Below are 50,941 nucleotides of genomic sequence, written 5' to 3'. Positions count from 1 at the left end.
CAGTAACTTATTTATCTTTAATATTTATGGGGGCTGCGGGTAGTTTGTTAGGAACCCAATTATTACCCAACCGACCGGAGTTAATCCCACCATCAGTTGCTCAGCTCCCGGCTCAGGCTCCTAGCGGAAACATTAACTTTATTGCTAACGCTGTAGACCGTACTGGTGCAGCTGTCGTCCGTATTGATGCGGCACGGGCTACCCGCGCTAGACAACCTGGAGCTAGGATAGTGCGGGGAACTGGCTCGGGCTTTATTATCAAGCCGGATGGTTTAATTTTGACAAACGCTCACGTGACTGGTGGAGCTGATACTGTCAACGTAACGCTGAAAGATGGACGCAAATTTACTGGTCGGGTCTTGGGTAGAGATGAATTGACAGATGTGGCTGTAGTGAGAATTCAAGCCAATGATTTACCTACGGTAACAGTAGGCAACTCTGACAACCTCCGACCTGGAGAGTGGGCGATCGCGATCGGCAATCCTTTGGGATTGGATAATACTGTTACTGCTGGAATCATCAGTGCTACAGGTCGTTCTAGCAGTGATGTAGGCGTTCCCGACAAGCGCGTCGGTTTCATTCAAACTGATGCAGCGATTAATCCTGGTAATTCTGGCGGACCCCTATTAAATCAGCAAGGTCAAGTTGTGGGAATGAATACGGCAATTATCGGCGGCGCTCAGGGGTTAGGTTTTGCTATTCCTATTAATCGAGCCCAGCAAATTGCCGAGCAACTGGTTGCTAAAGGGAGAATCGATCGCGCCTATTTAGGGGTTCAAATGGCAACTCTCAACGATGAGATTCGAGAAACCCTAGCCCGAGAGTCAAATGGTGATGTCACCATCTCTGCTAACCAAGGGGTAGTCGTCTTAGGAGTCGAGCGTAATTCTCCTGCTGCTGCTGCTGGTATCCGTCCTGGCGACGTGATCCAGCAAATTAACGGGCAACAAGTAAAAACTGCCGATCGAGTGCAGCAAGCAGTAGAAAATAGCCAAATCGGTGTCAATATCCCGCTTGAAGTCAGTCGCAATGGCAGAAATATTCAGCTCTCGGTAAGAGCGGGTGAATTTCCTGCAAGCGCTAACTAAAGGATGCATATTAGGTATGGGGAGCAGAGACGTTCCACGCAACGTCTCTTCACCTCCAAAATATTTTCCTGTCCCTTAAGTATGGATAATCTGCCCAATCCTAACTGGTGTTATCAAGTTCTAGAAATCTCCCCAACGGCAACGGCGCAAGAGATTAAAATGGCTTATCGCCAACTGGCGCGGAAATATCACCCCGATCTCAATCCAGGCGATCGCGAGGCGGAAGATCGGTTCAAACTAATTGTCCAAGCATACCGCACCTTACTCACCGTCCAATCGCAGCCATCTTCCAGCACTTATACAAGAACTACACCACATTCAGACACCACTTCTACTTACAGTACAGGTGGCGTGCGCTTTCACGTCAAGCAACGCGACCGTACGTCTCCCTCTCCTCCCCTCTCTTCAGAAGAAAAGTTACTCAAATTGAGTACGCTCAACCAAGTCTACACTTTACTCAAGCGCCAGAATTTTCAGCAAGCGGTAGACACAGCAGAAAAGCTAGCTATCCGCTTTCCCAAAGATCCAGATGTGCAACCGTGGCTGGCTGTAACTTACCATCGTTGGGCAAAACAGCTGATCTCGCGACAACAGTGCGATCGCGCCAGAATTTACCTCAAAAAAGCTTTGCAAGCCGATCCTCATAACCAGAAGTTATGGCGAGAAATCGATCGCGATTACAAAGCTATAGAACGCCAGTTAATGTTTTGATCCGCAGAGCTATTGACCGTATCAATATTGGTGACTTCATTTCGTAACCAAATTAATATCTAACTGTCACAGTCATGTCACATTCATTCACTATCTTATAAATGGCTGCAACGAGTAAATGAGTTACTCCTCACCCTATCCTCAATTCAGCGAGTAAATAGCCTCTCCATATTTTGGAGAGCTTTTTTTATGTAATTCGCACTAGGCTGTCTTCCTCTACACATCCTGTTCCAAATTTCCACTAAATTAGCTTTTGGGGTAAAAATTGGGGTAATCGGGGTAACAGTACTGAGGAGCCAGCCACGTGTGGAGCGGAGTATTAGGAAAGCCAGTCGATCGATAATGACGCTAGCTACCGTAACTGAAGATCAGTTGCAGTCGTTTGTAGAGCTTAAAATTTAGAAAGCCGATGGCGGGATTTGAACCCGCGACCGCTCGATTACGAATCGAGTGCTCTACCACTGAGCCACATCGGCGCTGCCAAACCTTTATTATACTATCAAAACTTTGATGATAGAGCAAAATCCTAAAAATCGCCAAGACAAACGGTTTACTCCAGAACAATACGCTCGTTTAAAAGCAGAAGCTGCTGCTCCTTATCGAGGGTTACGAAAGTTTGTCTACATTGCTTTCGGAGCATCGGGTTTAATTGGCGCTGTTATCTTTTTAGCTCAACTAGCAGCAGGACAAAATGTCAGTAATGCTTTACCCAATTTTGCTCTCCAAGTAGGAATTGTTGCCTTGATGATTTTCCTCTTTCGTCTGGAACGAGGGCGAGCGAAGTCGTAGTTAATAGAGACAAGGAGGACTTAGGAGACACGGGAAACCTTTAGACTTCAAAATTCTGAATTCCCCTCACTCCTGACTCCTGACTCCTTCTAAATAAATTTGGAAGAAATACTCAGGATCGTCTCTTCTCAAATGTATACTATTACTCGTTTTGGCAGCTCGGCGGCGCGATCGCCCTGTTAAATAGACCGCTCCTTAAAGAAAGTTCAAGTTCATTCACAACTCTCAACAGTATCGTAGAAAAAATAAAGAAAACATTAGAAAAGTCATTACTTCAGATAGAGTTTGTCATACTATATACATGGTTCAAACGGGGTCAGCTTATATAAAGACCCTGACTATATCTCCGCTAACTCAAAGGGGTCAGCTATAAATATATAAAGACCCCACTGTATATAAGAAGCAAAATAGCGCCAGCACTCCTGTCGGAGTGCTGGCGTTGTTAATTCAGTTATCAGTTGTCAGTTACCAGTGAACGGGGTGTGGGGTGTGGGAAGTGTGGGAAGTGTGGGGTGTAGTGGATTGCTAACTGGTCACTGGTCACCGGTCAGGAGTCACTGGTCACTGATAACTGCTCCCTGCTCCCTCATCTAAGGCAAGCTAACAAGGTAGGGTGAGGGAATTGCTTTAGCTCGTCCGGCGTTCACGAGTGCTTGATAGACAAAAGCAGCAACCTCAGCACGGGTAGCCTCACGATTGGGATTTAACTGAGTGGGTGTAGGATAGTTGATCACCAATTGTTTCTGAGTAGCAGCTGCTACGGGTTGAGTAGCGTAGTTGGGAATTTGAGCTGCGTCAGTATAAACTGCGATCGCGCTAGAATTATCTGCACTCAATTTCAGACCGTTTGCTAAGGAAACCAGCGCTTGGACTCTGGGAATTTTCTGCTCGGGTTCAAATAAATTGCCAGGATATCCAGCCACAAAACCACCTTGATACGCCGTTTGGATTGCTTGATAGCCCCAATATTTGCGCTGAACGTCTTGAAAATTAACGGCTGGGCGTTGTCCTTTGGGCGTAAAGGCTTTACTGACAATTGCGGCGAATTGGGCGCGGGTAACTGGTTCATCTGGCTTAAAAGTACCATCAGGGAAACCAGCAATAATATTTTTGGCAGCTAAGGCTTCAATATAAGGCTGCGCCCACAAACCTTTGATATCGCGTAGAGCAAATTGAGCAGGAGTAAACGTGACTTTGCCAGAAATGCGCTTGGGATCGATATCGTTACCAATTGCAACCAGAGCGTTGCTCCGCGTGGCATTATATAAGTCATAGCGCTTATTACCGCGAATCAGATTTTGTCCGGCGTTATCAGCGGAACCAATATCGGGTTGAGCGTTGACAGTGGCGACAACTCCATCGCGATCGTTATTTTGAATCACGTTATTGCGTAAAATCGGTTGAGCCGCCTCGGAAACATAGATCCCGTCTTTATTCTGTTGAATTTGGTTATCGCTAACTAAGGGTGATGACGTACCACCAATTGCGAGTCCAAAACCCGTAGCTTGAAAGACGTTGTTGCGAATTTCTCCCTGTGCTGCCCGTGCTACAGAGATTCCGTTGCCACCATTTTTAATGAATCGGTTTGCTTCTATTTTGGGGCTAGCCGTTCCAGTTACAAAAATACCGTCTCGATTGCTGTTAGCAAAAGTACTGTTCGTTACCGTAGGATTAGTCGATTCAATCCACAAGCCCGTGCCGCGTGTATTAGTGTTAGTCACGGTGACACCACTAATTGTTGTCTCTTTCTCGGCACGAATCGTGACGTTCTGTCGGGCAAAGGTAGGGCTGATATACTCTCCACCACCATTGATGATAATATTCTCACCTTTAGTTGCTTCATCACCGCGTAGCGTCACGCCGGATTTGAGAGTGAGGGGAAAGGCTTCTCCAGTTTCGCTAGTATAGTTACCAGCAGCAAGTTGAACGACCGTGCCAGGTTCGGCTTGAGTCAAAGCAAAGGTAATAGTTTTATAAGCAGATGCTTCGCTCGTACCAGCACCAGGAGTATCCGTACCGACTTCGGGATTAACGTAAATAACTTTGGCAGTGGTGGGAGCGGCAATTGGAGGTGTAGTTTGAGCTTGAGCGTGTACGATAGAATTATCTGCTAGTGTAGCGATGGGGATCGTGCCACTGGCAACTAACAGTAAGGCGGTTAGTCCAGTTCGCCAAGGAAATAACGAGCAAACAAGCGGTTTGACGGACGAAGCGCGATTGGCAGACGAGAAAATTGGAGAATCTTGGCGTGTCATACTTGTAGGATTTGTCATGTGCTGACGATCTGCATCTAGTAAGACAAGCGATCGCAAAAATTGCACAAAAATTTTACTTTTATTAACACTCTTTTTGAACGAGTTCGCTTGTCCTGAGATTTGAGCTGATGACACATACCACCGCTACTATGTTCCGCAATTTTCTATAAATCTTTCGTAGAGTAGATAGTACCTGCTTTACCAAACTCGGTTAGTTGTGAGAAACAATCTTGCAGGATGAGTCTTAACTGAAAGCAACCGTGCTACCGTAGGGAGCAGGGAGCAGGGAGCAGAGAGCAGAGGAAAAAACTTGGCTAATATTGCTTGTAGACAATTGAAATGCCCTAATCTATCCGCTCTCTGCTATGGTTTCGCCTCCTGGGTAAGTGCAGCAATTGTATTTTCTAGCACCTCCGTTTTTGCAGCCGAACGAGTCGTACTGAAGTACCGAGCTTTTCGCGAATCAATCGCGGTTGAGGATTTGACAAAGTTTGCGCGCACTGGGGAAATGTCACCCGATCTACGGGTAAATTTGGCATTAGCCCGACAAGATCCCCAGACGATCCGCCAGTCCCTTACAAATACAGTAACGGTCGATCCAATCTTGTTAGATCGAGTTCTCAACAACGCTTTAGGAGAATTATTGTTAGATGAAATAGGTAAAACCGTTCATCCACCTGCGCGCCAAGCAAATCGACAAGCTCTACGCGCTGCCATGACCTTATCTGCTCGCGATCGCCAGCTCTCGCTGCTGGAAATTCTCCAAAACTACCCAACAACAGATGTGGAAGTGGAAGGCGAACGCCTGGAAGCCGTTTACAGCCAACTACGTCGCCTAGAAGGAACTCTGAAAAATTTTTTGAAATAGTCCTGTGAGAAACAAGGAGAGTCAACCTAAAATTTGCCTTTTCCCTACTCCCTGCTCCCTAATAAGCCAAAGTTTCCAGCGTTTCGCGCAAATATAGACTAACTTGACGATCGAGGTTCACCTCTTGCAGTTGGCGATCGCCAGACATCTTTTCTAACCGCCAGCGCTGAAAGCCTGAGCTAGCAGAGATCGCGCCTTTTAGTTCGTCCCAGATTTGGCTATCTTCGGATCTGCTGGTGTCTGTAGCTGGATGAGCCATGTTTCCTCATTCCTTTACTTGAGCTGTTACTTGAGCTGTATCTGTTTGAGAGTTGGTGAGTTGGGGCAAGATGCGGTTAACTTGCCAGCCAACAATCGTAAAGTCTCGCGCTATTCTTTCTACAGGATAAGGTTTTGTCTTAGAAAATTCTGTTTCGCTAGTAACGAAAACCCGTGCCACGCTGACAGGGATTTGCAGAAATAGATTGCTGGCTAAAAAGGCAACGCTAGCTACCAACAATCCTAAGCCTCGCCATTGTGGTGGTAAGGGTATGACATTTGCCGCGATCGGCGCGGTACGATACAACAACCATAATAGCCCTACTAGCAATCCTGCTGCTACCATAGCCAGCAGGCGATTGGCAGTCGTACGAATTAACCTGAGAACTTTTCTTTGCTGCTCGTCGAGCTGAGTTGGTTTTTGTGCGACTCCCAGCACGGCAAAGATCAAAAAAGGACGCGATAGCTGCATCCACAGAATGGGTAAGACTCCGATCGCCGCCACAATTGAGAATTCTAACCACACGGGTAAGATGGGATCGCCCACAGCCAAGCCGAGCCAGCACAACTGCAACAGAATCGGCAGCGTTGCTAACCCAGCTAGGTGAATCCACAAAAACGGTTCGGAGCTAAATGATTGCATAGTTTTCAAGATGTCAAGACGTGCGATCGCACGTCTTGACAGTGCTACCTCGTAAGCGTGCGGCGTTTTGTCACCATTTGATAGGCTTCGACGATATCGCCTTCAACCCAATCGTTGAATTTATCAACGCCAATACCGCATTCGTAGCCGGAATTGACTTCGCGGGCATCCTCTCGCATCCGCTTGAGAGAATCTAAAGCACCTTCGTAGATCACCTTACCACCACGGCGCACCCGCAGCTTGCAGTTACGCACGAGCTTACCCGACTGCACGTAGCTACCAGCCACCTTACCGCGACCGACTGGGAAGACCTGGCGGACTTCTGCCTGACCGAGAGGTTCTTCTACCAATTCTGGCTCTAGCATACCTTCTAGGGCAGCTTGAATGTCTTCCAGCAGTTTGTAGATAATGTCGTATTCTCGAACATCTACCCCTGCTTCGTCGGCTGCTTGTCTAGCACCGCTAGCAAGCGTGGTGTTGAAGCCGATAATCACGGCGTTACTAGCTGCTGCCAAGTCGATGTCAGTTTCAGTGACTTCTCCAGGTGCAGACAACAACATCCTGATTTGGACTTCGTTTTGTGGCAGTTGTTTGAGCGCCCCGACGATCGCTTCGACGGAACCTTGGACATCTGCCTTGAGGATCAAGTTGAGTTCCTTCAACTCGCCTTCCTGAGCCTGTGCGGATATGGAAGTTAGGGTCGCGCGTCCTTGCAGCAAGCGGAACTGACGTTGTTTCTCTGCCCGTTCGTTAGCGATCGCCCGTGCTTCCTTCTCGACAAGATACACCTCGAAATCGTCTCCAGCTGCTGGCACGTCGCTCAAGCCCAAGACCTCTACGGCGAAGGAGGGGCTAGCGATATCTACCCGCCGACCGCGATCGTCTACCATAGCGCGAACTTTGCCAAATGCCGACCCAGCCACGAGGATATCGCCCACGTGCAGCGTTCCGTTTTGTACCAGCAAGGTTGCGACCGGACCTTTGGCTTTGTCAAGATGGGCTTCAATTACCGTTCCTTTCGCCGTCCGATCTGGGTTAGCATATAGGTCTTCTACCTCTGCAACCAACAGAATCATTTCCAGCAAGCCGTCAAGGTTTTCACCTTTAATGGCGCTGACGGGAACCATAATCGTGTCTCCGCCCCATTCTTCAGGAGTTAGGCTGTATTGAGTTAACTCTTGCTTGACGCGATCGGGTTGAGCGCCTTCTTTATCAATCTTATTGATTGCGACGACAATGGGTACTTCTGCTGCTTGGGCATGACTGATCGCCTCAACCGTCTGGGGTTGAACGCCATCATCAGCGGCAACCACTAAGATGGCGATGTCCGTCACTCGCGCTCCTCGCGCCCGCATCGCCGTAAAGGCTTCGTGACCTGGGGTATCTAGAAATACGACTTGCTGCATTTGCCCGTTTTGTTCGACATCGACGTGGTAAGCACCGATGTGCTGGGTAATGCCTCCAGCTTCGCCCTGTGCCACTTTTGTTTTGCGGATGGCATCGAGCAAAGTCGTTTTTCCGTGGTCTACGTGACCCATAATTGTTACGACTGGCGGACGGCGCTGGAGATTTTCCAAGTCTGCCGCATCGAGCATTTCTGTAACTTTACGGGCTTCTGCTTCTGGCTCGGCAGTTTCTACCTCTACGTCTAGTTCTTCCGCCACCATTTTAATCGTGGCAAGATCTAAACTTTGGGTAATACTAACTGCTATCCCCTTCATGAACAGAATCTTGACAATTTCTGTATCTGGAGTTGCTAAACTCTCAGCTAGTTCTTGCACGGTGAGATTGCCCATGACGATCACTTTTTCTGGGCGTTCGCGTTTCTGTTCTGGTTCGCGGCGACGGTTATTTTCTCGTGCTTGGCTAAACTTTTTGCTTCTAACTACACTAATGGCAGCAGGCTGCGGCTGTCCTGGGCGAGCTGCTGTTTTCTGTTTCGGCGGACGAGCTATAGACAGGCTAACTTGAATTGGAGTATCGCTATCTCCGTCCTCCTCATCGTCAAAGTCTTCTTCGTCATCCAAATCGACTATAGGCTTGAGACGTTTGGTTTTTACACCTGCCTTCGTTGCCTTTGCGTCTTGTCCTTCGTCTATCTCCTCTTCTTGCCATTTTTTGCCACCTTTACCCACTGGACGCGGCATGGGGCGTTTGAGGATTGGCTTGTCATCCACACCGATTTCGGCGATTTCTTCCGTTCCCGGTAAAGCTTCTGCCCCATCTGGTTTAGAGCGGTCTGGTGCTACTGCTTCGCCTGCCCTCACTGGCTTAGGTCTTTGCAGTTCCAGCACGGGTTTAGGTCTAGCTGGCGTGCTTTCCGGGCTAGCAGCTGCCTCCTGCGAACGACGCATTGGTTTTTCGACTCTATCTGCCTTCGCCACTGGACGATTGGCTGCGCGATCGTCTTGCTCTCGCTTGAGAATTGGTCGCTCCGGTCGTTCCGATCTCTCCAGGCGCTCCGCTCGCTGTGGTGGCGACGATGGTAGTCCGGCAGTTTCATCCACATCGTCGTCTCTTACCCCGGATGGTCTAGGGGGTGGTGTTGACAGCTTGGGTGATTCTGGTGGTCTGGATTTATTTGTAGGTGTTGGATTGTCGCCCCGCTCGCTTTGGGTTGTAGGCTGAGTTTCTACTGCCTGCACTGGCTTTTGTGCTTCGGGACGGGTTGGCGCTGTTGTCGGTCGCACGGGTGAATTAGAAGCGGTCGGACGAGCTGGAGGTTGAGGTGCTACGGCAACAGAAGGTTCTGGGGGGTTAGGACGATCGGGGTTGTGCTTTGGTTTGCGAATTTCCAAGATTTGCTGTTTGTGAGGCACGACAGGTTTTGGTTTAACTTTGTTAGTGGCTGGTTGAGGATGTGCCTTGTAGCTGTTGGCATGACCTTCTCTACCAGCAGTGACGGGGTTGGCAGCTTGTTTTTCTGCTGCTTGTCTGATTCGCTCTGCTTCTTCTTCGCTAATAGTGCTGCTATGACTTTTCACTGCAATATTAAGCCGATCGCAAATGGCTAATATTTCCTTGTTATCCAAATTCAATTCCTTTGATAGATCGTAAATTCTGACTTTGCCGTTGTTCATCCATTCTTCCCCTTGTACCTACCAGCTATAACTGGATGGTTGCCCGATTTACAACATCTCCATCCTCCGATTTTTGTATATTCGTTTACTGTTTGAATTGCGGTTCTTGCCTCCAAATGATATAACAGAGAAGCTTTGTATTTGGCTTAACTCCCTACTTTGCTAGGGTTAGCAGGTGTTAGCGTGCTTGTGTTTTTTGCTTGTGTTTTTTGCTGGCGCTCCAACTTGAGGAAATCCGGTCGCAACTTTTGGTTGTCGATCTACTACTAGGATATTTTGACCCATATATTATTTTGGCATCAAGTTAGGTTTGCAGAAATTACCAGCTGCAAATTCCTTAACCTGTCAATGGGAATGCCGATGTGTTTGTAGGCTTGATGCTCGTTCGCTCTCGTTAAGTTCAAGGAGTGGGTAAGTATAAGGGGTTGTACATATCGCTGCTATCTGGCTCTGTCACCTGGTTCCGTACCTATGGTTCTGTAACTAGGCGCTGCAATAGAGTTTGATAAAGCACCTCTGAGACTGTCTTGACCTTGAGCGATCGCCCCAAGCGGTTTTTCTTTTGCGCCACTTGTAGACAGCTTGCTTGGGGACAGATGTAAGCAGAACGCCCCATGCCCCAATCTAATTGTAACTCTCCCGAGTCGCGATCGCGGACAATGCGCCAAAACTCCGATTTTAATGCCACGCGACCGCAGCTGATACAACGGCGATAGTTAGGTTTCATCAACAGGAGGGGGTTGGGACGGCGAAGAGAGCTTCAGGGGCAGTTACCAAATCACAAGTCACGAGTCACAAATCACAGTTCGTTAGTCGCCGATTCTTCTAGCTCCTCAGATGTTTCCAGTTCTTCATCCAATTCTTCGCCAGTGTCATCTACTGTTTCTATCATGTCTTCTAGTTCTTCCTCTGCTAATTCTTCCTCTAACTGTGCGGCGGCTTGTTGTCTAGCTGCTGCCGCAAATTTAGCATCTTCAGCGGCGTAATCGTATTTATCGCGGTCTTTGATGTCAATTTTCCATCCTGTCAAACGTGCGGCTAGACGGACGTTTTGTCCTTCTTTACCAATTGCCAAACTGAGTTGATCTTCTGCCACCAATACGTGAGTCTGTCGAGTTTCCGGGTCCATCAACCGTACTTCATCCACCCTAGCCGGACTCAAAGCATTGGCAATATAAGTAGCTGGGTCAGGCGACCAGCGAATCACGTCGATTTTTTCTCCTCGTAATTCGTTGACTACGACTTGAATTCGCGACCCTCTCGCGCCAATACATGCCCCTACTGGGTCTACATCTCGGTCTAGGGTGTCGACAGCAATTTTTGTCCGAGGACCGACATGCCTGGAGGGAGGATTGGCTTCCCTGGCTACAGCGACAATGCGGACGACCTCATCCTCTATTTCCGGCACTTCATTCGCAAATAAATACACGACTAGACCAGCATCAGCCCTGGAAACCAATAACTGTGGACCTCGATGCTGTCCCTGCAAGACTTTCTTGAGATAAACCTTAAAAGTAGCATTGGCGCGATAATTATCGTTAGGTAGTTGCTCCCGCTTGGGTAATTCTGCTTCGACTTCTGGCTGACCGAAGCTGCTACTAACCGCCATAATCACTGACTGTCGCTCAAACCGTAGAACTCTGGCTTGCAGTACGGTATCTTCTATATCTTGAAATTCCTCTTGGATCATTTGACGCTGCTGATCGCGGAGTTTTTGCGACAAAACTTGTTTTGTCTGCATCGCTGCCATGCGTCCAAACTCTTCTTTATCTGGAGTCACGTCAACTAGCACGGAATCGCCAATTTGAGCTGCATCCCCTGCAAATTCTTGCACGTCTTTGAGGGAAATCTCGTGGTCGGAGTTGGTGACTTCTTCGATAATCGTTTTAGTTGCTAGAACTCGAAAGCCTTGTTCTTCAACATCCAACTCTACTTCAAAGTTGTCAAAATATTCTTCTTCAAAATGCTTTTTGTCTAAATTTTGCGCTCGCCGATAGCGCTCGTAGCCTTTTAGCAAAGCTTCTCTCAGGGCGTTTTGTACCGCATTCCGAGGTAAATTCCGTTCGCGGCTGATGCTTTCAATTAATTCTTTTAGACCAGGTAGGCTAACCATTGACATAATATTTAAACCTCTTGTTTTGCAGGGAGCAAAGAGCGGGAAGCAGGGAGCAGAGAATTAATTATGAATTGCGAATTGCGAATTGCGAATTCCAAATTGCAAATTGCGAATTTTTCCCCACCCCTAGTCCCTAACTCCTGACCTTTTTATTTAGTGGCGCTCGTCCAGTTGTACCCTGGTGATGAGAGAGCGGGGAATGGCGATCGCCCGACCTTTTTGATTCAAAAACACCGCTGTTTCATCGCGCTTAATTAATTGACCCGTCCACTCTGTATGACCTTCATAGGGTTCGGATAAGGTGACGATCGCAGGGAATCCTTTAAAAGAGACAAATTCTCGATCTGCAACCAGCTGGCGCGATATCCCAGGACTAGAAATCTCCAGCACGTAAGCATCAGGAATGACATCTGCTGTATCTAGCGTTGCTTCTAAAGCGCGGCTCATGCGTTCGCAGTCATCTAGTCCGGTGTCTTGCTGTGGATTGCGGATGTCCACGCGCAGCACTGGCGGACGATGGTTTGTATGGAAAACGACATCAACAATTTCCAATCCTAGATCTTCTGCTACAGGTGAGGCGAGTTCAATGATTTGAGGAATTAAGGGATGAGCCATTGTTCAGACATAAAAAAAGCGGGGTTGACACCCACTTCCTGAGAAACAGTAATTTTTCCAGAAAGTTTAAAGGCGAAACAAAATCGTTCCGCCCTTACATTTGAGTTTAGCGCATTAATTAGGGGTGAGGAGCGAGGAGCGAGGAGCAAGAGAATGAGACAAGGGAGAGGGGGAAGTGTGGGGAGTGTGGGGAGTGTGGGGAGAGGGGGAAGAACGTTTTTCCCCCTTGTCCTCCTCACCCCTCACTCCTCACCCCGCTTTAGCAGCCGAGTTTGTTCCATAATTTGCTCGACATCCTCTTGTGCTAGTCTGCGGACGTAGTTGAGTTTGACTTCTTCTAAAAAGTCAGAAATCAAAAATTGAATGCGTTCTAAGGTATGTTTTTCCTGCATTTGCGTACCTAAAGCTTGGCTGAAGTGTTGAGTTAGCTGGCGGGAAATTTTTGCCCCAACCGGATCTTCCACGGCTTTGACGATCGCGATATAAAAATTTTGGGCAATGGAGGTCGCTAGTTGCTGGCTCAGCGTGTGGGGTAAGTTGCCGACTCCTGGTAGATTATGGATGCTGCGATAGAGAGGGGATTGGTCGAGGGTGCTTTCGATGCTGTGGCGTAAAATGGCAATGATATCTGGTTCGATTTGGGGGAAGACTTGGTAGACGAGGACGTTGACGACCAGAGAAGCGATCGCCTCAATTTCGTTAATATTATTTAAATCTATGTATGGTTGGCGCTTAGAGCTGGCGGATAGCCAATTTGTTAACTCTCCCCGTCGTACCGAAACTTGTAACTGATTAATAAATTGAATTAAAACGACTTCGGTAATTTCCTGCGCCAAACTGGCGACAAATCCTTGAGTCGCTTGTCGTCGGACTGGTTCTAAATTTAATAATTTTGCTTGGTGCAAGCGAATTGTTACCGGAATAATTCGCAGCCACGTCCAGCGTAAAAAAGGTAACAGCTCGAAGGGAACGATGAGCAAAATGTCATACCATCGCCATAACATCGCATCTCGCCATTTCAAACCGACGTGACGGCGGCTGATGGTAAAAGTGCGGATGAGAAATTCTAAGCCAAACAGGGCGATAAAATAAGAGTCGATGCGCCAGAATTCATCAGTGAATTCGCCATTCTCGCCGATCGCGCGATAATAATTTGTGGCAACTAAAGGGCGGATACTGCGATTGAAAAAGTTAATCTCTTGTTGCCACCCAGCCTTGAGTAAATATTCTTGACTCCAAAAAATATTAAAAGCAGTACGCGAAGATGCTTCACCGATGCGATCGCGCATTCGATTTTTAATTCTTTCTAGCGTACCAGTCTTATTTGCTAAGGCAAACGGATTAGTTTCAATAATGTCACTACTGTAGCGGCGCAGTTGCTCTAACAAGGCTGCTGTCTGGGGTGACTGCAATCCTGTTTGACTCACCTGTTGTTCTAAGGCATTGACTAGCTTTAAATACTGCTGAGTTTCGCGGTGCGGCTCAATGCCTTTAATTGGATCGTAAATTGTTGTAACTTCAGGAATGCGGTTGAGGTAAAAATCGCGCCAGGGGACATAGGTGAAGTCAAAAATGACTAGACCAAAATTTACCGTAGCTGCGATCGCCATTAACCGCTCAAACCACAGATGGAAACGCCGTTTGGAAAAGTCAAAAGTCAAAAGTTAAATGTCAAAAATTAGGAGACAGGAGATAACAGTGGCAGTCAGGAATGAGAACTAACTCCGCTCTAACTAGCAACCACCAACTACCCATTACCCATTACCGTTACAACCTGCGTGTCTTCTAGATCTTACCAGTAGTATTAATAACGAATGCGGGGATCGATGGAGGCATTGAGAATATCAATGATGATGCTGGCAAGCACGACGATCGTACCAAAAAATACTAAAATCCCTTGAACGGTAGGATAATCGCGCAAGGAAATTGCTTCGTAGAGGCGGTTGGCTAAACCAGGCCAAGAAAATGTCACCTCAGTTAAGATTGCTCCACCTAATAAAGAGGCGAAAGTCAGCCCCATGATTGTAATTACGGGAATTAAAGCATTTTTTAAAGCATGGGCAAATAAGATCCGTCGTTCGGGAATTCCCCTAGCACGGGCAGCTTCTACATAGTCAGCTTTAAGAGTATGTTTAAGGTTGACGCGAACGATGCGCTCGAAAATTCCCGATAGTAACAACCCTAACGTCAAACTCGGCAGCAATAGGTAATAGATAGCACTGAAAAATTGGGTGACATTGCCGCTCAACAGACTATCAATAGTGTAGAGTCCTGTAAAACCTTCAGGCGCGGGTATAGAAGTCGGAAAGCGCGTTCCCAAGGGAAACCACCCCAACTGTACCGCAAATACCAACTGCATTAACATTCCTACCCAGAATAAGGGTAAGGCATAAGTGATAATCCCAAATAATCGCCCCCCTACATCTAACCAAGAATTAGGGCGGGAAGCAGCTAGCATTCCGACGCTAATTCCAATGATGAGCGCAAATGCCATGCTAAATATGGCTAATTCTGCCGTGGCGGGAAAGTGCTGTCCGATGGTTTGCCAAACGGATTCCCCTTGAGTCGTAATGGAACTACCGAGATCGAAACGCAAAAGACTACCAATGTAACGGATGTATTGAATTGGCAAAGGATCGAGTAGCCCTAACCGTTGCCGATATTCTTGCTTGACGCTTTCTGGGGCGCGTCCTCCTAACACAGCGTCGACGGGATCGCCAGGAGTTGCTCTTAACAACAAAAATACCACAGTCACGATCGTCCACAGCATGAGTGGTGTCAGCAGCAATCGAGCCAGAATGTAATATTGCAGAGATTTTGAGCGAGACATATGAGGGATAAGGGAGCAGGGAGCAGGGAGCAGGGGGATAAGGGAGAATTAGCTACCGATCGCTGACTTAAGATCGGGGAAGAACGATTAGTCAGCAATATCTTAGATCGGCAACTGCCATTAATGCTAATATTCCGTCAGGGAAAGGCGATCGCCACGAACTGCTATCTTATGGATAAAGTTGCTAGAACTCCAGCTAGGTGCGAACGTGCTAAGTTTTGGCGACAGCCGGAATTTGGGAATTTGGAGTTACTTAGAGCAACTTATATTACTCATGCTTTCTGCCGACACATTCACGAAGCTTATACTATCGGTGTCATCGAACAAGGGGTAGAAAAGTTTACTTACCAAGGCGAAATGCATTTTGCCCCTGCTGGTACGGTAGTGATTGTCAACCCTGGTGAGGTGCATACGGGAAGTGCGGGAGTCGAGAATGGTTGGACATATCGCGTGTTGTATCCCGATGTGAGTTTATTGCAACAAGCTGCGGCTGAGGCTTTTGTGGGGCGACAGGTTATGCCTTATTTTCCGCAAGCCGTGATTGACGATCGCCAGCTTGCTCAACAGATCTTACAACTACACCAAAGTTTAGAAACTTCGCCGTCGCAGTTAGAAAAAGATACACGCTGGCTGGGGGCGCTAGTGAAACTGATTCAACGTCATGCAGGCGATCGCCCTACACTGAAACAAATAGGTAGAGAAGACCAGCCAATTGTACGGATTAAGTCATATTTAGAATCGAATTCTACAGAAAATATTTCTTTAGATAAGCTTGCCGCGATCGCCAATCTCAGTCCGTTTTATTTATTACGAACATTTCGCGATCGCATTGGTATGCCACCTTACGAATATTTAACTCAAGTGCGGGTGGCAAAAGCAAAAAGGCTGTTATCACAAGGATATGCGATCGCGCAGGTGGCGCAACAAACGGGTTTTGCCGATCAAAGTCATTTAACCAGGCAATTCAAGCGTTTTGTTGGAGTCACGCCAGGGAAATATAGTAAACCAGTCGGATAATACCATCACTTCGCGCTCTAGGCATTTATGGCAAGTGAGAGAGACGAGCTGCTGATAATAATGTTCCGGACAGTCAATATTGTTATGTTGTGACTACCGATCGCGGAAATTGGCGCACTAAAGCCGAAAATACCGGACAGGGGCGACTGTTATCTAAATTTTCAGGTTTGCTCCAGGTGAAAGGTGCTTTTTGTGCCGCAGAAATCCACAGTAACCGTTTGGCGCGAGTGATGGCAACATAAAGTAAGCGAAACTCTTCTGCTGTCTTGAGTTGTTTTGCCTGTTCCCACGCCGTAGCAACATCGGGTAAGGGAAATTGTTCGTGCAAGGCAGCACGGATTTGGGCGCGGGCAACTTCTGCAACGGTGAAATCTCCCAAAAAATGAGATTGAGGTAAAACGCGCAGATTTCCAGGAATTGTATTTTCGTGTAAAAACGGAATGAATACGCAGTCCCAATCCAATCCTTTAGCTTTGTGCATGGTAATAATTGTCAGTTGCCCAGGACGGGTATAACGTGCCTCGGAATCTTCCGCGTCCACCGCTTCAAATCGTTCTGAATTGACAATTTCGCTCAGCACTATCAGCATTGCAGCCAAATTATTGTTGCCATTACCAGCAAGTTGTTGCTGCACTCGTTCCGCCAGCTTATCTGCTGTCGCGAGTTCTGCTTGGTCGTAATTCAGAGTTAAGGCAAGAAAGGAAATTAATTGATAGGGAGGTAACTCCATTCGAGCGCGGAGCAGGCTGCGGCACAAATGACTTGCTTTTTGAGCTGGTTCGGGTTGAGGTGCGTCTAAAGGACCAGGATACAGAAATTGTTCGGGAATGGTTGCCAGCGCATTCAAATCTTGCGGCTGGATTAACTGACGTTGTACCAAAACTTCCAAGGCAGCTTTGAGATAGTCGGGGGAGTGGGGACGGTCGAGGAATTGCAGCAGCGCCAGCACTTCCACGGGAACTTGAGAGTGGCGATCGCTTTCCGACACCTCATACACTACGATATTATGCTCTTGGCAAATCGGCGCGATCGCTTCAGCCAGCCATCGTCCCTGTCTGTTTTCCCTGACTAAAACAGCCATCCGCAGACTGTTCGGCGTTTCTGTGGTGGGTGTTTCTCCATTCGATCCTGCTTGATATAATGCCACTACCCGCCGACCAATCAATTCTGCCGTGTGATGAATATCGCGAGGCGTATGCAACTCCAACCCCCCACCAATCGGCGCAGGATTAGCATCCGGCTGTGGGTCATCTAAGCTAACCGGATGAATCGTCTGCTCTCGAAATGGCAGTGGTGCGTGGCTAGTGGTTAGTGGCTGGTGGCTAGAATTGCTCCCTTGTCTCCCTTGTCCCCCTTGTCCCCTTCTTCCCTGCTCCCTACTCCCTGCTCCCTGCTCCCTACTCCCTGCTCCCTGCTCCCTTCCATTCACCCATTCCAACATAAAGTTAGCTGTGGCAATGACAATCCTAGTACTGCGTCCTGCCATATCCATCGTTGCCAAACGTTGTTGCTGCTGGCACTCTTCGCAGAAGCGACGAAAATAAATTGGGTCGGCAGGGGTAAAGGTAGAATTAATTGCTTGGTTGGGGTCGCCAACTCGAATTAAATTCGCTGGTAAATCTGGGTTTTCTGGATCTTGTGCCAGAATTTCTAAGAGTTTGGTTTGCAGGGGTGAAGAGTCCTGAGCTTCATCTTCAAATACGGCAAAAACTTGCTTTTGTTCGTTGCGTCTGGCGCTAGGATTTTCTAGTACCCGTAGCGCTGCCAAAATCATGTCGTCGTAGTCGATTAAATCGCGCGATCGCATTAAATTCTGATACTGTTCGTACAATCCGGCAGCGACGGTCAAAATTTCATATTCATCTGTTGCCTGTTCGCCCAACACTCGCAACTGTTGCGGTTGATATCCAGAGCTTTTCGCTTCGTGAATGACTAAATAAGCTAATGCTGGTAGGACTTCTGTCCGCAATACCGACTGTCGCCGTAAGCGTTCTGTTTCTTCGCCGTCAAATTGCCTACCTTCGAGTAACCGAGAATACAAGCGGGAATTAGCAGCAATCCACTGTTCTACACAAGTCCGAATCAAGCGGTGGCTCTGATTGGGCGTGATTAACGTCGCGTTATCCAACGGCAGTCCCGACAAGTCAGGATAGCGGCTGGCAATATTCAGCGCCAAACCGTGTAGGGTATTGACAGTGAATCCTCTTGGTGGTATGGATAATTCTTCTCGTAAATACCGGCGAATCTTGCCTTTAATGTTTGCAGCCGCAGAACGAGTAAATGTAACAACTACGATCGCACGTTTGGCGTGTAACTGATAGCGGGCGATCGCAATTGCCGTTGCTGCTGCCATTCCCGTCGATTTTCCTGCTCCTGGGACTGCCGAGACTGCCAACTGTCCCCCTTGCCAATCTGCCATTTGTTGCTGTCCTGGGCGCAAGCTGTTGCGGAGTTGTTCCCAGTTTGCGGGAGTCGGGAGTCGGGAGTCGGGAGTTGGAATGGATAATTGGTCGGTTAGGTTGGCTTCTGGCATAGGGGATACGCGGATTTTGGCTCTCGATCCCCTAGTTTCCCTCTAATAGCAGGTGGTGCCCCCTTTTTAAGGGGGTTGGGGGATCGACTGCTTAACTCTTGCTAGATATCTAAATCTACAAAGAGATCGAGTTTCATAATTGTAATTTTTCAATATAAGCCTAGATTGTAGTTGGTTGACAAGTATATTGCAGTATTTGTAAGAGAGGCGATCGCGCTTACCATGTGGTGAGAATTAGGGATAGCGATCGCTTTTTGTCTCAGGTTGCGATGCGATCGTATTTCATTGAAATTCTGTTCTGGATAAAATCCTAGCTAAGGTAGATATACAGAAAAATTCCGGATAATGTCCTAGATAGGGTAGTTATACGGAAGGATTCTGGATAACCTCCTAAATGAGTAGTTAGGCGGACAGTTTCTGCATAATAAATAGTTAGCTTGCTGATTTGTCGTTAGGACAAAAGGTTACACATGTAATACAATGTGCTACACTACAGGCGAGAAGTAGTTTGGTGCGACTGTATGCAAGTTTTGTTACCCTATGGTGAGGATGCTCTTGTCGAGCTAGAAGACAACTACGGCTTGAATTCTATTGAAGCAGTGGAAAAAGTTATCATTCATCATCTTCAGAGACAGTACTCGTTTCAAGTCGTCTCGATCGAAGAATTACAAATTTGTACAGGGATGGCAGCAAAACTGAGAGCGGATGACGAGATTTACTACCTCAAATTTAGTTCTCACGAGATCCACAAAGCCCCAGACCAACTTTTCCCTTGGTTAGATTATGCTCGAAAGCAAGGAATCCCGCTCCCTGAAATTATTCCTGCAACGAATGGCTGTTGGTATCTATCTCCCTTGCAAGACTCTGATTACGATGTGGTCTATCTCATGCGTGAGGTTCCAGGAAAACCAATCGAGCAAGTGAGCAAACCCGTGTTGAGTCAGTTTGCTGAGGCAATGGCGCAGTTTCATCGAATTGGATTCAACTACTCCCAGCCAGTGCAAGGGGATGATTATGCAACTTGGGCAGACGTAAAGCAGCAGGAAAATCTAGATGAATTACGGAATGACCTACAAGATCGCCCGTTCATTTCGCAAGAACTGGTCACAGAAGCGATGCAAGTCATTGAAGACATACCCGTTTGCACTATGCCTCAAACCATGATTCATGGGGACTTTCGATTTTGTCATGTGTTCTTTGAAGACAATACGTTAAGCGGCATTATCGATATGGATGAGTCAACGCAGGGAGAGCGATTGCTTGATTTGTGTTACGGACTCGCAAGTGGGTCTGCTCCAGAAGAAGGGAGTTTACTCACCTTTGAGCAACTGCAAGACACTTTATTGATCTATGATCGGAGCCTGCCGCTGAATGAACAAGAGCGATCAACGCTTAAGGGAATGTTCGCTTACATGTTTCTGGCAACCCTATGTCACTTGTCCTACAGTAACGGGACGGAGCAAGGGATTAACGTGACACAAGAGCTTTTGCGATCAATCCTTAGCACCTCTGAGCAGGGATTGCTGCGTCGTGTGTAGTTGACGCAAGCTAACAATCCGCTTGCACACCGACCGTATCAAGATGGTTGGTTGAGTCCTAAAAGTTACTAGCCGCCGCTGAACCGAGCCGTTGAACTGCTCTGTTCCTTAGTAGGGACAGTGCTTTGATGCTATCTCTGAGTTCCTAATGTTGTGATAGACTCAGCATCAGATGAGTAGTCTATAGCAAGTAATGCCTGTACAAACGAAAGCTCAAGTACTGGCTCTCCTTCAGAAATCTCAGCAGGAGTTACAACACTTTGGAGTTAAACGTTGCGGCGTTTTCGGCTTGTTTGCCCGTGACACCGCAATTCACGCTTAAAGTGATGTCGATATTTTAGTTGCTTTTGAGCCAGACCAGAAAACGTTTGATAACTTTATATACCTATCCTTTTTTCTAGAAGATCTTTTCGGTAGAGCAGTTGACCTCATCACTATCGAATCATTAAGTCCTTACATTGGTCCGCAGATTTTGGATAAAGTCGAGTATGTCTCCGTCGGCTCGTGAATATTTGCAGCATATTGTTGATGAAACGACCTACATCATCACAAATTCTACGAGTATAGACAAGGCAAGAGTAGTAGGATCTGTTATTTAACGCACCCTACTTTAACAGGTGGTAATACCCCTTCCAATATGGCTGAGTGTAGTTTGTTAGACTGAAAGTCTAAAGTGTCAGTAAATCCTCAACAAGGACGCTCAAGCCCGATGATGCTATCGACGTATCCGAGTAGCCTACTGCTATCGAGAGAACTGCCTAACCTGGACTATAAATTAAAACGCGATCGCTTTGATGAAACTTGGGAAGCACCCCTCGCTACCCTACTTGGTTTAGGACGAGCAGCAGGTGCAGATTTTGTAGAATTTTTCTTGGAACGAGTTAACTATATTAATTGTTTAGCAGAAGACGACACGATCGCCAGCATCTCCCCAAGGTTATCCACTGGTGCAGGGGTGAGAGTGTTTCGCGGTAAGGCTGATTGCTATGTCAGCACCAACGATTTAACATTTAACGGACTCAAAGCCGCTTTAGAAAAAGGACTTTCCATTCTAGGGTTGCAACTTCCAGCACCCAGCGCCTACATCCCTGCGATTAATTTAGAACTGCTGCGAGACTACGCCACGACTAAAGGTAAAGATGGCTGGTTTGCTAGCTGTAGTTCGATCCGCGAAATGGGAGAAGTGCTGCTAGATGCCAACCAACAGTTACAACTCAAAGCCAACCACGTCCAATCGAGACGCGCTACCTATTTCCGCGACTGGCAAGAAGTCTTAGTTGCTTCCAGTGATGGCACGTTTGCAAGAGACATCCGTTTGACACAATCGGTAGGATTTAACCTATTATGTGCGGATGGCATCCATCGGACTTCCATCGGACAACGGGCAGGTAGCACTAGCGATCCTAATTTTCTCAGAGCGTGGGATTACAAATCAACCGCCGAGGAAGTGGCAGAATCGGCAGGTAAGATGTTGTATGCCGATTACGTAGAATCGGGTACGTATCCAATCGTGATGGCAAATCAGTTTGGTGGTGTTATCTTCCATGAAGCTTGCGGACATTTATTAGAAACCACCCAAATCGAACGCAAAACCACTCCTTTTGCTGACAAGAAGGGTGAAAAAATCGCTCATGAAAGCCTGACTGCATGGGATGAAGGACTGTCAGACAGTGCTTTCGGCACGATTGATATGGACGATGAGGGAATGCCAGCCCAACGGACATTATTGATCGAAAATGGAATTTTGAAAAACTTCTTGAGCGATCGCGCTGGTTCCCTACGTACCGGACACCCTAGAACAGGTAGCGGACGCAGACAAAGCTATACCTACGCCGCCGCCTCGCGAATGCGCAACACTTACATCGCACCAGGTAGCTATACCAATGAAGAAATCTTTGGTTCGATTGACAAAGGAATCTACTGCAAGAAGATGGGTGGTGGTAGCGTCGGCGCGACGGGACAATTCAATTTCGCGGTGGAAGAAGCTTACCTAATTGAAAATGGCAAAATTACCAAACCCCTCAAAGGTGCTACTTTGATTGGTGACGCACAGGAAATTATGAATAAGATTTCTATGTGTTCCCAGGATTTGGGATTAGCGGCGGGTTTCTGCGGTTCTGTTAGCGGTAGTATCTACGTTACTGTCGGACAACCTCATATCAAAGTGGATTCGATTACCGTTGGTGGAAGATAAGAATTTTATCGCGCAAAGACGCAGAGGCGCAAAGGATGCTTAGCGTCTTCGCTACGCCAGTCGCACGGCAGTCGCTACAACGGGGGGAACCCCCGCACGGCACTGACTCGTCTTTGCGCGATCGCAATTTAAGAAGATTAAGAAAGAGTATGACAAATATTCAGGAACTTGCAAATTACGTTCGAGATAGTGCTGGTAAAATTGGCGTTCAAAAATTTGATATTTTCGGTTCTTCTGTTGATGAAACCAGCGTGCAGGTAGATTCAGGCGAACCGAAACAAGTCAAAGCCTCAAATCGTTCTGGGGTGACGGTGCGGGTGTGGAATGAAAACAATACCGTAGGAGTCACCAGCACGACTGACGTGTATCCCGAAGGCATCGAACTCGCTTTGAAAACTGCCTATGAAGCAAGTTTCTTTGGGGTCAAAGAAAATGTACCAGATTTTAGCCCAGAAGCGTTAGCGAAGCTTAACGAAGTTATCGCGCCAATTCCTGCTGATACAGAAATTACAGCACCCCAAGCGCCTGTAGCTAAGTTAATTGAAACCCTCATCTCGGCTGAAAAAGAACTCTTGGCTGCCCATCCCGCGATCGCAGGCGTACCCTACAATGGTTTATCGCAAAGAGATCTCGATCGGTTTTATCTCAATAGCGAAGGTGCGACACGTCATGAAGCGCGCTCCTATGCTTCGATCTATCTTTATAGCAAAACCGACGAAGAAGGGAAAAAACCCCGTTCTGCTGGCGCATTTCGCGTTAGTCGCAATTTACAAAACTTAGATATTCAAGCTTGTCTGAGAGAAGCAGCCGAAAAAACTATCAGTCACCTGAATTACGAGAAAGTCAAGTCTGGTAAATATCGCGTTGTCTTCTCTCCTGAAGCTTTCTTAAGTTTGCTGGGTGCTTTTTCCAATCTCTACAACGCTCAAAGTATTCTAGATAGACAAAGTCTGTCTACACCAGAATCTATTGGCAAGCAAATTGCCTCACCCCTGCTTTCAGTATGCGATGATGCATTGCATCCCGAAAACATAGCTGGAGAAACGTTTGACGGTGAAGGTACGCCTACTCGTCGCATCTCAATTATTTCTGATGGAGTATTAAGAAATTTTCTCCATAGCGCAGGTACGGCAAAACGCCTAGACGCAAAACCCACCGGACACGCTAATATTGGCGCAAAGGTGACGGTTAGTCCTCATTTCTATCACGTTTTTTCCAACCAGCCAGCAATTCAAACATACAACTTAGATACGGCTGAGAACGTCATTTTTATTGACGATTTACATGCCTTGCACGCCGGGGTCAAAGCTTTGCAAGGTTCTTTCTCCCTCCCCTTCGATGGTTGGGTAGTTAACAATGGCAAGCGGACGAGTATCGAATCTGCTACTGTGGCGGGAGATTTTCTGGAAGTGTTGCAGTCAATTATTTTCGTCGAACCAGAGGCAGAATTAACACCATCTGGGGTTTGCCCTCGGATTTGGATCGATAATTTATCAATTACTGGGGAATAACCAATTTCTGTAGGGGCGTACATCTGTACGCCCCTACTTAGCGCGAATTTCTTGAGAATATATCTCAAGTAAGATTTAAATAAATAGCTTTATATGAGAGTTTATAGCTTAGCATAGCAATCGGAGGGAAAGTGAAATATGGTCGCAACTTTAGACGATACCAAGCGTAGAGCGATCGCAATGGAACTAGCAGATTTAAAAGCCCTACAAGAGTTGCTAATTAGCAATGAAGAGAAACTGATTCCATCTGTCAGTAGCGATAAAGAAATTAGCGATCGCTTAAACGATTTTCTCAGAGACGATAGGCAAAATTTGACTGTCATTAACGAAGTGATTGCTAAGTTTGGTGGTGGTTCTGTTGGGCATAGAGATACAACGGGGCAATATGTAGAGCAAGTCAACCGTTTAATGGATGGCAACGAACTATCTTTGTATCAAAAAGTCTCTGCTCACGAGCGGATCAAACACCAAGCTGTTATGACTGGATTGATTATTCACAAAGCGTCTCAGGTGACAGGGGAAGATGTCAAGGATGCGATCGCGCCTCTTAACCAAGTCAACTTTGAAAACCGCGCCCACCAAGAGCAACTGAAAGGAATTTTAGAGGTTTTGGGAACCCGCGAACTAACGGGTAAAGATCCAGATCAAAGCGTTTGGGCAAGAACTCAAGATGCAGTTGCTGCTTTGCGAGGCGTATTTGACGGTTTGACGAAGTAGGCGATCCCCCCACCCCCCTTCAAAAGGGGGGCTTCGATCCCCCCAACCCCCCTTCCAAAGGATTAGAGTTTGGTTACATGTCATTTGTAGGGGCGCACAGATGTGCGCCCCTACAGGCATCTGCTAAAACTTTTCAATTAAGCACTCGGCAATGCGGCGGGCTGCACCTAGTTTACCCATGCGACGTATGCCGTTCTCAGCGATAGATTGTAGCTTTTCGGGGTTAGAGAGTAAAGCCGCGATCGCATCACCAACTTGGTGAGGGTTTTGGACGAAAGTAATCGATTCCCCAAAATGACGGCTTTGTGCCTCAGCAAAAGCATAGGTAAATTGCGGTCCTTGACCGGGCATGATAATTGCAGGTTTGCCCAGTCCGATGAATTGTTCTGTCGCTGTTCCTGCCATGGCGATCGCAATTTGGGCTTGGTGTAAGCAGTCGTTGTAGGCGTGTTGAGTTAAGATAACAAATGCATTTTTTTGTTGAAATGTCAATTTTTTTGGTAGATCCCCCCAACCCCCCTCAACAAGGGGGGCTTCAGAGAATCCAGTTTTTACGAGCGCTTGACAAAAAGGCTCTAAATCGAGATGAGGGGCGATCGCAGCTAAAAATACCAATGGGCGATCGCCGAAAGTCACGATTAAATCTTTGACTGCTTGCAATATCAGTTCCCAATTTCGATAAACTTCGGGAGGACGAGAACCAGGTAGCAGCAGAATTTTTAGCGCTTGGCTTGTCTCCTCTACAAAAAGTTGAGATGGTTCGAGGCGATCCATCATGGGATTTCCCCGATCGAAGGCAGGAACGCCATGTTGTTGCAAAATTTTAGCAGTCAGGGAGTCTCTAGGAAATACCGCTCGACAGCGGCGATGGCTCATAAAATAGCGCTCCCAAGGGTGATAAATCGAACCCGACCAATGTTCTAAACGGGCAAAAGGCGATCGCCCAGGTAAAACACCATTTTCATTCCGCACGTAATATTCAGATTTAGCTGTCCCCACAAAAGCATAATTCGCTCCACTCCACCAGGCAAAGAGTAAGGGTACGATATCGCCTACAGCTAGCACTAGAGTGTGGGGTGTAGGGTGTGGGGTGTAGGGTGACAGTGACCAGTGACCAGTGACCAGTGACCAGTTAGTTATTTTATCTCCCTCAGCTCCCTCAGCTCCCTCAGCTCCCTCAGCTCTCTGCTCCCTGCACCGAAGCGCTCCCTGCTCCCTGCTCCCTGCTCCCTTCATCCATTGACGTATTGCCCTCAGCTGCTTCCCAGTCAGTTGTAACAAGCCACCTTGAATATCTCCTAGCAGTTGCCGTCCATCCATGTAAATGAAGCCACCAGAAGGCATGGTTTTTACGCTACCAATTAGGGGAATACCCAGACGAGTGTAAGCTTTACCTTCACCGACAATTGGTAAAGCAGCAATATCGAGGTTCGGACAAAGCTGCTGAAGTTCTTGCACGATCCGAACTGCAATGATATCTTCGCCGTGACCGTTACTCAAGCATAGTAACCGCGAATGAGGGGCGAGGGGTGAGGAGTGAGGAGTGAGAGAGGAAGGCGATCTATAGTCCATTTCAGTAATAAAAATTAATAAAAGAGCGAGGGAGTTGTTTAAATTTCTAGCATTGAAGAAGCGTTGTTACTAGGTCGCGAAGAAGCTATTTCGAGGCTTGTGCGTTAGTTAACAAACCATAACTTCTCAGCCAGACTAATTTGGACTAACTTAGACTGATAGATGTATGGCTTTGGATTTCACCGCTGTAGCCCTTACTGTTTCTCGTCTTTCATCTCTAAGGAAAGAATAAAACTGCACGTCACGCCGCGATCGCTTTCGCTATGCAGCAAGTAGGATTGGACGACTGGATGAGTGTACGGCTGGTAGCAGTGGTTGGTATAATCCATACTGGTTTTTTGTCGCGTGGGAGGGTGACAGGTCTATAAGTGGAACCAAGTTAAAAATTCTACATAAAAGCGATTTAGCATAGGCAAGAGGCAGAAAAATTAAGCAAGCCTAAACGTCGTGCATTAGTCTTGAGGGGAGTATGCTAGCTGGCAAAACATTACAGCGTGGGAAATATACCCTGGAACAAGAAATAGGACGGGGGGGATTTGGCATTACTTATAAAGCTACCCACCAATTTTTAGGGCAACCAGTGGTAGTCAAAACGCTGAATGAATTGCTCCGGCAAGCGCCGCAATTTGCCAAGTTTCAGCGCCAATTTCAGGATGAAGCCCGACGCTTAGCAGCCTGCGTCCACCCCAATATTGTGCGAGTCAGTGACTTCTTCATTGAGGACGGCTTGCCATTCATGGTGATGGATTATATTCCTGGGCAAACTCTTGCCAAAGTAGTGTTTCCAGATCGTCCCTTGCCAGAAACGCTGGCAATTCACTACATTCGGCAGATTGGTGCGGCATTAGAAGTCGTGCATCAGAAGAACTTGCTGCATCGGGACGTGAAACCCCAAAACATTATTTTGCGCCAGGGAACTCAGGAAGTCGTACTCATTGATTTTGGGATTGCGCGGGAATTTACTCCAGGTTCAACCCAAACTCATACCAACATGGTTTCGGAAGGGTACGCACCCATAGAACAGTATCTCGCCCATGCCCCCCGTACTCCAGCCACAGATGTTTATGCCCTAGCAGCAACGCTATACGCGATCTTGACAGCCAAAGTACCAGTTGCCGCTAGCCTGCGCGATCGCATCCCTATGCCCAACGTGCGCCAAATCAATCCTCGGTTAAGTGTTGACGTGGAACGAGCGATTATTTTGGGAATGGAGATTGAAGCTGTCAATCGACCTGCTACCGTAGCCGATTGGCTAGAACTATTGCCCCATACTTATTCCCAAAGTTTCTCAGGTGGTCTGACGGGTGGCGGGCGATCGCAAACTCATAATTCTTCGATCCCAGGTTGGCTTTCTCAGTCCAGCCAACCTGGAGTATCGGTTATGGAACCCCCATCTGTCGAGAGCGAGGAGATCCCCGCCAAACAATCTTTTTTACGCGGTTTGTGGATTGGTGGTGGTTTAGCTGCGATCGCTGGCATTGCAACTCTAGCGATCGGCACAGTTTTCCCTAAGTCTGTTCCTCAGTCACCTCAAAATTCAATACCCGCGCGCTCCAGCCAGCCTGCACCTCAGCCTACATCGCCCACCGATGCTAGATATGAGAAAAACATTACACTTCCACAAAAAGAAAACTCGCAAAAAGCAAACTCAACCGCTCCCCCACCAACTCAACCTGTAAAAAATACTACCGAGCAACAGCCAGCAGCCAATACTTCTGGGCAAAGTGGGACGCAAAATCTCAGCAGCCCCGTCAACCCAACAATTCGCTCTGGCACTCGCAGATGGAGACAAGATCGGAATAATGCTGGGCAAGGTTTTAACCGTAGAGTGAGGGCTACCTCGTCAACTAGAAATCGCTCAACTGTCACGCCTACTCAACCTAAAACCAATCCTCAACGTAACTCGACAAAGACAAATAAGAATAAATCACCTCAACCTGCACCATCCCCTACACCAAAACCAGAACAATCGCCAACATCTAAGCAGTCCCCAACCCCATCTTCGCCAACACCATCTCCATCCCCAGAACCATCACCCTCACCGCAAAACGCACCAGCGCCAGAACCATCGCCCTCACCCCAGAACGCTCAACCATCACCAGAACCATCACCCTCACCCCAGAACGCTCAACCAACACCAGAAGCCTCCCCAACAACCAACAACCAACCACCACCATCGCCAACACCAGAAGCACCAAGTCCAAATTCCCCGCCTGCAAAAGGAGGAGAGCCAATGTTGCCTAGCGATTACGAGTCTGGTAGCATTGCACCATTACCAACACCCACAGCTGCACAAACACCCCCTGCCAATCCACCACATTAAAAACCTGGTATCTATCCATGAAAATCATCCACGGTACTTGGATTCCCTCTGCCGAAGCTGATTTCATTCAAGATGGTGCATTTTACCTGTGGGTAGAAACTTCAACTGTCCAAAAACGTCGCAACACCGATCGGCGCACCCATCCTTTTCAATTGGCTTCAGCAGATCTAGAAGCCTTCTTAACTGAGCAATTGGGAATTGCCTCAGCTACTTATGGCAAGACAAACGCTCGAATTTCTACTAAATATTTTGCCTTACCAACTGCAAGCGATCGCCCCCTGCCTTCACCAGAATTAGCTAGATATCTTGACGACATCGATACAGAAAACGAAGGATTTGCTTATTGGGCGATCGCTTGTTACCTAGTTAATACCAGCGTCAAAACAGGCAGTTACAGCTATAGTCAAGTCAGTAATATTATTAAACTCCTCAACGACATTCACTTTCTAGCGTTAAATAATGCTGATGAAATTCAATTTGGTTCGGATTTAGTATTTTGGTATCACTACACCCAAGCTTTTAAAGAAATTATTCTCAAAGACCAATATATCCCAGCACTGAAATATCGCGAACTGCAAGCAACCAAAAGTAAGCGTAAACAGACAGCTAATACATTTGAAATTTATCCAGCTTGGGAAATAGTTTCCGAACAATACGATGCGATCGTCCAAAAATATGTTGATTATATGCCAGCTATCTGCACTGCGGGACGGGCAAATTCGAGCGATCGCATAGAATTTTTTACTCCAGAAACTTTGCTGCGGCACTTTTCCGAATATCTACTGCGAGACATTATAACTCATACCCCTTCCACGGCTGCATTTGATAGCTTAATCTCTGATTCCCTGCTGCAAAAATGCTTTCAATCTAACAATACTCCCCAACAAAGCGATCGCGCTTTAGTAGAATACAAACAGTGGTACGCCTGGAAAGAAAAAATTGCCCGTACCCAAAATGCTACGACTTTTGACCTCTGTTTTCAACTCCAAGAAGCGCCAGCCGATCGGGTAGATAATTGGAATATTGATTTTCTAGTAGCAGCAAAACAAGACCCATCCTTAAAGCTAACCCTAGCCGATTATTGGAGTATGAACCAAAGAACTAAAAAAACTTGGTTCAAACACTTGGGTACGGATTTTGAAGCCGATTTGTTATTGAATTTGGGATACGCAGCAAGAATGTATCCTTTACTTTGGGAAGGATTAGAAACCGATCGCCCAATTGGGTTACAACTAAGTTTGACACAAGCCTTTGAATTTCTCAAAGAAAATGCCTGGATATTAGAAGATGCAGGCTACAAAGTTATCGTTCCCGCTTGGTGGACTCCTGAAGGTCGTCGCCGTGCCAAAATTCGCCTCAAGACAGCTTCACGCGGCGCTAAATCTACAACTACAAACCAAGGATATTTCAGTTTAGACTCTCTAGTACAGTATCAATACGAATTAGCAATTGGGGGTGAGGTTGTCACGCAAAAAGAATGGCAGCAACTTGTTAATGCTAAAACTCCACTCGTACAATTTCGGGGTCAGTGGATCGAATTAGACCAAGATAAAATGCGGCAAATGTTGGAATTTTGGCAATCTCAAGCCAAAGAACAGCCGGAAATGTCGCTACTCGATTTAATGAAATTAGCAGCAACAGAAGATGAATTAGAAGTTGACCACGACGATGCTTTAGCAACAATGATGGCGAAGTTGCAAGACAAAAGTAAATTAGAACCAATTTCAGATCCGCCGCAGTTGCAAGGTGCTTTACGGGAATATCAAAAGCGTGGTGTAGCTTGGTTGCAATATTTAGAAGCTTTGGGAATAAACGGATGTTTAGCCGATGATATGGGACTGGGAAAATCGGTACAGGTGATTACCAGAATCATCAACGAAAAAGAAGCGATTTCTACACCACCAACTTTATTAATTGCACCTACATCAGTCGTAGGAAATTGGCTGCGAGAAATTGCTAAATTTGCCCCGCATTTACAAGCAATGGTACATCATGGTAGCGATCGTCTCAAAGATGAAGCTGAATTTAAAGCTACCTGTTTCAAACACGATGTGGTAATTACTTCATTTACTCTTGCTCGTAAAGATGAAAAACTTTTAAGTAGTGTAACGTGGCAGCGCATAGTAATAGATGAAGCCCAAAATATCAAAAATCCGAAAGCAGCTCAAACTCGTGCTATTTTGAAATTGCAAGCTAAACATCGACTAGCTTTAACGGGAACGCCTGTAGAAAATCGCTTATTAGATTTGTGGTCGATTTTTAATTTTCTCAATCCAGGTTATTTGGGCAAAGAAGCACAATTTCGTAAATCGTTTGAAATCCCAATTCAAAAAGATAATAGCAAAGTTAAATCAAGCAGTTTAAAGAAATTAGTCGAACCGTTTATTTTGCGGCGGGTCAAAACTGACAAATCGATTATTAATGACTTACCGGATAAAGTCGAACAAAACTTATATTGTAACTTGACAAAAGAACAAGCTTCGCTTTATGAAGCTGTCGTAAAAGATGTCTCGAAGCAAATTGAAGAATCTGAAGGAATTCAACGCAAAGGTTTAATTTTATCCACTTTATTGAAACTCAAACAAGTCTGCAATCATCCAGCACAGTTCTTGCAAGATGGGAGCGAATTTTCCCCAGAGCGATCGCACAAATTCAGCCGTTTGGTAGAGATGGTAGAAGAGGCGATCGCTGAAGGAGAAAGTATGTTAATCTTCAGTCAATTTAAAGAAATTTGCGACCCTTTAGAAAAGTATTTGAAGCACAATTGTCATTACAATACTTATTACATTCACGGTGGGACAAACCGGAATAAAAGAGAGGAAATGATTGCCGAGTTTCAAGACCCTGAAACAGAACCTTCGGTATTTATTTTATCTTTAAAAGCTGGCGGAGTGGGGATTACGTTAACTAAAGCCAACCACGTTTTTCACTTCGATCGCTGGTGGAATCCCGCCGTAGAAGATCAAGCGACAGATAGAGCTTTTCGGATCGGTCAAAAGAAGAATGTTTTCGTGCATAAATTTGTTGCAATGGGTACGTTAGAAGAACGCATCGACCAAATGATTGCTGATAAGAAAAAGCTTTCTTCTGCGATCGTTGGAAATGATGAATCTTGGTTGACAGAACTCGATAACGAAGCATTTAAGCAACTAATTGCATTAAACAAAACTGCAATATTGGAGTGAAACTTATGGCTAAATTTAGTCGTACTTGGTGGGGAAAACGTTTTATAGAAGCCTTAGAAGCATTCAGCGATTCTGGCAGACTAGGGCGCGGACGTTCCTATGCCAGCAATGGTAAAATCATTGAATATAAAATTGACGGCAACAAAATTACGGCTAAAGTGCGGGGTTCGATCAACCCCTACTTTGGTGTATATAAAGAACCAAAATACGATACGAAAATCGAGATCGCACCAATTGATAAAGCGAGTTGGTCGAAAGCAGTTAAGTACGTTTCTTCTAAAGCTAGTTTTGTGTCAAAATTGTTAATGAATGAAGTACCAGACAGTATCGACTCAGCTTTTACTGACTTAGGATTGCATTTATTACCACATAGTAGAAAAGATTTCAAGACTAGCTGTAGTTGTCCCGATTATGCTAACCCTTGCAAACATATTGCAGGTGTTTATTACTTAGTTGCATCTCAACTCGACCACAACCCATTTCTCTTATTTGAATTGAGGGGTTTATCTAAGGAAGAATTACAATCAGAACTCGTCAAATCTCCTTTGGGTCAGGTTTTATCTTCCGAGTTAACTACTAAAGAAATTCCTTTAGTAGCAGCAACATCTTACTATACAAAACTCGAACAAATGCCTACGATAGAGCAAATAAATTCTAGAGAATTCTGGCTTGGAACCAAGCGCCTACCATCAAATATTGAAGTAGCCGAACCAGCAATGATTCCAGCAATTGTAGTTAAAAAACAGGGAGACTACCCCGCTTTTTGGCAAAAAGATACTTCTTTTATTACGGTAATGGAAGAATTGTATCAGCGAGTGAGAACGAAAAATAAAGACGTAATGTAGACAGAAGGCAGGAGGCAGATGCCAGAAGATAATCGACAATCCAATATTCAAGAACATCAATTAAAGCATACTCTGCACGTTTGCGAATGTAGTCTTCGCGCCAATTTTCACTAACTACTTCAACAACTAATTGAGGAACTTCACTAAAGTCAAGTACTCCTGCACCTAGTCTATTACTAGCTTGTTCCCATAGACTTTGATTGCATACTACAACATCAGGAATCCGAGATGAATCTTCCTCTGTTCTTACTCCAACAGGAGTTACTGCTACCAAGGAAAGATTGTGAGTTGCAAAATAGTGTTGTAACTGATAAACCAGAAATTGACAAATACGAACGTGTAAAATTGTAGGCGTTGCCCTTGGAATTAAATGACCTCGGAATAGTTTGTAAAGAACATCTGGTTTTCCTTGGTAAAAAAGATACTCTTGAAAAGTCAAAATTTTAGCAGACGTGGAAATCGATGACTGAGACATATATTTTTTCTCTGCGATCGCAACTGCTAGGTAATTTTGATTATATTTTTATTGTATTCAGTACGATCGCTCTAACGGTAGAAAAGAAGGCGATCGCAATCGTTTTGATTTTCTCTAATTCTCTCGTCCTTCTTCTAAGTATCTACTTTTATTTAATTTTCGTGTGTGATACAAGCAGATGCAAGATATCATCCTATCTTTAACCTCTAATCCCTGCAAAAATCTTGGATAAATCGAGTAATAAATCGGGAAAACAGGAAAGCGCGATCGCTCGATTAGGTAAAACAATCCGCTTTATTCCATATCCAAACTTATTCTGTAAATCTTGATAAGGTTCGCTGTAAACTTCGAGATGATTTTCTACTAAGTTAAATATCCAATAATCAGAAATTCTTGCTTCAGCATAAAGAGACAATTTAACTTCTTGGTCATAACTTAGAGAAGAATCTGAAATTTCAATTACGAGCAAGACATCTGCTGGCTCAGGATGGGAGCTAAGATAATCATCAGCACGATTTTGTACGATCGCAAAGTCTGCTTCTGGTGCGCTATCCGGTAGTAGAATTAACGGTGATTGACTGCGTAAAGTAGCGCGATCGCCTAACAATCTTGGTAATTCTCGTAGTAACCGCGTAATACAAACTTCATGAGCGGTTCCTTTGGCGGACATTTTAATAATTTGTCCCTGAATTAACTCAATTCGGTCGTCTTCACCCAAAAATCCCAGTTCTGCTAAACGGTGATACTCAGCCAAAGTAAAGCGTTTGAGAGTAGGAGCATTCATAGGAGCGATCGCCTTCACAACTTTACTTGCATCATAAGACTTTGTCCATTATCCTAACTAGGACTCGCCCCCTCGCTTGCGATCGCCATGTAGGATATCATAATGATTGATATTTGATTCTGGCTAGATAAGATACTCGTTGTCTCTAGGTAAAGAGCGCACTTTCTCAATATTGTCGCCAGCAAAGTTGCGAATTGCCTCTCGCGACTCTCAAATCAAGTCAATTCATAAGGACGCTCTGTATCATCTTCACCCATATACTCGCCATTTTGAATTTCTAGTAAAATTAAGGGAATTGCCCCAGGATTTTCAATACTATGAAGTGTTGCTACGGGTACATATGTTGACTCATTCCGGTGCAATAACTTTTCTTCATCGCCGCAGTTGATTTTAGCTGTACCGGAGACAACAACCCAATGTTCGCTGCGATGATAGTGAATTTGCGGTCTAATTCGGTGCTTCGGCTTAATTTCAATCCGATTAATTCTATAAGTTTCCCCTTCTTCTATCACTTCAACCAGACCCCAATATCTCTGACCTGCATGTGGAGAAGATTCAATTACATCTAGTTGAGCCTGATTACCATTGTTAGTCATAAATAATTTTGGAAATAAACATCGATCGTCATTAATAGCAGAAGTATGGCATTTTCGCTCTGAAACAGAAGGTTGGTTAACCAAATCTTCAAATTTATTTAAACTTCAAAATGCATTCTTCACGATCGGCTTTTTGGGTATTTGTCTGGACTAGTTTCAGCCCAATAAAAATTTTGTGACTAAAACTTTGATATTTCGAGCTAAATATCTAGATTAACCGATCGCTACAAATCTTCTGAATCTATCTTTTCCTGGGATGATTCAGAAGTTTTTTTATATCGATCTTCCTTCCATCTTCCTGTCTTCCGTGCTGCATCTGAAAGCAAGTATTCAATTTGAGCGTTGACACTTCTGAGTTCGTCAGCCGACCATTTTTCTAGCACTTCATACAGTTTCAAGTCTAGACGCAGCAAAAAACGTTTTTTTTGGCTCATGTATACAAACTACCAGTATTGACTACAGGCTGAGCATTTTGTTCCGAGGTTAAAACCACGAGTAAATTATTCACCATTGTGGCTTTGCGCTCCTCATCCAATTCGACGATTTGTTGTTCGCTCAACCTTCTTAATGCTTCGTCAACCATCCCCACAGCACTATCGACAATCTGCCGTCTAGCATCAATGATTGCTTTAGCTTGTTGGCGGCGGAGCATTGCTTGAGCAATTTCTGGCGCATAGGCGAGGTGAGACAATCTGGCTTCGATAATCTCTACTCCGGCGACTTCTAAGCGTGCTTGTAACTCTTGTTGGAGCGATCGCGCCACTTCGTCAGGGATGCCACGCAGCGAAGGTATACTCTCATCATTACCTGTGTCATAGGGGTAGCGGATGGCTAAGGCACGAATTGCTGTTTCACTTTGGATAGCAACAAACTCTTCGTAGTCGTCTACTTCAAAATAAGATTTGGCTGAATCTACAACTTGCCACACGATTACAGCTGCAATTTCAATTGGGCTACCTTGAGCGTCGTTGACTTTGAGAATTTTGCTGTTAAAGTTGCGTACTCGCAATGAAATCTTGCGTTTGCGGGTAAAAGGGTTAGTCCACCAAAATCCTGCTTCTCTAACGCTACCAGCATAACGACCCAAAAATGTTACTACAACTGCTTGGTTTGGTTCCACCGTAAAGAACCCCGAAAATGTGGGAATGATGACTGCTATTAAAATTGCTCCCAACCATGCACCAATTTCAGCAGTGGTGTCTTCTCCCAGTAAATCGGTAATTTTCAGAGTTCTACCTAATATTGCCTCCCATCCTTGAATGGTCGTCCACAGCCACCAAATCGCCAAAATGGCGATCGCGCCCAATACTACCAGCGCCACAAACCCATCAATTTTAAAGGCAGGACGCTCTTTCATCCGTTCCATACATCTGTACTCCTAGCAATTTTTATGAATTGATAACAAAGTGATATCACGATAATATAAAACTTATTTGATGTCAATGTGATATCATAGTAATATGATTACTCGTACCAAGTGTGAGAAAGTTTGGAACGCGGATGGACGCAGATGGACGCGGATGAACGCAGATAAATACCAACTACCAACTACCAATTACCTTGCTACAGTAATGTGAGTGTAATCATCAGAGCGGTAAATATAAAAATATGACTACTGCTGCACCGACAAAGACCAAGTATGAGGCGGTTATTGGTTTAGAAACCCATTGCCAGCTGAATACGAATACGAAAATTTTTTCTAGTAGTTCTACTGAGTTTGGTTCGCCTCCAAATACAAATATCGATCCAATTTGTATGGGTTTACCTGGAGTGTTGCCCGTATTGAATGAGAAGGTATTGGAATACGCAGTGAAGGCGGGTTTGGCGTTAAATTGTCAAATCGCACCTTATAGCAAGTTCGATCGCAAACAGTATTTTTATCCCGACTTACCGAAGAATTATCAAATTTCTCAGTATGACTTGCCAATTGCCGAACACGGTTGGCTAGAAATCGAGCTTGTCGATGCGGATAACAACCCCATCCGCAAACGCATTGGCATCACGCGCTTGCACATGGAAGAGGATGCGGGCAAGCTGGTACATGGGGGGAGCGATCGCCTGTCTGGTTCTACTTACTCTTTGGTAGACTACAACCGTGCTGGCGTGCCTTTAGTGGAAATTGTGTCAGAACCCGATATGCGTTCTGGACAAGAAGCGGCGGAATATGCCCAAGAACTACGCCGGATCTTGCGCTATTTGGATGTCAGTGACGGCAATATGCAAGAAGGCTCTTTACGTTGCGATGTCAATATCTCCGTGCGTCCTGTCGGACAAAAAGAGTTTGGCACGAAGGTAGAAATTAAAAATATGAACTCGTTCAACGCCATTCAACGGGCGATTGAATACGAGATCGAACGGCAAATTGCGGCTGTAGAGTCTGGAGAAAGAATCGTTCAAGAAACCAGGCTATGGGAAGAAGGCAGTCAACGCACTGTTAGTATGCGGACTAAAGAGGGTTCTAGCGATTACCGCTATTTCCCCGAACCCGATCTAGCGCCGATTGAAGTTTCCAAAGAACAGTTAGAAAAATGGCGTGCTGAGTTGCCAGAATTACCAGCCCAAAAACGCCATCGTTATGAAAGCGAACTAGGACTTTCTGCCTACGATACTCGCGTATTAACTGACGAGCGATCGGTATCGGAATATTTTGAAGCGACGGTAGCAGCTGGAGCCTCGGCAAAACAAGCTGCCAACTGGATCATGGGAGATATTGCAGCTTACCTAAATAGCAATAAACTCAGTATTGGTGAAATTGCGCTCAAACCAGAAATGCTAGCAGAATTGATCCAGTTGATTGAAGGCAATACAATCAGCGGCAAAATTGCTAAAGATATCTTGCCTGAACTACTAACTCAAGGTGGTTCGGCGAAGGAGCTAGTAGAACGTAAAGGATTAATTCAAATTTCCGATCGCAGCGCTATTGAAACGATCGTCGAACAAGTCATCGCTGCCAATCCCAAAGAACTAGAACAGTACCGTAACGGCAAAACCAAGCTTCTCGGCTTTTTCGTCGGGCAAGTACTGAAACAAACAGGCGGACGTGCAGATCCGAAACTGACAAACCAACTGTTAGCGGAAAAGCTCAATAAATAGAGGCTCCTCGCTTCTCATCCCTCTTCAACATGGCAATTCTTCATCGGATCTTTAAGAAAACACAGTAGAAAGCCGTAAGATTCTTTACACACCACCTGTTATATTCTACTGAGTAGATGCACCCTGATGATTGGGAGAGTCACCGAACTGACTCTCTTTTTTTTTGGCTGTTTTAAGTGAGCAGTGAGTATTGGTAAGAGAAGAAGTCAAAAATCAGATTTCTTCACCTGCTCAGAAGCTCCCTGATAACTGATAACTGATAACTGATAGACCGATAAATGGAATAGCCGCGCGATCGCCTCAAATCGCAAAAATCCTCACTCCTTACCCCTCACCCCTTCTGATATAATCGCAGGCTATGCATTGGGAAAGAGAACATGGCATGGCATGAGATAAGCGGCGGAATTACTGCGCCAAGGGGTTACAAGGCAGCGGGAATTAGAGCAGGGTTAAAGCCTTCAGGACTGCCCGATCTGGCTCTAATTTTGTCAGATGTAGAAGCGATCGCCGCAGGTGTGTTTACCACGTCTCAAGTTCGTGCTGCTTGTGTCGATTACTGCAAGCAAAGATTGCAAGACAAACCCAGCGCTAGGGCAATTCTTTGCAATGCAGGGCAAGCTAATGCTGCAACGGGTTCTCAAGGCTGGTTGGATGCCCTAGAGTGTGCAATGGCATTAGGACAAGCATTGAGTATTCCCTCAGAATCGGTGTTGCTTGCCTCTACTGGGGTAATTGGCAAGCGCATTTTGATGGATAAAATGCACGCTGGCATTCCTCAACTGGTTACCGAAGCTTCTGAAACAGGTGGAGATGCTGCTGCACAAGCGATCGTCACTACAGATTTGGTAACAAAATCCATTGCTTTAGAAACAACAATGGGCGATCGCCCCGTTCGGATGGGTGGCATTGCCAAGGGTTCGGGTATGATCCATCCAAACATGGCGACAATGCTAGCCTTTGTCACCTGCGATGCGACTGTCTCTCCCGCATTATGGCAGCATATGCTAAGTCGAGCTGCCGATAAAAGTTTTAATCAAATTACTGTCGATGGCGATACCAGTACCAACGATTGTTTAATTGCTTTGGCAAATGGACAATCGCGCACCCCAGCAATTACCGAGATGGGTGCAGAGGCAGAAAAGTTAGAAGCCATGCTCACAGCCGTATGTCAGCATTTAGCCAAAGCGATCGCCCGCGATGGGGAGGGCGCAACCTGTTTAATTGAAGTACAAGTCACAGGAGCAACCGACGAAAAAGCTGCTCGTCAGGTAGCGAAAACGATTGCTGGTTCTTCCCTAGTTAAATCAGCAATATTCGGACGCGATCCCAACTGGGGAAGGATTGCAGCCGCGGCGGGACGTGCGGGAGTTCCCTTCGAGCCAGAAAATCTCAGAATTCAACTAGGAGATTTTCTCTTAATGGAAAATGGTCAACCTCTAGACTTCGATCGCGCCGCCGCCAGTGCATACTTAAAGCAAAAAGCAGCACAACAGCCTCAAGTAGAAACCGTCAGTACTGCTCAGAGTAATGAATTATTAGCGGTTAAAGACGGAGAAACAAAAGCTTTCGAGCGTCAAAGTGGAGGCGATCGCTTTCAAGACGAAACAGTCATTATTACCGTCAGTATTGGTAGTGGTTCCGGTTCTGGCATAGCCTGGGGCTGCGATCTCAGCTACGACTACGTGAAGATTAATGCTGAGTATACTACTTAGGGATGAGGAGCGAGGAGCGTTAGCTCCTCACTCCTACCTTTGCAACAGCACGCTTACAGTTGTCTTCACTTCTATCCCGCCACTTTCAATAAATAATTTACCTCCATGTAATTCTGTGATGCGTTTTGCCAAAATTAAACCCAAACCTAAACCCTGTTGTTCGTAAAATTTGCGCTCGAATTGCATATAACCGCCAATACTAGCAATTTGTTCGGTAGACATAGCGCGTCCGTAGTTAGTAATACTAATTTTGAATCCATCTTTTTCGGTGGCAGCTTTGACATGAATAGATGTGCCAGCTTCGGAGAATTTGAAAGCATTATCGATAATTTCTTCGATCGCTTTTTTCAAGTCTCGCTTCGCAATTTTGACGTTAGAATTAGCAACTTGTAAAATTAAATCTGCTTCTCGTTGATATTGTTTTGCCTTTTGAATTGCTATAGCAAAGATAATATCGCTAGGGTTGAGGGTTTGACAACTACGTAAAGCTTGTAGTTCTTCAGGATTAGTTGCTAATAGTTCAATTTGAGCGTACATAATAAAATTCTCAATCATTCTTTGCAGGCGTTGAGAAGAATTATGTAAATTTTGGGCTGTTTCTAATAGTTCTTGAGGTTTTATTGTATCGTAACTTTCAACTAGGACTTTAGAAAAAGATAAGACTTCGCTTAAAGGTAACAACAGTTCTTGCGGCAGAGCATCGGTAATACTTCTGCGTAACTCGGCTAGCTTTTTTTCTGACTGTTGAGCAACAAACGCTTGCTTTTGTAATCGCGCTGCGATCGCACCCAATAGTTCCGTGCGGGTAAATGGTTTGCTGATGTAGTCATCTGCCCCCATTTCCATGCCTTGGCGCACGTCTAATTTATCAGCTTTAGCTGTTAGAAAGATAAATGGAGTTGATGCTGTAAGGGGGTTTTGACGTACCATAGTTAGTACCCCATAGCCATCCATTTCTGGCATCATTACATCGCAAATAATTAGATCTGGCTTATGCGCTAATGCCATTTGATAGCCCTTCAAACCATTTTCTGCATCAAGAGTATCAAATCCTTCTGCTTCCAAACGGGCGAGTATATTTTCTCGAACTGATAGTTCATCTTCAATCACTAAAATTCGGCTCATGGCGATCTTTCCTAATTAATTGAGTAGGTAAAAACTGAATTTTTAAAGAGATATTCTGAAGTTAATAGCCAGAATTTAAAGAGAAAACTTGAATACCATATTGCAAATTTATGACTTTATAAATACAGCTCGAATTCTCCTCACTCCTAACTGCTTTCATAAGGAAGAGAAACTATAAAAGTCGTTCCGATTCCAACTTCACTTTCAACAGTAATATTGCCGCAGTGCAAATCGACCGCTCTTTTAACAATGGCTAAACCCAAACCCGTACCGGAAATCGTGCCGACATTGCTAGCTCGATAGAAGGATTGAAATAACTGTTCGCGATCGCTTTTGGGAATTCCGATGCCTCGATCCCGCACCTGAAATATAACTTTTTCCGCATCAACATTCAGATTGAAACTGACGATACTACTAGTAGGAGAATATTTAATTGCATTTGATAATAAATTAATCAAAATATGGCGCAATAACTTTTCATCCAACGCCACCTCGCTAGATTCACATTGAGAATTCAAGTGAATTGTGTGGCTGTCAGCAATCATTTGCATCTCCTCTACTAGCTCGCGGCAGAACTGGACGATATCCAGTTCGATTGGGTTACACTCTAGTTTGCCCGCTTCGGCTTTCCCAATTAACAAAACATCATCTAAAAGTTGATTCATGTGCTTGACGGTGGTGACAATGCGTCGTAAGTGCAGAAGTTTCTTTTCTTCCGCCCATTGAGAGCCGAAATCTTCCATCAATTCGGCTGAAGACAAGATAGTGGTTAATGGCGTGCGGAATTCATGAGAAGTCATGGTGACAAAGCGAGACTTGAGTTCGCTAAGTTCTTTTTCTTTAGCCAGCGTGTGCTGCATTTCTGCTTCAGTTCGCTTGCGATCGGTAATGTTGCGGACGATCGCCATCACTTCATTTTCTGCACTCACGACAATTCGCGCTTCGTAATCGCGCATTTCGTCTTCAGTGTAAAGTTGGTATTCAAAGATTTGCAATTCTCCCGTAGTTAAGGCTTGCTGAATGTAGTACATTGTTGGCTGAGCTATTTCTGATGGCAGTACTTCATCAATTCGTTTACCCAAAAACTGGTTTGGCGGAACAATTAACTCTTCTGCTTTAGAAACTTTGTAGTTGACAAAAATTCCATCGCTACTCATGCGAAACATTAAATCGGGAATCGCATTGATCAGAGCGCGGTTAGTAGCAAGGCTAGAACGGAGAGCTTCTTCTGCTCGCTTGCGCTCGGTAATATCGGTAGAAATACCTCCAACAGCGTAGGGTTCGCCAGCAGCGTTGAATAGGGGAAACTTAACTGAAAGGTAAGTATGCAAACCGTCATCGTGGGGTAGTACCTCTTCCCAATCCAATGCCGATTTTGTCTCTAACACCTGGCGATCGTTGGTTCGCAGCACCTCAGCAATTTCTGGCGGGAAGATCTCGTAGTCAGTTTTGCCAATTGCCTCAGTTCGATCTAAATGGAAGAGAATCCCGTACCAAGAATTGATCGTGAGATATTTGCCTTCTAAATCTTTGACGTAAATTAATGCTGTAGAGTTATCTAAAATTGCTTGCAACCGCTCCTCGCTCTGCCGCAATGCCTCTTGTACTTGCTGGCGTTCTGTCACATCGTGGGCAACGATGCAAAAAACTTCTTTGCCACCATAAAAAATTGAATTGAGATGAACCTCTGCATAAGCCACGCTCCCATTGCTGCGATGATGTGGCACTTCTCCTAAGAATAGATTTTTTCCCCTCAGCGCGCGCTGGGCATTGCGATCGATTGTCAGGCGCTCGCCAGCGAAAATCTCGTATAGCGTCAGTTGTAAAAGCTGCTCGGGAGAATAACCGAGGAAACGCGCAAAAGCATCATTTGCTTCCAAAATACGTTTTGTCTCGATATCGACAAGACAAATTCCTTCAGCAGTTTGCTTGACTACAGCACGATACCGAGATTCGCTCTCATGCAGTCCCTCTTCCGCTCGCTTGCGTTGCATTAGTCCGCCTAGCTGGGTAGCCACAGTTGAGACGATCTCGACTTGATGCTTGTCTTCAGCGCAAGATTCGGACATGAAAAAGGCGATGACAGCCAGTACTTCCGATTTATCCGCAGCACGATCGGCGACGATGGGAATGGCTAAACTTGCTTTGAGACCAGCAGCCCGTGCTAAATGGCTGCGCACGATCGCCACCTCGGTCTCGTCTTCTAGACTCGGAACCCAATGCGGTTGCTGAAAACGCCAAACATGACCGATTAAACCAACTCCAGGGGAGAATTTAAATTTCTTGCTCGAACTACGGAAGCTTGTGACGTTGTAATGCTTGCCATACCAAGCAGGACTGCTCTGAAGGATATCGTTCTCTGCACTGGGAATCCACGCCTCACCATAACTCCAACCCGTAAATTCGCAGATCTGACGCAGTGCCACTCCCAGAGCAGCATGGAAGTTTTGGGCATCTCCGATCGCCTGAGCGATTTTTTGTAACAGCCGGACTTCTGCCTCAGCGCGGTGACGTTCTGCCATTTCACTGTGGAGTTGCTGGTTGATGCTGACCAGTTCGGCAGTACGATCGGCAACTTTGGTTTCTAACTGACAATAAGCATCATGTAGGGCTAATTCCGCAGCTTTGCGATCGCTAATATTACGAAAAATTCCGCGAGTCGCAGTTGGTTGAGACTCGACAAATTGACAGTTAATGCTACCTTCAACCCAAATTTTTTCGCCTTGCTTGGTAACAAAAATTGTTTCAACTTGCGCGAATTTCTCGCCAGTCAGGATGCACCCAAAGACTTCTAGGCAGTGACACAAGCTATCGGGATGAATAATGTCGTAAATTTTTAGCTCGGCAAGTTCTGCTTCACTATAGCCAAGAGTTTCTTTCCAGGCGCGGTTGACATAGATAAATCTGCCATCTGGCGTAACCGATTGAATCAAATCGCTAGCATTTTCAAATAAATCTCGATAACGTTCTTGGCTCTGTCGCAGGGCAAATTCAGTTTGCCGCTGCCGTTGATGTGCCTGCTGTAAATCGATGAAATTCCGTCTTAGCTCCAACTGTGTCATGACCTGACGCGCTAGAATTTCCAAAGCCTCCAATTGTTGGGGACTCAACTCGCGAGGTACGTAGTCGATCGCGCAGAGAGTTCCCAAAGCAAAATTGTCCGATGTCACCAGCGGTGCACCCGCATAAAACCGAATTTTTGGTTCTCCAATTACCAGCGGGTTCTCAGCAAAACGCTCATCTTGGCAAGCATCAGGCACGATCAGCAAGTGGCGTTCTCCAATCGCCCGATCGCAAAAGGCGATATGACGAGGAGTTTCTGGAATAGTTAAACCAATTTGAGACTTAAACCATTGACGATCGGCATCGACCAAACTAATGAGTGCTGTAGGAGTTTGGCAAATTTGGGCAACCAAACGAGTGAGATCGTCAAACGCCTGCTCTGGTGCAGTATCCAGAATATCGTACCTCTGTAGGGCATGAAGTCTATCTATTTCGTTGCTAGGCAGTGGATCTTTCACCGTCATCTCCCTACACAGTTGTCAGTTATCAGTTATCAGTTTTGAGACGTTATATGTCATGTCTTTACAAAGATTGTCAGCGACTAGTGACCGGCGACCAGTTAATTCAGAATTCCAAAGCCGAATTCTCCAAGGGTTACTCTTAACAGTTAGTATTCCCAAGTTTTGGCGTTGACTTACATTTTTACTGCTGGCAATGTGAAAGATTGAGAATTCTGAGTTTAAATGTTATGTGGCAAGCGAGTAGTGAAGAGTGGTGTGTGGTGCGTAGTTTTTCTCCCTCAGCTTCGCGACTCTCCCTCAACTCTCATATCCCTACTCCCTGCTCCCTGCTCCCTGCTCCCTATTTTTTGTGACCAATCAACAGAAATCTCGAACTTTAGCTGGAATTGCGGGGATTGTTGCGATCGCAACCCTGCTGAGTAAATTAGTTGCCTTGTTCCGCCAACAGGCGATCGCGGCGGCTTTCGGTACGGGTATAGCTGCTAATGCCTACAACTATGCCTATATCATTCCTAGTTTCTTTTTAATCTTGCTGGGAGGTGTGAATGGTCCGATCCACACCACGATTGTCAGCATCTTAGAAAAGCGTAGCAAACAGGAAGCCGCTCCCCTAGTGGAAAGCATCACGACTCTAGTTAGCGGAGTGTTGTTGCTCGTATCCATCGCCCTGTTCTTGTCGGCGGATGGATTGATTTATTTGGTGGGTCCGCAATTGAGCCAGACAGCCCACGCGATCGCCGCCGAGCAATTGCGAATTATGTCGCCGATGATTTTACTATCGGGATTAATTGGGATTGGTTTTGGCACGCTCAATACTGCCAATCAATACTGGTTGCTGTCTCTCAGTCCCGTACTTTCTAGCATCACGATTATTTTGGGGCTGGGAATCTTATATTTATCCTTGGGGAACCAAATAATTTCTCCTGCTTATGTGGCAATTGGAGGGCAAGTTTTAGCCTGGGGAACGCTAGCAGGGGCATTGCTTCAGTGGATCGTACAACTAATCGTGCAGTGGCGATTACGACTTGGTACGCTGCGGTTGCGGTTCGATTTTCGCTCTCCTGGCGTGCAGCAAGCAGTTAAGTTGATGGCTCCGGCTGTTTTTGCTTCTGGGATGCTACAAATTAATCTGTTCACCGATTATTTCTTTGCTTCCGGCATTCCTGGGGCTGCTGCTGCTTTCAACTACGCTAACTTGATCGTTCAGACTCCCCTCGGCATCATTTCCAATGTGATTTTGCTCCCCTTATTTACAATTCTCTCTCGGCTTGCCGATCCGTTGGAGTGGCACAATCTGAAATCGCGACTGCGCCAGGGATTGATTCTAACGGCTCTCACAATGCTGCCTTTAGGAGCTTTGTTTGCAGCTCTAGCGATGCCAATCGTCCGAATCGTTTACGAACGCGGAGCCTTTCAACAAGATGATTCGCAACTCGTAGCTTCAATTTTAGTTGCCTACGGCATTGGTATGTTTGTCTACTTAGGGCGCGATGTCTTGGTACGAGTATTTTACGCCTTGGGAGATGGAGAAACGCCCTTCCGCGTTGGTTTGTTAAATATATTTCTCAACGCTCTACTAGATTTTATTCTCATCAAACCTTTTGGCGCGCCTGGAATTACACTGGCAACAGTAGGAGTCAATACGATTTCGACGCTGGTGTTTTTGGGTATCTTGCATCGTAAACTCCACGGCTTACCATTGCGGCAATGGAGTTTACCCATTTTAGGTTTAATTGCCAGTGGTTTTACCGCAGGAGTCGCTAGCTGGGGGACTCTTTGGAGTTTGCAATATTTCTTCGGTAGTCAGGGATTAGTTTTACTACTGCTGCAAACGATCGCTTCTGGGTTAGTAGGCATAGGAATTTTTGCCCTCATCGCCACTCGAATGAAATTGCCAGAAATCGATTTTTTAGTGGCTCGACTAACTAAAAGGGGAGTCGGGAGTCGGGAGTAGGAAGTCGGGAGTCGGGAGCTGAGGAGGCTGGGGGAGCTAAGGGAGCAGGGAGTAGGGAGCTGAGGGAGAAAGAGCAACTGTCAACCAATTACCCATTATCAATTACCCTTACATATCGTTTTGGTATTTCTCCAAAATCTCCATCAAGTCAGTTTGACCTCGGGCTGGTATCAAGTCAATTAGGGGGATTTCTTTTTTCCCACCCCCAAGTTTAACGGGAATATTTTGTAAAATTTGCTGGACTCGATCTTCTGAGAGCGATCGCGCCGTCAAAATGGGATAGAGTTGTTCGGCAAGCAGGGTATGAAGTTTGGCATCGGCAAGATAAAGATGCCATTTGGCGATATCTATATATACGTTTTCGCCTATTTCAGCTGCGATCGCTTCAATAACTTCTGAAGTACTTTGTTTAGCCATAAAACTTAACCTCCTTCTATTTGAGAAGAGTAATGGAGGAGTCGCAAGTTGCAAGTCAAAAGCCTCTTGCAAGAAAGCCTCTTTGCCTCACTCACCAATTACTCATTAGCCATTACCACTCTTCACTAATAGCTGATAACTGACAACTGATAACTGACTCTCTAGGTAGATTTGGGCGGTGTATCTGGCGTAGTTGATTCAGAATAGTTGGCGATCGCGGCAATGTAAATTAAATGTCCTAGTAACACAGTTGCCCATCCTCCTGTTAACCAAGGCAACCACGCCCAAGTTGTGGTTTTGAGAATGTGGACGAACCACAGACCGGAATTTATGGCAGCGAAAATCGCTACGTGGGTAGCAAAGTTCATGCGATCGTCTAAACGTCGATAGGCAGGATCGCGGCGGTCTGGTTTACGGGGCCAACGAGGAGGCATGTGTTTGCTGTTCACCGATTGAGTTGTCTATATTTTATCGACTTCTTGCTGCGGATAGTAAGTATCGATGCCAAACTGGGCAAACTAAACCTGAAGTACGAAACTCTCTCAAAACCAAATTTAAGTTCTATGGAGACAGTCATTTCTACAAAAATGCTCGCTTGCCGCTATTGACAATGAGCCAAATAAGAATTTATTGAATTTAGACAATTTAAGGTATAGACCCATGAAAAAGATCTTAGTTATAGAGGACGAGCGTTTGGTTAGAGATAACATCCTAGACTGTTTGGAAGATGGAGGCTATGAGGTTGTTGGAATTGATAACGGTCAAGTTGGTTTGGACTGGGCAAGCGAACACAAACCCGATCTGATTTTGTGCGATGTGATACTGCCGGAGTTAGATGGGTACGAAGTATTGCGATCGCTGCGTCAAGAACCAACTACTGCACTGCTGCCGTTTGTTTTTCTCTCCGCCAAGGTAGAAAAAGCTGAGATCCGTTATGGCATGAACTTGGGAGCCGACGATTACATTACAAAACCCTTCACTCCCGACGAACTATTAGATACGGTGGCGGCGCGGCTGAAAAGACGGGATGCGATCGTCCAATATGCCGAACTTTTGCAGGCTTCTCTATTCAACAGCGATCGCATTTCGCTCGAACCTCAACCCACAATTAACGCTCCTTCCACGCCTGTACCAGCTCAATACCAAGATTTCAACGCATTCGCTAAGGAACTAGCAGCACTCCAATCAGCTCAATTTACTGGCAAATTAAATGTTAAAAGTGCTACGGCTCAGTCTTGGGACTTTTACTTGCATCAAGGGCGCTTGTTGTACGCTACAGAAGGGATGCATTTAGCGCGGCGCTGGCAGCGGCATGTCTCGACTTACTGCCCCCAAATTCAACTGACTCAATTAAATTTACCAGCTGAGCTTTTTACTAGACCTGCTTGGGAATATCAATTACTTGGCTTGTTACTGAAACAACAACAAATCGGTCGCGAATACATTGCCCCAATAGTGCGCGATTGTGTTGTCGAAGTCCTGTTTGACATGATGCAGGCAGGGCAAGTCAATTACCAAAAATCGGAGCAAGCCTTGCCTTTACAACTTCTTGCTTTAGAGTGGGAGCAAGTCTTCACCCCAGCCCAAAAACTATGGCAAGCTTGGCAATCGAGCCATCTAACTTCGCTTCTACCCAACTATGCCCCCCTAGTCAAACAGCCAGAAGCATTGCAACAACAAACTTCACCAGCTGTCTACCGTCAACTGACAGCAGTACTCGATGGCAAGCGATCGCTGCGCGAACTCGCAGTATTGATGAAGCGTCAAGCTGCCGAAGTTGCTGTGTCTCTCTTACCCTACTTCCAATCCAAGATTGTCGAACTAGTCCAACTCCCTGACCTACCACTACCGCACGCAGCCGCCGCACAACCTGCAACACCACCGACATCAGCTGCACCTGCCACATCAACAGCAGCCAAATCGCTACTGATTGCTTGTATCGATGACAGCCCTCTCGTCTGTCAAACTATGGATCAAATGCTGTCCAACGCAGGCTATCAGGTGTTAACAATTCAAGATCCTCTACGAGCAATCTCAACTTTATTGACGCGCAAGCCAGATTTAATTTTCTTAGATCTGGTTATGCCCAACTTGAACGGCTATGAAATTAGCTCGCGACTGCGTAAAATTGCAGCTTTCCGCGATACACCGATTGTCATTCTTAGTGGTAATGCGATCGACCGCGCCCAAGCGCAAGCAGCAGGAGTCTCGGATTACCTAGAAAAACCCGTACAAACAGAAAAGTTATTGCAAATGATTGGCAAACACATTTCTGTAGGGAGCTGAAGAGAAAAGTCGTAAGTCGTAACTCGTAAGTCGTAAGTTAGAAATCTCTCGCTTCTTCTCACGCACCACGCACCACGCACCACTCTCCACTGATAACTGATAACTGATAACTGAGACTGGCATGAGATCCGCAGGTAGAGCGAAATGACAAAGATTCTGGTCATCGAAGACGAGCAGGCAGTTAGAGAAAATATTACCGAGCTATTAGCAACGGAGGGATACGAAATCGTTGCAGCAGAGAACGGTCACGTTGGTATTACCTGGGCTTGGGAACATAAACCCGATCTGATTTTGTGCGATGTGATGATGCCGGAATTAGACGGCTATGAAGTGTTAAAGTTGCTGCGCGAAGAACCAACTACAGCGCTGATGCCTTTCATTTTTCTCTCAGCCAAAGCAGATAAAACTCATTTGCGCCAAGGGATGGAATTAGGTGCTGATGATTACCTAACTAAACCGTTCTCAAAAAAAGATTTACTAGGGGCGATCGCCGCGCGGTTAAAAAAGCAAACAGCGATACGCCAACCGGAACCATCCCACGACGAACATCATGGCGATCGCGACAACGCAAATATTTTTGTTGCCGAGTTTCTTTCGCTCAAATCAGCTCAAGTGACTGGCAGACTATCTGTCACCTGTACTTCAGGACATGAGTGGATTTTTTATCTGTACTCCGGTCGAGTTTTATATGCCACTGGTGGGGTACATCCCATCCGTAGATGGCAGAGACATATAGTCACGTACTGTCCGCAAATTTCACTCAAGCAGATGAAGTTACCAACCGAGCTTGCTGGCTCAGCATGGGAGTATCAAGTGTTGGGTTTGTGGCTCAAGCAACACCAGATTAGCTCTAAGCAGGTGACGCAGATCTTACGCAGTAGCATTACGGAAGTACTCTTTGACATTCTACAGACTGGACAAGTCGTCAAGTACCAAGTACAGGTCGGCAATCCTCTTGGATGGCAATTGTTATTAGTTGATGTCGAACAAGCCCTAGCGATAGCTTACCAACAGTTGCACAGCTGGCAGCACGCCAATTTGGAGCATATTTCTCCCAATAAAGCACCAACACTCAAACAGCCAGAATCACTGCAACAAAAGACCTCTGCTACAACTTACCGTCAATTGACTGCACTGCTAGATGGAAGGCGGACGCTACGGGATTTAGCCGTACTCATGAAGCGTCAAGTTTTAGAATTATCCTACACTTTATTACCCTACCTTCAGGACGATATGGTGGAACTGGCAGACATTCCCGATCTGCCTATGCCTACGGCTGAAGAGATTGTATTAGAACCACCAGTGACACCGATAGCACTGAAACCGACGATCGCGTGTATTGATGACAGTCCCTTGGTGTGCGAGGTGATGCGAAACATTATTACGGATGCGGGCTATCAGTTTTTAGACATTCAAGATCCCTTGCGAGCACTCGCGACTTTGTTAAGTCAAAAACCAGACATGATCTTTTTAGATCTCGTCATGCCAAAACTGAATGGTTATGAAATTTGCACGCGCATCCGTAGGATTAATGCGTTCCGCGACACGCCGATCGTCATTCTCAGCGGTAATTTGATCGATCGCGTGCGGGCGATGGTCGTGGGTGCATCCGACTGTCTGGACAAACCCGTGCAAGCTGATGCGGTCGTGAAATTGATTCACAAGCATCTATCCGCGTCAGAGCGATCGACCTAGCTCGACTTTTGCTAGAATTTTGATAATTTAGGGTGAAATAACTTCTGCAACTTTGTCTTCTGCTAAACTCCAATCTTCAAAATATTCGTAAACTTCAGACAAACTTTCCAAACCATCAACCGCGCTTTCCAAAGCTTGAAAATAAGCTGCTGTAGCTTCTGCGGATTCAGTCGAAGTATTCCAGCTCAAAATTTCATCAGTTTTGGTTTGCAGCTTGGTAATCAAATGAAGTTGTTGAATCAGGATTTGCTCTAATCGGTCGTTCATAAATTCGCTCTAACGCGAGCAGTGAATAGCAATTTCGATCTTACAAGTATGGAATTAATACAAAGTTAAGAATAGGCAATCCCGAATATATTACTGATTTAGATATAGCCGCTTTCAAAAAGTATACATAGTAGTAGGGGCGCACGCTGTACGCCCCTACGATTGAAATGTATTGCAATTCTAATGAGAAGAAATGCTATGTTTTCTAAACGGTTGCCAACTCAGGTGCGGGACGCTTGCTATTACGAATGCCTGCGATTGCCTCAGCATAATCTTTAGCTTTGAACACTGCTGAACCAGCTACGATCGCATTTGCACCTGCTTC

40 protein-coding genes, 1 tRNA gene and 2 pseudogenes are annotated in these 50,941 nt (G+C 45.8%); 18 read left to right on the top strand and 25 right to left on the bottom strand.

Going from position 1 to position 50,941, the window contains the following annotated elements; translation table 11 throughout:
- Together ACRC32_RS10365 and ACRC32_RS10360 are read left to right on the top strand one after the other, a co-directional pair.
- A partial coding sequence (locus ACRC32_RS10365; protein WP_438553881.1) for an HhoA/HhoB/HtrA family serine endopeptidase occupies nucleotides 1-1,088 on the top strand: 1,088 nt, incomplete at its 5' end.
- Between the two features lie 81 nt (nucleotides 1,089-1,169).
- Nucleotides 1,170-1,799, top strand: coding sequence for a J domain-containing protein (locus ACRC32_RS10360; RefSeq protein WP_438553880.1), 630 nt, complete (start codon nucleotides 1,170-1,172; stop codon nucleotides 1,797-1,799).
- Between the two features lie 404 nt (nucleotides 1,800-2,203).
- Here the strand turns inward: ACRC32_RS10360 and ACRC32_RS10355 are convergent.
- A tRNA-Thr gene (locus ACRC32_RS10355) sits at nucleotides 2,204-2,275 on the bottom strand.
- A 34-nt stretch (nucleotides 2,276-2,309) separates the two neighbouring features.
- On the opposite strand from ACRC32_RS10355, the gene ACRC32_RS10350 reads away from it, so the two are divergent.
- Nucleotides 2,310-2,588 (top strand): DUF3493 domain-containing protein, encoded by a 279-nt coding sequence (locus ACRC32_RS10350; RefSeq protein WP_438553879.1) that lies wholly within the window; start codon nucleotides 2,310-2,312, stop codon nucleotides 2,586-2,588.
- A gap of 590 nt (nucleotides 2,589-3,178) precedes the next feature.
- Here the strand turns inward: ACRC32_RS10350 and ACRC32_RS10345 are convergent.
- On the bottom strand, nucleotides 3,179-4,843 hold the full coding sequence (locus tag ACRC32_RS10345; RefSeq protein WP_438553886.1) for a DUF1565 domain-containing protein: 1,665 nt from the start codon (nucleotides 4,841-4,843) through the stop codon (nucleotides 3,179-3,181).
- Nucleotides 4,844-5,153: 310 nt separating this feature from the next.
- Here ACRC32_RS10345 and ACRC32_RS10340 point away from each other — a divergent pair, with 310 nt between their 5' ends.
- The gene (locus ACRC32_RS10340) at nucleotides 5,154-5,711 is read left to right on the top strand and encodes an alpha/beta hydrolase (protein WP_438553878.1); all 558 of its coding nucleotides are present in this window, start codon (nucleotides 5,154-5,156) and stop codon (nucleotides 5,709-5,711) included.
- Nucleotides 5,712-5,769: 58 nt separating this feature from the next.
- Here ACRC32_RS10340 and ACRC32_RS10335 read toward each other — a convergent pair whose 3' ends face one another.
- The 9 genes from ACRC32_RS10335 to ACRC32_RS10295 all read right to left on the bottom strand — a co-directional run bounded on the left by ACRC32_RS10335 (nucleotide 5,770) and on the right by ACRC32_RS10295 (nucleotide 15,253).
- Complete coding sequence (locus ACRC32_RS10335) at nucleotides 5,770-5,970, bottom strand: hypothetical protein (RefSeq protein WP_438553877.1); 201 nt, start codon at nucleotides 5,968-5,970, stop codon at nucleotides 5,770-5,772.
- A gap of 6 nt (nucleotides 5,971-5,976) precedes the next feature.
- A complete protein-coding gene (locus tag ACRC32_RS10330; protein WP_438553876.1) occupies nucleotides 5,977-6,612 on the bottom strand; it encodes a low-complexity tail membrane protein in 636 nt (211 codons plus the stop codon).
- Between the two features lie 44 nt (nucleotides 6,613-6,656).
- Nucleotides 6,657-9,692, bottom strand: a complete 3,036-nt coding sequence (gene infB, locus ACRC32_RS10325; RefSeq protein WP_438553875.1) for a translation initiation factor IF-2 — start codon at nucleotides 9,690-9,692, stop codon at nucleotides 6,657-6,659.
- Nucleotides 9,693-10,161: 469 nt separating this feature from the next.
- Entirely contained in the window at nucleotides 10,162-10,419 is a 258-nt protein-coding gene (locus ACRC32_RS10320) for a YlxR family protein (protein ID WP_438553874.1), read from the bottom strand.
- 72 nt (nucleotides 10,420-10,491) lie between these two features.
- Nucleotides 10,492-11,811, bottom strand: coding sequence for a transcription termination factor NusA (nusA, locus tag ACRC32_RS10315; RefSeq protein WP_438553873.1), 1,320 nt, complete (start codon nucleotides 11,809-11,811; stop codon nucleotides 10,492-10,494).
- A 150-nt stretch (nucleotides 11,812-11,961) separates the two neighbouring features.
- Nucleotides 11,962-12,423, bottom strand: coding sequence for a ribosome maturation factor RimP (gene rimP, locus ACRC32_RS10310; RefSeq protein WP_438553872.1), 462 nt, complete (start codon nucleotides 12,421-12,423; stop codon nucleotides 11,962-11,964).
- Between the two features lie 114 nt (nucleotides 12,424-12,537).
- Nucleotides 12,538-12,669 carry a hypothetical protein gene (locus ACRC32_RS10305; protein WP_438553871.1) on the bottom strand — a complete coding sequence of 44 codons (132 nt, stop codon included), beginning with the start codon at nucleotides 12,667-12,669 and terminating at the stop codon, nucleotides 12,538-12,540.
- Entirely contained in the window at nucleotides 12,666-14,033 is a 1,368-nt protein-coding gene (locus ACRC32_RS10300) for a hypothetical protein (RefSeq protein WP_438553885.1), read from the bottom strand. Before ACRC32_RS10300 ends, ACRC32_RS10305 begins: the two co-directional genes overlap by 4 nt.
- Nucleotides 14,034-14,227: 194 nt before the next feature.
- Complete coding sequence (locus tag ACRC32_RS10295; RefSeq protein ID WP_438553870.1) at nucleotides 14,228-15,253, bottom strand: ABC transporter permease; 1,026 nt, start codon at nucleotides 15,251-15,253, stop codon at nucleotides 14,228-14,230.
- Between the two features lie 123 nt (nucleotides 15,254-15,376).
- Here ACRC32_RS10295 and ACRC32_RS10290 point away from each other — a divergent pair, with 123 nt between their 5' ends.
- Nucleotides 15,377-16,270 (top strand): AraC family ligand binding domain-containing protein, encoded by an 894-nt coding sequence (locus tag ACRC32_RS10290; protein ID WP_438553869.1) that lies wholly within the window; start codon nucleotides 15,377-15,379, stop codon nucleotides 16,268-16,270.
- A gap of 82 nt (nucleotides 16,271-16,352) precedes the next feature.
- On the opposite strand, the gene ACRC32_RS10285 is transcribed toward ACRC32_RS10290, so the two are convergent.
- Nucleotides 16,353-18,803, bottom strand: a complete 2,451-nt coding sequence (locus ACRC32_RS10285) for an ATP-dependent helicase (RefSeq protein ID WP_438553868.1) — start codon at nucleotides 18,801-18,803, stop codon at nucleotides 16,353-16,355.
- A 521-nt stretch (nucleotides 18,804-19,324) separates the two neighbouring features.
- Here ACRC32_RS10285 and ACRC32_RS10280 point away from each other — a divergent pair.
- The 5 genes and pseudogenes from ACRC32_RS10280 (at nucleotide 19,325) to ACRC32_RS10260 (ending at nucleotide 24,763) form a co-directional block, all read left to right on the top strand.
- Entirely contained in the window at nucleotides 19,325-20,341 is a 1,017-nt protein-coding gene (locus ACRC32_RS10280) for a phosphotransferase (RefSeq protein WP_438553867.1), read from the top strand.
- Nucleotides 20,342-20,534: 193 nt separating this feature from the next.
- A pseudogene (locus ACRC32_RS10275) lies at nucleotides 20,535-20,849 on the top strand (nucleotidyltransferase family protein).
- A 201-nt stretch (nucleotides 20,850-21,050) separates the two neighbouring features.
- Nucleotides 21,051-22,535, top strand: coding sequence for a TldD/PmbA family protein (locus ACRC32_RS10270; RefSeq protein ID WP_438553884.1), 1,485 nt, complete (start codon nucleotides 21,051-21,053; stop codon nucleotides 22,533-22,535).
- 149 nt (nucleotides 22,536-22,684) lie between these two features.
- On the top strand, nucleotides 22,685-24,046 hold the full coding sequence (locus ACRC32_RS10265) for a TldD/PmbA family protein (RefSeq protein WP_438553883.1): 1,362 nt from the start codon (nucleotides 22,685-22,687) through the stop codon (nucleotides 24,044-24,046).
- A 138-nt stretch (nucleotides 24,047-24,184) separates the two neighbouring features.
- Nucleotides 24,185-24,763: a hemerythrin HHE cation-binding protein gene (locus ACRC32_RS10260; RefSeq protein ID WP_438553866.1), complete on the top strand. Its 579-nt coding sequence runs from the start codon at nucleotides 24,185-24,187 to the stop codon at nucleotides 24,761-24,763.
- A 123-nt stretch (nucleotides 24,764-24,886) separates the two neighbouring features.
- On the opposite strand, the gene ACRC32_RS10255 is transcribed toward ACRC32_RS10260, so the two are convergent.
- Both ACRC32_RS10255 and ACRC32_RS10250 read right to left on the bottom strand, forming a co-directional pair.
- Nucleotides 24,887-26,335, bottom strand: a complete 1,449-nt coding sequence (locus ACRC32_RS10255) for a lipid-A-disaccharide synthase-related protein (protein WP_438553865.1) — start codon at nucleotides 26,333-26,335, stop codon at nucleotides 24,887-24,889.
- A 194-nt stretch (nucleotides 26,336-26,529) separates the two neighbouring features.
- On the bottom strand, nucleotides 26,530-26,664 hold the full coding sequence (locus ACRC32_RS10250; protein WP_438553864.1) for a hypothetical protein: 135 nt from the start codon (nucleotides 26,662-26,664) through the stop codon (nucleotides 26,530-26,532).
- A 140-nt stretch (nucleotides 26,665-26,804) separates the two neighbouring features.
- Between ACRC32_RS10250 and ACRC32_RS10245 the strand changes: the two genes are divergently transcribed.
- From ACRC32_RS10245 to ACRC32_RS10235, 3 genes are read left to right on the top strand one after another with little or no spacing between them, the layout of a single operon-like run.
- A complete protein-coding gene (locus ACRC32_RS10245) occupies nucleotides 26,805-28,658 on the top strand; it encodes a protein kinase domain-containing protein (protein ID WP_438553863.1) in 1,854 nt (617 codons plus the stop codon).
- Between the two features lie 17 nt (nucleotides 28,659-28,675).
- Nucleotides 28,676-31,843, top strand: a complete 3,168-nt coding sequence (locus ACRC32_RS10240; protein ID WP_438553862.1) for a DEAD/DEAH box helicase — start codon at nucleotides 28,676-28,678, stop codon at nucleotides 31,841-31,843.
- A 5-nt stretch (nucleotides 31,844-31,848) separates the two neighbouring features.
- The gene (locus ACRC32_RS10235; protein ID WP_438553861.1) at nucleotides 31,849-32,688 is read left to right on the top strand and encodes an SWIM zinc finger family protein; all 840 of its coding nucleotides are present in this window, start codon (nucleotides 31,849-31,851) and stop codon (nucleotides 32,686-32,688) included.
- On the opposite strand, the gene ACRC32_RS10230 is transcribed toward ACRC32_RS10235, so the two are convergent.
- From ACRC32_RS10230 to ACRC32_RS10210, 5 genes are all read right to left on the bottom strand, one after another.
- Complete coding sequence (locus ACRC32_RS10230) at nucleotides 32,630-33,163, bottom strand: Uma2 family endonuclease (protein ID WP_438553860.1); 534 nt, start codon at nucleotides 33,161-33,163, stop codon at nucleotides 32,630-32,632. The two genes, ACRC32_RS10235 and ACRC32_RS10230, sit on opposite strands and share 59 nt — an antisense overlap.
- Nucleotides 33,164-33,362: 199 nt before the next feature.
- Nucleotides 33,363-33,947, bottom strand: coding sequence for a Uma2 family endonuclease (locus ACRC32_RS10225; protein ID WP_438553882.1), 585 nt, complete (start codon nucleotides 33,945-33,947; stop codon nucleotides 33,363-33,365).
- Between the two features lie 215 nt (nucleotides 33,948-34,162).
- Nucleotides 34,163-34,543, bottom strand: a complete 381-nt coding sequence (locus tag ACRC32_RS10220) for a phosphomannose isomerase type II C-terminal cupin domain (RefSeq protein WP_438553859.1) — start codon at nucleotides 34,541-34,543, stop codon at nucleotides 34,163-34,165.
- Nucleotides 34,544-34,767: 224 nt separating this feature from the next.
- Nucleotides 34,768-34,977: a hypothetical protein gene (locus tag ACRC32_RS10215; RefSeq protein WP_438553858.1), complete on the bottom strand. Its 210-nt coding sequence runs from the start codon at nucleotides 34,975-34,977 to the stop codon at nucleotides 34,768-34,770.
- On the bottom strand, nucleotides 34,974-35,909 hold the full coding sequence (locus tag ACRC32_RS10210; protein ID WP_438553857.1) for an SPFH domain-containing protein: 936 nt from the start codon (nucleotides 35,907-35,909) through the stop codon (nucleotides 34,974-34,976). The genes ACRC32_RS10215 and ACRC32_RS10210 overlap by 4 nt, the downstream gene beginning before the upstream one ends.
- Nucleotides 35,910-36,151: 242 nt before the next feature.
- Here ACRC32_RS10210 and gatB point away from each other — a divergent pair, with 242 nt between their 5' ends.
- Together gatB and argJ are read left to right on the top strand one after the other, a co-directional pair.
- Nucleotides 36,152-37,636 (top strand): Asp-tRNA(Asn)/Glu-tRNA(Gln) amidotransferase subunit GatB, encoded by a 1,485-nt coding sequence (gene gatB, locus ACRC32_RS10205; RefSeq protein ID WP_438553856.1) that lies wholly within the window; start codon nucleotides 36,152-36,154, stop codon nucleotides 37,634-37,636.
- Between the two features lie 377 nt (nucleotides 37,637-38,013).
- The gene (gene argJ, locus ACRC32_RS10200; RefSeq protein ID WP_438553855.1) at nucleotides 38,014-39,348 is read left to right on the top strand and encodes a bifunctional ornithine acetyltransferase/N-acetylglutamate synthase; all 1,335 of its coding nucleotides are present in this window, start codon (nucleotides 38,014-38,016) and stop codon (nucleotides 39,346-39,348) included.
- A gap of 33 nt (nucleotides 39,349-39,381) precedes the next feature.
- Here argJ and ACRC32_RS10195 read toward each other — a convergent pair whose 3' ends face one another.
- On the bottom strand, nucleotides 39,382-40,473 hold the full coding sequence (locus ACRC32_RS10195; protein ID WP_438553854.1) for a hybrid sensor histidine kinase/response regulator: 1,092 nt from the start codon (nucleotides 40,471-40,473) through the stop codon (nucleotides 39,382-39,384).
- A 146-nt stretch (nucleotides 40,474-40,619) separates the two neighbouring features.
- Nucleotides 40,620-43,994, bottom strand: a complete 3,375-nt coding sequence (locus ACRC32_RS10190; protein ID WP_438553853.1) for a PAS domain S-box protein — start codon at nucleotides 43,992-43,994, stop codon at nucleotides 40,620-40,622.
- A 352-nt stretch (nucleotides 43,995-44,346) separates the two neighbouring features.
- Here ACRC32_RS10190 and murJ point away from each other — a divergent pair, with 352 nt between their 5' ends.
- Nucleotides 44,347-45,951, top strand: a complete 1,605-nt coding sequence (murJ, locus tag ACRC32_RS10185) for a murein biosynthesis integral membrane protein MurJ (RefSeq protein WP_438553852.1) — start codon at nucleotides 44,347-44,349, stop codon at nucleotides 45,949-45,951.
- Nucleotides 45,952-46,059: 108 nt separating this feature from the next.
- Here murJ and ACRC32_RS10180 read toward each other — a convergent pair whose 3' ends face one another.
- Nucleotides 46,060-46,368: a DUF3181 family protein gene (locus tag ACRC32_RS10180; protein ID WP_438553851.1), complete on the bottom strand. Its 309-nt coding sequence runs from the start codon at nucleotides 46,366-46,368 to the stop codon at nucleotides 46,060-46,062.
- A 161-nt stretch (nucleotides 46,369-46,529) separates the two neighbouring features.
- Nucleotides 46,530-46,802 (bottom strand): 2TM domain-containing protein, encoded by a 273-nt coding sequence (locus ACRC32_RS10175; RefSeq protein WP_438553850.1) that lies wholly within the window; start codon nucleotides 46,800-46,802, stop codon nucleotides 46,530-46,532.
- Nucleotides 46,803-47,028: 226 nt separating this feature from the next.
- On the opposite strand from ACRC32_RS10175, the gene ACRC32_RS10170 reads away from it, so the two are divergent.
- Both ACRC32_RS10170 and ACRC32_RS10165 read left to right on the top strand, forming a co-directional pair.
- On the top strand, nucleotides 47,029-48,654 hold the full coding sequence (locus ACRC32_RS10170) for a response regulator transcription factor (RefSeq protein ID WP_438553849.1): 1,626 nt from the start codon (nucleotides 47,029-47,031) through the stop codon (nucleotides 48,652-48,654).
- A gap of 144 nt (nucleotides 48,655-48,798) precedes the next feature.
- Nucleotides 48,799-50,349: a response regulator transcription factor gene (locus ACRC32_RS10165; protein WP_438553848.1), complete on the top strand. Its 1,551-nt coding sequence runs from the start codon at nucleotides 48,799-48,801 to the stop codon at nucleotides 50,347-50,349.
- 27 nt (nucleotides 50,350-50,376) lie between these two features.
- Here ACRC32_RS10165 and ACRC32_RS10160 read toward each other — a convergent pair whose 3' ends face one another.
- Together ACRC32_RS10160 and ACRC32_RS10155 are read right to left on the bottom strand one after the other, a co-directional pair.
- Nucleotides 50,377-50,616 (bottom strand): hypothetical protein, encoded by a 240-nt coding sequence (locus ACRC32_RS10160; protein WP_438553847.1) that lies wholly within the window; start codon nucleotides 50,614-50,616, stop codon nucleotides 50,377-50,379.
- Between the two features lie 205 nt (nucleotides 50,617-50,821).
- Nucleotides 50,822-50,941 (bottom strand): annotated as a pseudogene (locus tag ACRC32_RS10155) (ribulose-phosphate 3-epimerase); the annotation flags it as partial.

It is taken from the genome of Chroococcidiopsis sp. (assembly GCF_051657925.1).
GTDB lineage: Bacteria > Cyanobacteriota > Cyanobacteriia > Cyanobacteriales > Chroococcidiopsidaceae > Chroococcidiopsis.
The sequence above is the reverse complement of the archived record's forward strand: the minus strand, read 5'-3'. Positions and strand labels throughout refer to the sequence as shown.

Excerpts from the sequence above, each read along its gene's own strand:
- ACRC32_RS10175 (WP_438553850.1), bottom strand. The coding sequence starts at position 46,802 with ATGCCTCCTCGTTGGCCCCGTAAACCAGACCGCCGCGATCCTGCCTAT.
- ACRC32_RS10180 (WP_438553851.1), bottom strand. The coding sequence starts at position 46,368 with ATGGCTAAACAAAGTACTTCAGAAGTTATTGAAGCGATCGCAGCTGAA.
- ACRC32_RS10195 (WP_438553854.1), bottom strand. The coding sequence starts at position 40,473 with ATGAGCCGAATTTTAGTGATTGAAGATGAACTATCAGTTCGAGAAAAT.
- ACRC32_RS10350 (WP_438553879.1), top strand. The coding sequence starts at position 2,310 with ATGATAGAGCAAAATCCTAAAAATCGCCAAGACAAACGGTTTACTCCA.
- ACRC32_RS10220 (WP_438553859.1), bottom strand. The coding sequence starts at position 34,543 with ATGACTAACAATGGTAATCAGGCTCAACTAGATGTAATTGAATCTTCT.
- ACRC32_RS10300 (WP_438553885.1), bottom strand. The coding sequence starts at position 14,033 with ATGGCGATCGCAGCTACGGTAAATTTTGGTCTAGTCATTTTTGACTTC.
- ACRC32_RS10250 (WP_438553864.1), bottom strand. The coding sequence starts at position 26,664 with ATGGATTATACCAACCACTGCTACCAGCCGTACACTCATCCAGTCGTC.
- ACRC32_RS10360 (WP_438553880.1), top strand. The coding sequence starts at position 1,170 with ATGGATAATCTGCCCAATCCTAACTGGTGTTATCAAGTTCTAGAAATC.
- ACRC32_RS10330 (WP_438553876.1), bottom strand. The coding sequence starts at position 6,612 with ATGCAATCATTTAGCTCCGAACCGTTTTTGTGGATTCACCTAGCTGGG.
- ACRC32_RS10345 (WP_438553886.1), bottom strand. The coding sequence starts at position 4,843 with ATGACACGCCAAGATTCTCCAATTTTCTCGTCTGCCAATCGCGCTTCG.
- nusA (WP_438553873.1), bottom strand. The coding sequence starts at position 11,811 with ATGTCAATGGTTAGCCTACCTGGTCTAAAAGAATTAATTGAAAGCATC.
- ACRC32_RS10160 (WP_438553847.1), bottom strand. The coding sequence starts at position 50,616 with ATGAACGACCGATTAGAGCAAATCCTGATTCAACAACTTCATTTGATT.
- gatB (WP_438553856.1), top strand. The coding sequence starts at position 36,152 with ATGACTACTGCTGCACCGACAAAGACCAAGTATGAGGCGGTTATTGGT.
- ACRC32_RS10290 (WP_438553869.1), top strand. The coding sequence starts at position 15,377 with ATGCTAATATTCCGTCAGGGAAAGGCGATCGCCACGAACTGCTATCTT.
- ACRC32_RS10215 (WP_438553858.1), bottom strand. The coding sequence starts at position 34,977 with ATGAGCCAAAAAAAACGTTTTTTGCTGCGTCTAGACTTGAAACTGTAT.
- ACRC32_RS10295 (WP_438553870.1), bottom strand. The coding sequence starts at position 15,253 with ATGTCTCGCTCAAAATCTCTGCAATATTACATTCTGGCTCGATTGCTG.
- infB (WP_438553875.1), bottom strand. The coding sequence starts at position 9,692 with ATGAACAACGGCAAAGTCAGAATTTACGATCTATCAAAGGAATTGAAT.
- ACRC32_RS10260 (WP_438553866.1), top strand. The coding sequence starts at position 24,185 with ATGGTCGCAACTTTAGACGATACCAAGCGTAGAGCGATCGCAATGGAA.
- ACRC32_RS10210 (WP_438553857.1), bottom strand. The coding sequence starts at position 35,909 with ATGGAACGGATGAAAGAGCGTCCTGCCTTTAAAATTGATGGGTTTGTG.
- ACRC32_RS10230 (WP_438553860.1), bottom strand. The coding sequence starts at position 33,163 with ATGTCTCAGTCATCGATTTCCACGTCTGCTAAAATTTTGACTTTTCAA.
- argJ (WP_438553855.1), top strand. The coding sequence starts at position 38,014 with ATGGCATGGCATGAGATAAGCGGCGGAATTACTGCGCCAAGGGGTTAC.
- ACRC32_RS10240 (WP_438553862.1), top strand. The coding sequence starts at position 28,676 with ATGAAAATCATCCACGGTACTTGGATTCCCTCTGCCGAAGCTGATTTC.
- ACRC32_RS10335 (WP_438553877.1), bottom strand. The coding sequence starts at position 5,970 with ATGGCTCATCCAGCTACAGACACCAGCAGATCCGAAGATAGCCAAATC.
- ACRC32_RS10285 (WP_438553868.1), bottom strand. The coding sequence starts at position 18,803 with ATGCCAGAAGCCAACCTAACCGACCAATTATCCATTCCAACTCCCGAC.
- rimP (WP_438553872.1), bottom strand. The coding sequence starts at position 12,423 with ATGGCTCATCCCTTAATTCCTCAAATCATTGAACTCGCCTCACCTGTA.
- ACRC32_RS10170 (WP_438553849.1), top strand. The coding sequence starts at position 47,029 with ATGAAAAAGATCTTAGTTATAGAGGACGAGCGTTTGGTTAGAGATAAC.
- ACRC32_RS10165 (WP_438553848.1), top strand. The coding sequence starts at position 48,799 with ATGACAAAGATTCTGGTCATCGAAGACGAGCAGGCAGTTAGAGAAAAT.
- ACRC32_RS10245 (WP_438553863.1), top strand. The coding sequence starts at position 26,805 with ATGCTAGCTGGCAAAACATTACAGCGTGGGAAATATACCCTGGAACAA.
- ACRC32_RS10225 (WP_438553882.1), bottom strand. The coding sequence starts at position 33,947 with ATGAATGCTCCTACTCTCAAACGCTTTACTTTGGCTGAGTATCACCGT.
- ACRC32_RS10280 (WP_438553867.1), top strand. The coding sequence starts at position 19,325 with ATGCAAGTTTTGTTACCCTATGGTGAGGATGCTCTTGTCGAGCTAGAA.
- ACRC32_RS10255 (WP_438553865.1), bottom strand. The coding sequence starts at position 26,335 with ATGGACTATAGATCGCCTTCCTCTCTCACTCCTCACTCCTCACCCCTC.
- ACRC32_RS10265 (WP_438553883.1), top strand. The coding sequence starts at position 22,685 with ATGACAAATATTCAGGAACTTGCAAATTACGTTCGAGATAGTGCTGGT.
- ACRC32_RS10235 (WP_438553861.1), top strand. The coding sequence starts at position 31,849 with ATGGCTAAATTTAGTCGTACTTGGTGGGGAAAACGTTTTATAGAAGCC.
- ACRC32_RS10320 (WP_438553874.1), bottom strand. The coding sequence starts at position 10,419 with ATGAAACCTAACTATCGCCGTTGTATCAGCTGCGGTCGCGTGGCATTA.
- ACRC32_RS10270 (WP_438553884.1), top strand. The coding sequence starts at position 21,051 with ATGATGCTATCGACGTATCCGAGTAGCCTACTGCTATCGAGAGAACTG.